The 55279-nt window shown below is 62.8% G+C and carries 55 protein-coding genes (1 of these 55 cut by a window edge); 27 read left to right on the top strand and 28 right to left on the bottom strand.

What is annotated here, in order from left to right; translation table 11 throughout:
• From JOZ06_RS04525 to purM, 8 genes are all read right to left on the bottom strand, one after another.
• On the bottom strand, positions 1-731 hold the 5' portion of the coding sequence (locus JOZ06_RS04525) for a uracil-xanthine permease family protein (RefSeq protein WP_293229184.1). It extends 514 nt beyond the left edge of the window; only the first 731 of its 1245 coding nucleotides appear in the window; its start codon is at positions 729-731; its stop codon lies beyond the left edge, outside the window.
• Between the two features lie 67 nt (positions 732-798).
• Positions 799-1431 carry a uracil phosphoribosyltransferase gene (upp, locus tag JOZ06_RS04520; RefSeq protein WP_293229182.1) on the bottom strand — a complete coding sequence of 211 codons (633 nt, stop codon included), beginning with the start codon at positions 1429-1431 and terminating at the stop codon, positions 799-801.
• 214 nt (positions 1432-1645) lie between these two features.
• The gene (grxD, locus tag JOZ06_RS04515; protein WP_293229179.1) at positions 1646-1963 is read right to left on the bottom strand and encodes a Grx4 family monothiol glutaredoxin; all 318 of its coding nucleotides are present in this window, start codon (positions 1961-1963) and stop codon (positions 1646-1648) included.
• 85 nt (positions 1964-2048) lie between these two features.
• Complete coding sequence (locus JOZ06_RS04510; RefSeq protein WP_293229176.1) at positions 2049-3416, bottom strand: chloride channel protein; 1368 nt, start codon at positions 3414-3416, stop codon at positions 2049-2051.
• Positions 3417-3466: 50 nt separating this feature from the next.
• A complete protein-coding gene (locus JOZ06_RS04505; RefSeq protein WP_293229201.1) occupies positions 3467-4720 on the bottom strand; it encodes an RsmB/NOP family class I SAM-dependent RNA methyltransferase in 1254 nt (417 codons plus the stop codon).
• Positions 4720-5778 (bottom strand): DUF3108 domain-containing protein, encoded by a 1059-nt coding sequence (locus JOZ06_RS04500; RefSeq protein ID WP_293229173.1) that lies wholly within the window; start codon positions 5776-5778, stop codon positions 4720-4722. Before JOZ06_RS04500 ends, JOZ06_RS04505 begins: the two co-directional genes overlap by 1 nt.
• Entirely contained in the window at positions 5775-6410 is a 636-nt protein-coding gene (gene purN / locus JOZ06_RS04495) for a phosphoribosylglycinamide formyltransferase (protein ID WP_293229170.1), read from the bottom strand. Before purN ends, JOZ06_RS04500 begins: the two co-directional genes overlap by 4 nt.
• 74 nt (positions 6411-6484) lie before the next feature.
• Positions 6485-7549 (bottom strand): phosphoribosylformylglycinamidine cyclo-ligase, encoded by a 1065-nt coding sequence (purM, locus tag JOZ06_RS04490; RefSeq protein WP_293229167.1) that lies wholly within the window; start codon positions 7547-7549, stop codon positions 6485-6487.
• 183 nt (positions 7550-7732) lie between these two features.
• On the opposite strand from purM, the gene hda reads away from it, so the two are divergent.
• Genes hda through JOZ06_RS04465 form a run of 5 tightly spaced genes read left to right on the top strand, consistent with a single transcriptional unit; the run spans position 7733 to position 11319 of the window.
• Positions 7733-8407: a DnaA regulatory inactivator Hda gene (gene hda / locus JOZ06_RS04485; protein WP_293229164.1), complete on the top strand. Its 675-nt coding sequence runs from the start codon at positions 7733-7735 to the stop codon at positions 8405-8407.
• The gene (locus JOZ06_RS04480; protein ID WP_293229161.1) at positions 8404-9069 is read left to right on the top strand and encodes an HAD family hydrolase; all 666 of its coding nucleotides are present in this window, start codon (positions 8404-8406) and stop codon (positions 9067-9069) included. The genes hda and JOZ06_RS04480 overlap by 4 nt, the downstream gene beginning before the upstream one ends.
• A gap of 11 nt (positions 9070-9080) precedes the next feature.
• Positions 9081-9947, top strand: a complete 867-nt coding sequence (locus JOZ06_RS04475; RefSeq protein WP_293229159.1) for an ATP-binding protein — start codon at positions 9081-9083, stop codon at positions 9945-9947.
• On the top strand, positions 9944-10894 hold the full coding sequence (locus JOZ06_RS04470) for a Nudix family hydrolase (protein WP_293229157.1): 951 nt from the start codon (positions 9944-9946) through the stop codon (positions 10892-10894). Before JOZ06_RS04475 ends, JOZ06_RS04470 begins: the two co-directional genes overlap by 4 nt.
• Positions 10891-11319 carry a hypothetical protein gene (locus tag JOZ06_RS04465; RefSeq protein ID WP_293229155.1) on the top strand — a complete coding sequence of 143 codons (429 nt, stop codon included), beginning with the start codon at positions 10891-10893 and terminating at the stop codon, positions 11317-11319. The genes JOZ06_RS04470 and JOZ06_RS04465 overlap by 4 nt, the downstream gene beginning before the upstream one ends.
• Positions 11320-11368: 49 nt before the next feature.
• On the opposite strand, the gene JOZ06_RS04460 is transcribed toward JOZ06_RS04465, so the two are convergent.
• From JOZ06_RS04460 to JOZ06_RS04450, 3 genes are all read right to left on the bottom strand, one after another.
• Positions 11369-11524, bottom strand: a complete 156-nt coding sequence (locus JOZ06_RS04460; protein WP_293229152.1) for a hypothetical protein — start codon at positions 11522-11524, stop codon at positions 11369-11371.
• Between the two features lie 64 nt (positions 11525-11588).
• Positions 11589-12458, bottom strand: a complete 870-nt coding sequence (gene ubiA, locus JOZ06_RS04455) for a 4-hydroxybenzoate octaprenyltransferase (protein WP_293229150.1) — start codon at positions 12456-12458, stop codon at positions 11589-11591.
• Positions 12455-12985: a chorismate lyase gene (locus JOZ06_RS04450; protein WP_293229147.1), complete on the bottom strand. Its 531-nt coding sequence runs from the start codon at positions 12983-12985 to the stop codon at positions 12455-12457. The genes ubiA and JOZ06_RS04450 overlap by 4 nt, the downstream gene beginning before the upstream one ends.
• Positions 12986-13072: 87 nt before the next feature.
• Between JOZ06_RS04450 and JOZ06_RS04445 the strand changes: the two genes are divergently transcribed.
• The 10 genes from JOZ06_RS04445 to JOZ06_RS04400 all read left to right on the top strand — a co-directional run bounded on the left by JOZ06_RS04445 (position 13073) and on the right by JOZ06_RS04400 (position 20428).
• Complete coding sequence (locus JOZ06_RS04445; RefSeq protein ID WP_293229145.1) at positions 13073-13426, top strand: CidA/LrgA family protein; 354 nt, start codon at positions 13073-13075, stop codon at positions 13424-13426.
• A complete protein-coding gene (locus JOZ06_RS04440) occupies positions 13423-14133 on the top strand; it encodes an LrgB family protein (protein ID WP_293229142.1) in 711 nt (236 codons plus the stop codon). Before JOZ06_RS04445 ends, JOZ06_RS04440 begins: the two co-directional genes overlap by 4 nt.
• A 53-nt stretch (positions 14134-14186) precedes the next feature.
• The gene (locus JOZ06_RS04435; RefSeq protein ID WP_293229139.1) at positions 14187-14645 is read left to right on the top strand and encodes a histidine phosphatase family protein; all 459 of its coding nucleotides are present in this window, start codon (positions 14187-14189) and stop codon (positions 14643-14645) included.
• A gap of 19 nt (positions 14646-14664) precedes the next feature.
• Positions 14665-15342: a flagellar basal body P-ring formation chaperone FlgA gene (flgA, locus tag JOZ06_RS04430; RefSeq protein WP_293229136.1), complete on the top strand. Its 678-nt coding sequence runs from the start codon at positions 14665-14667 to the stop codon at positions 15340-15342.
• Between the two features lie 74 nt (positions 15343-15416).
• The gene (gene flgM / locus JOZ06_RS04425; protein ID WP_293229133.1) at positions 15417-15713 is read left to right on the top strand and encodes a flagellar biosynthesis anti-sigma factor FlgM; all 297 of its coding nucleotides are present in this window, start codon (positions 15417-15419) and stop codon (positions 15711-15713) included.
• Positions 15714-15753: 40 nt separating this feature from the next.
• Positions 15754-16218 (top strand): flagella synthesis protein FlgN, encoded by a 465-nt coding sequence (locus tag JOZ06_RS04420; RefSeq protein ID WP_293229131.1) that lies wholly within the window; start codon positions 15754-15756, stop codon positions 16216-16218.
• A 66-nt stretch (positions 16219-16284) separates the two neighbouring features.
• Positions 16285-17205, top strand: coding sequence for a CobD/CbiB family protein (locus JOZ06_RS04415; protein WP_293229128.1), 921 nt, complete (start codon positions 16285-16287; stop codon positions 17203-17205).
• Positions 17206-17333: 128 nt separating this feature from the next.
• Positions 17334-18653 (top strand): DEAD/DEAH box helicase, encoded by a 1320-nt coding sequence (locus JOZ06_RS04410; protein WP_293229126.1) that lies wholly within the window; start codon positions 17334-17336, stop codon positions 18651-18653.
• A 105-nt stretch (positions 18654-18758) separates the two neighbouring features.
• Positions 18759-19388, top strand: coding sequence for a class I SAM-dependent methyltransferase (locus JOZ06_RS04405; protein ID WP_293229123.1), 630 nt, complete (start codon positions 18759-18761; stop codon positions 19386-19388).
• 47 nt (positions 19389-19435) lie between these two features.
• The gene (locus JOZ06_RS04400; protein WP_293229120.1) at positions 19436-20428 is read left to right on the top strand and encodes a serine/threonine protein kinase; all 993 of its coding nucleotides are present in this window, start codon (positions 19436-19438) and stop codon (positions 20426-20428) included.
• Positions 20429-20474: 46 nt separating this feature from the next.
• Here JOZ06_RS04400 and JOZ06_RS04395 read toward each other — a convergent pair whose 3' ends face one another.
• Positions 20475-22484, bottom strand: coding sequence for a M13-type metalloendopeptidase (locus JOZ06_RS04395; RefSeq protein WP_293229117.1), 2010 nt, complete (start codon positions 22482-22484; stop codon positions 20475-20477).
• A gap of 406 nt (positions 22485-22890) precedes the next feature.
• Positions 22891-23094, bottom strand: a complete 204-nt coding sequence (locus tag JOZ06_RS04390) for a hypothetical protein (RefSeq protein WP_293229115.1) — start codon at positions 23092-23094, stop codon at positions 22891-22893.
• Positions 23095-23330: 236 nt separating this feature from the next.
• On the opposite strand from JOZ06_RS04390, the gene JOZ06_RS04385 reads away from it, so the two are divergent.
• Positions 23331-24272: a 3'-5' exonuclease gene (locus JOZ06_RS04385; RefSeq protein ID WP_293229112.1), complete on the top strand. Its 942-nt coding sequence runs from the start codon at positions 23331-23333 to the stop codon at positions 24270-24272.
• A gap of 63 nt (positions 24273-24335) precedes the next feature.
• Here the strand turns inward: JOZ06_RS04385 and JOZ06_RS04380 are convergent, their stop codons facing one another.
• Positions 24336-24830, bottom strand: coding sequence for an Lrp/AsnC family transcriptional regulator (locus JOZ06_RS04380; protein WP_293229109.1), 495 nt, complete (start codon positions 24828-24830; stop codon positions 24336-24338).
• A 175-nt stretch (positions 24831-25005) separates the two neighbouring features.
• Between JOZ06_RS04380 and ctlX the strand changes: the two genes are divergently transcribed.
• Complete coding sequence (ctlX, locus tag JOZ06_RS04375) at positions 25006-25986, top strand: citrulline utilization hydrolase CtlX (RefSeq protein ID WP_293229106.1); 981 nt, start codon at positions 25006-25008, stop codon at positions 25984-25986.
• Between the two features lie 275 nt (positions 25987-26261).
• On the opposite strand, the gene potE is transcribed toward ctlX, so the two are convergent.
• Positions 26262-27596 (bottom strand): putrescine-ornithine antiporter, encoded by a 1335-nt coding sequence (gene potE / locus JOZ06_RS04370; RefSeq protein WP_293229104.1) that lies wholly within the window; start codon positions 27594-27596, stop codon positions 26262-26264.
• A gap of 826 nt (positions 27597-28422) precedes the next feature.
• Between potE and JOZ06_RS04365 the strand changes: the two genes are divergently transcribed.
• Positions 28423-29337, top strand: coding sequence for a cation diffusion facilitator family transporter (locus JOZ06_RS04365; RefSeq protein WP_293229101.1), 915 nt, complete (start codon positions 28423-28425; stop codon positions 29335-29337).
• A 30-nt stretch (positions 29338-29367) separates the two neighbouring features.
• Here the strand turns inward: JOZ06_RS04365 and JOZ06_RS04360 are convergent, their stop codons facing one another.
• Both JOZ06_RS04360 and JOZ06_RS04355 read right to left on the bottom strand, forming a co-directional pair.
• Positions 29368-30450: a hypothetical protein gene (locus tag JOZ06_RS04360; protein ID WP_293229099.1), complete on the bottom strand. Its 1083-nt coding sequence runs from the start codon at positions 30448-30450 to the stop codon at positions 29368-29370.
• A 60-nt stretch (positions 30451-30510) separates the two neighbouring features.
• Positions 30511-31761 (bottom strand): hypothetical protein, encoded by a 1251-nt coding sequence (locus JOZ06_RS04355; protein ID WP_293229096.1) that lies wholly within the window; start codon positions 31759-31761, stop codon positions 30511-30513.
• A 153-nt stretch (positions 31762-31914) separates the two neighbouring features.
• Here JOZ06_RS04355 and JOZ06_RS04350 point away from each other — a divergent pair, with 153 nt between their 5' ends.
• A complete protein-coding gene (locus JOZ06_RS04350; RefSeq protein ID WP_293229093.1) occupies positions 31915-32550 on the top strand; it encodes a hypothetical protein in 636 nt (211 codons plus the stop codon).
• Here JOZ06_RS04350 and JOZ06_RS04345 read toward each other — a convergent pair.
• From JOZ06_RS04345 to JOZ06_RS04310, 8 genes are all read right to left on the bottom strand, one after another.
• Positions 32524-33198, bottom strand: a complete 675-nt coding sequence (locus JOZ06_RS04345) for a Clp protease ClpP (RefSeq protein ID WP_293229090.1) — start codon at positions 33196-33198, stop codon at positions 32524-32526. The genes JOZ06_RS04350 and JOZ06_RS04345 overlap by 27 nt on opposite strands.
• Before the next feature lie 18 nt (positions 33199-33216).
• Positions 33217-34626: a cysteine--tRNA ligase gene (gene cysS, locus JOZ06_RS04340; protein WP_293229087.1), complete on the bottom strand. Its 1410-nt coding sequence runs from the start codon at positions 34624-34626 to the stop codon at positions 33217-33219.
• Positions 34627-34814: 188 nt separating this feature from the next.
• Positions 34815-34928 carry a cytochrome bd-I oxidase subunit CydX gene (gene cydX / locus JOZ06_RS04335; RefSeq protein ID WP_293229084.1) on the bottom strand — a complete coding sequence of 38 codons (114 nt, stop codon included), beginning with the start codon at positions 34926-34928 and terminating at the stop codon, positions 34815-34817.
• Positions 34929-34939: 11 nt separating this feature from the next.
• Positions 34940-36076 (bottom strand): cytochrome d ubiquinol oxidase subunit II, encoded by a 1137-nt coding sequence (gene cydB / locus JOZ06_RS04330; protein WP_293229080.1) that lies wholly within the window; start codon positions 36074-36076, stop codon positions 34940-34942.
• Complete coding sequence (locus tag JOZ06_RS04325; RefSeq protein WP_293229078.1) at positions 36076-37638, bottom strand: cytochrome ubiquinol oxidase subunit I; 1563 nt, start codon at positions 37636-37638, stop codon at positions 36076-36078. The genes cydB and JOZ06_RS04325 overlap by 1 nt, the downstream gene beginning before the upstream one ends.
• On the bottom strand, positions 37635-37808 hold the full coding sequence (gene cydP / locus JOZ06_RS04320; RefSeq protein WP_293229075.1) for a cytochrome oxidase putative small subunit CydP: 174 nt from the start codon (positions 37806-37808) through the stop codon (positions 37635-37637). Before cydP ends, JOZ06_RS04325 begins: the two co-directional genes overlap by 4 nt.
• A gap of 161 nt (positions 37809-37969) precedes the next feature.
• Complete coding sequence (locus tag JOZ06_RS04315) at positions 37970-38479, bottom strand: hypothetical protein (RefSeq protein WP_293229073.1); 510 nt, start codon at positions 38477-38479, stop codon at positions 37970-37972.
• 81 nt (positions 38480-38560) lie between these two features.
• Positions 38561-39457 carry an AraC family transcriptional regulator gene (locus tag JOZ06_RS04310; protein WP_293229071.1) on the bottom strand — a complete coding sequence of 299 codons (897 nt, stop codon included), beginning with the start codon at positions 39455-39457 and terminating at the stop codon, positions 38561-38563.
• A gap of 120 nt (positions 39458-39577) precedes the next feature.
• Here JOZ06_RS04310 and JOZ06_RS04305 point away from each other — a divergent pair, with 120 nt between their 5' ends.
• Complete coding sequence (locus tag JOZ06_RS04305) at positions 39578-40480, top strand: EamA family transporter (RefSeq protein ID WP_293229070.1); 903 nt, start codon at positions 39578-39580, stop codon at positions 40478-40480.
• A gap of 1 nt (position 40481) precedes the next feature.
• Here JOZ06_RS04305 and JOZ06_RS04300 read toward each other — a convergent pair whose 3' ends face one another.
• Positions 40482-41135 (bottom strand): HAD family hydrolase, encoded by a 654-nt coding sequence (locus JOZ06_RS04300; protein WP_293229068.1) that lies wholly within the window; start codon positions 41133-41135, stop codon positions 40482-40484.
• Entirely contained in the window at positions 41135-41941 is an 807-nt protein-coding gene (locus JOZ06_RS04295) for an alkaline phosphatase family protein (protein WP_293229066.1), read from the bottom strand. The genes JOZ06_RS04300 and JOZ06_RS04295 overlap by 1 nt, the downstream gene beginning before the upstream one ends.
• Before the next feature lie 217 nt (positions 41942-42158).
• Here JOZ06_RS04295 and JOZ06_RS04290 point away from each other — a divergent pair, with 217 nt between their 5' ends.
• The 4 genes from JOZ06_RS04290 to JOZ06_RS04275 all read left to right on the top strand — a co-directional run bounded on the left by JOZ06_RS04290 (position 42159) and on the right by JOZ06_RS04275 (position 45588).
• Positions 42159-42887: a UTRA domain-containing protein gene (locus JOZ06_RS04290; RefSeq protein WP_293229064.1), complete on the top strand. Its 729-nt coding sequence runs from the start codon at positions 42159-42161 to the stop codon at positions 42885-42887.
• A gap of 11 nt (positions 42888-42898) precedes the next feature.
• Complete coding sequence (locus JOZ06_RS04285) at positions 42899-43723, top strand: carbon-nitrogen hydrolase family protein (RefSeq protein WP_293229062.1); 825 nt, start codon at positions 42899-42901, stop codon at positions 43721-43723.
• Between the two features lie 305 nt (positions 43724-44028).
• The gene (gene dapA, locus JOZ06_RS04280) at positions 44029-44913 is read left to right on the top strand and encodes a 4-hydroxy-tetrahydrodipicolinate synthase (RefSeq protein ID WP_293229060.1); all 885 of its coding nucleotides are present in this window, start codon (positions 44029-44031) and stop codon (positions 44911-44913) included.
• Positions 44914-45018: 105 nt separating this feature from the next.
• On the top strand, positions 45019-45588 hold the full coding sequence (locus JOZ06_RS04275) for an undecaprenyl-diphosphatase (RefSeq protein ID WP_293229058.1): 570 nt from the start codon (positions 45019-45021) through the stop codon (positions 45586-45588).
• Here the strand turns inward: JOZ06_RS04275 and JOZ06_RS04270 are convergent.
• Entirely contained in the window at positions 45578-48820 is a 3243-nt protein-coding gene (locus JOZ06_RS04270; RefSeq protein ID WP_293229056.1) for a PAS domain S-box protein, read from the bottom strand. The two genes, JOZ06_RS04275 and JOZ06_RS04270, sit on opposite strands and share 11 nt — an antisense overlap.
• Positions 48821-49141: 321 nt before the next feature.
• On the opposite strand from JOZ06_RS04270, the gene JOZ06_RS04265 reads away from it, so the two are divergent.
• From JOZ06_RS04265 to JOZ06_RS04255, 3 genes are all read left to right on the top strand, one after another.
• Positions 49142-50776, top strand: coding sequence for a PAS domain-containing methyl-accepting chemotaxis protein (locus tag JOZ06_RS04265; RefSeq protein WP_293229054.1), 1635 nt, complete (start codon positions 49142-49144; stop codon positions 50774-50776).
• A 115-nt stretch (positions 50777-50891) separates the two neighbouring features.
• The gene (locus JOZ06_RS04260) at positions 50892-54956 is read left to right on the top strand and encodes a PAS domain S-box protein (protein ID WP_293229052.1); all 4065 of its coding nucleotides are present in this window, start codon (positions 50892-50894) and stop codon (positions 54954-54956) included.
• A partial coding sequence (locus JOZ06_RS04255) for a response regulator (protein WP_293229050.1) occupies positions 54953-55279 on the top strand: 327 nt, incomplete at its 3' end. The genes JOZ06_RS04260 and JOZ06_RS04255, both read left to right, overlap by 4 nt.

The following is a 55279-nucleotide window of genomic DNA, read 5'->3' as shown; positions in this document are numbered from 1 at the left end:
ACGCCGCCAATGGCCATGACGCCGCCGATGTGTTCGATGGCCGGCGCGATGGCCACGGGCAGCATGAACAGCGCCGCCGCCCAGTTGACTTGCGGCGAGGTGAAGTGCGGCACGGCGAACCATGGCGCGGCCGCGATCTTGCCCAAATCGACCAATCCCATGACTGTGGCGCACAGATAGCCGACGGTGACGCCAGCCAGGATCGGCACCAGGCGGAACATGCCGCGGGCGAACATCGACACCACGATGGTGGTGGCGAGCGACACGAAGGCCAGGAACAGCGCGCTATGATAATCGACTAGCTGGGCGCCGCCCGCACGGCCCATGGCCATGTTGGAGGCAGCTTGCGCCACCGACAGACCGATGATCATGATGACCGGACCGATCACCACCGGCGGCAGCAGGCGGTTGACCATCGCCATGCCGCGCCAGCGGATCAGCGCCGAAAACGCGAAGTACATGAAGCCGGCGCAGAACAGACCGAACATCGTCGAAGACAGGCCCCACGTCTGGGTCGAATAGATGATCGGGCCGATGAAGGCGAACGAGGAGCCAAGAAAGATCGGCACCTGCCGGCGCGTGCATAGCTGGAACATCAGCGTGCCGACGCCGCCGCCCAATAGCGCCATGGCTGGATTCAGGCCGGTCAACAGCGGCACCAGCACCAGCGCGCCGAAGGCGACGAACAGAATCTGGGCGCCGGCGATAGGCTGTTTCAGTCGTTGAAACATAGCATTGTCCTTCCGAAGCTTGAAAAAAAGCCGCTTTGGAAAGCGGCGTTGTCTGAGACGGATCGCGTCATGCGTGTTTGGTGCCGAAGATCTTGTCGCCGGCATCCCCGAGGCCGGGGATGATGTAGCCGACCTCATTGAGGTGGCTGTCGAGCGACGCGGCGTAGATCTGGACGTCCGGATGGGCTTCGTTGACGACGCGAACGCCCTCGGGCGCCGCGACCATGACGACCGACTTGATTTGCCGGCAGCCTTTGCGCTTGAGCAAATCGATGGTGGCGACCATCGAGCCGCCGGTGGCCAGCATCGGGTCGATGATCAGCGCGATGCGCTCATTCAGATTGTCGACGAACTTGTCGAAGTAGGGGACCGGTTCCAGGGTTTCTTCGTTGCGATACAGGCCGACCACGCTGATCTTGGCCGATGGGACCAAGTCGAGCACGCCATCGAGCATGCCGATGCCCGCGCGCAAAATAGGCACGACGGTCACTTTCTTGCCCTTGATTTGCTGCACGTCGATCGGGCCGCACCAGCCTTCGATGGTGACGGTTTCCAGTTCGAAGTCGCGCGTGGCCTCATAGGCCAGCAGGCGGGCCAGCTCTTGCGTCAGTTGGCGGAATTTCATGGTGCTGATCTCGCCCTCGCGCAACAGGCCGAGTTTATGCTGGATCAGCGGGTGATTGACGACGGTGATGTTCATGCTTTGTCCCAGACCTTGAGAAAAAGCTGTTTTTCCTCGGCGGCGGCCGGTGAAAAACAGCTTTTCATACATCAACGGCAGCTTTCGCTGCCGATGGATAGCGGGTGTCGGGGCGCACCGAGAAATCGGCGGCAACCACTGACTGACACTGACGCAGGTATGGGACGCTATCTTACCACGACGCGGTGCTCAATGCCATGCCCGCGCCACGGGTTTAGGCGGCGAATTCCTTCAGCAGGGTTTGTAGCTCGCCGTTGTCAAACATTTCGGCCATGATGTCCGAGCCGCCGACGAACTCCCCTTTGACGTAGAGTTGGGGAATGGTCGGCCAATTGGAGTATTCCTTGATGCCCTGGCGAACCAGTGGGTCGGCCAGCACGTCGACGGTAACGAATTTGTTGACGCCGCAGGCTTTGAGCAGTTGCACGGCGCGCGAGGAGAAGCCGCACTGCGGAAACTGGGCCGAGCCCTTCATGTAGAGGACGACCGGGTTGTCGGTGACGGTTTGTTGAATGAGTTGCTGGGTGTCCATGCGGCGCTCCTGATAGGGGTGAGGCTGGGGATCCTAAAGGGCCCCTAAAGGGCCCCGAATACCCGACTGTTCTGATCGGGTTATTTTACGTGGCGGACTGTGGTCGGTCAATTTCTGCCATTTCACGTCTGAATTTTCTTAACAGCATGTAGCCCATTTCACCATAAAACGCCTTGCGTGAAATGAGGCGCGACAAGTTGGCGGCAATCAGCGCCGAGGCCATCAGCGGAATGATCATGCTGGAGGAGTCGCTGATTTCCATGACGATGACAAAGCCGGTCATCGGCGCGCGGGTCATGCCGGAAAAGAAAGCCACCATGCAAAGCAGGATGACCGCGGTTTGCGGCAGGTCGGGCATGAGTGACGCCAAGTTGAGGCCGATGCCGGCGCCAACCGCCAGCGCCGGCGCAAGCGTGCCGCCTGGCGCGCCGCTGACGAAGCTGATCAGGAAGGTCAGCCATTTGAGCGCGCCGTATCCCTCCAAGCCATCGCCGCCTTGCAGAATGATTTCGCGCGCGCGCCAGTAGCCCGTGCCGAAGGTAATGCCGCCAGCCAAAATGCCGATGACGGCAATGAGCAGGCCGCAGGCGGCGGCGAACAGCACGGGGTTTTTCTGGCGTAGGCGTTGCAGCGGAGTGGGCAGGCTCGCCGCGAGCTTGAGCATGATCTTGGCGGTGAAGCCGCCGATCAGACCGCCGGCAATGCCGCATACCGGCAGCGCGATCCAGCCCTGGCGCAGGTCCAGCGTGACCGAGGTGATGCCGAAATAGTTGTAGTTGCCTTGCAGGCTCAACGCCGTCAAACCGGCGATGATCACCGACAGCAGGATCGTCGAGGTGGCGCGCTGGTCGAACGCATGGCCCATCTCCTCAATGGCGAAGACGATGCCGGCCAGCGGCGCGTTAAACGCGGCGGCCACGCTCGCCGCGGCCCCGGCCAGGATCAGGCTGCGCGACGTGCCTTCGTTTTTGATGGCGGCGCTGCGGTTGAGGCTGTATTTGATGGCGGCGCCAACCTGGACGATCGGCCCTTCGTAGCCGAAGGTGGCGCCGGAGGAAATGCCGATCAGTGTCAGGAGCACCTGGCCAAAGGCAGCCTTGAGCGTCAGCACGCGTTCTCGCAGCACCAGCGTGCCGGGGTGCAGCGAAGCGATGGCTTGCGGAATGCCGCCGCCGAGCAAGCCGGCGAAGTAGCGGTTGAGCAGAAAAACCGACAAGCCCAGGCCGCACGGCGTGATCAACAGTGCCCAGTAGGGCGAGTTGGCGTACGCGGCCTCGAACAGCGTATGCGACCAGCGGCTGCCGGTGCCGAACACATAGGCCGAGCAGCCAATGAGCACGGCGGCAAGCCAAATAGGCGATTGTCGCCGCCAGGATGCCGCCGACAAGACAAAGTACCGCAGGCGGCGGCTGATCTGTTGTCGAAGCTGGCTGGCGACAAATTGCTCGGACATGCGGTGCGGTCCCTCTTGTTAATTCGAATTTTCTAATATTCTATCTTATTTTATTTGTCCCCCTTTGCCAAGACAATGGCAAAGAAACCGTCCATATTGTGTTGTGCCGGGTTGATCGACAAGGTTTCGGACATTGACAGTGGAATCTTCAACTCCGACAGCAGCTCGCCGGCGGGCACGATGCGATATTCCGGATGCGTAGCGAGGAAGGCGTCGACGATGCCCCGGTTTTCCTGCGGCAGCAGGCTGCAGGTGGCGTAAATCAGCCGGCCGCCGTCGCGTACGAGCCGGCTCGCGCTTTGCAGTATCGACAGTTGCTGTTGGTTGAGCGCCTCGACCGTTTCCGGCGATTGACGGAATTTCAGGTCGGGGTTGCGCCGCAGCGTGCCTAGACCGGAACAGGGGGCATCGACCAGCACACGGTCGATTTTGCCCGCCAAGCGCTTGATACGCGTGTCGTTTTCGCTGGCGATCAATTGCGGATGCACGTTGGACAGCCCCGAACGGGCCAGCCGCGGTTTGAGGTTGGCGAGGCGTTTTTCCGAGACGTCAAAGGCGTACAGGCGACCGGAGGAGGCCATTTGCGCGCCCAAGAGCAGCGTCTTGCCGCCGGCGCCGGCGCAGAAATCGGCCACCATCTCGCCGCGGCGCGCGCCGACCATCAGGCCGAGAATTTGGCTGCCCTCGTCCTGTACCTCGATGGCGCCGCTTTTGAACAGTTCCAGGCGATTGAGCGCCGGCTTGCCTTCGACGCGAATGCCGATCGGCGAATAGGGCGTGGCCACGGCCTTGATGCCGGCCTCGTCCAAGCGGCACAGCGCTTCATCGCGCTTCATCTTCAGCGTGTTGACGCGCAGGTCGAGCGGCGCCGACTGCATCATCGCACGGCCGAGCGCCAAGACGGATTCGGGTGTCGGATCCTCCAGGCGGTCGATGATCCATTGCGGTAGCTCGGCTTGGATCGCCAGGTCGTCCGGCAAGACGCGGCCTTTGAACGTGGATAGCCAATCGCTTTCGCTGTTCTTCAGGCTGTCGCCGAATTCCTTGAGATTGAGGCCGCGCACGCGGGCCAGCGTGGCGAGCGCCAGTCGACGCGCGGTGATGCGGTCAGGCTCGATCAGCGCTTTGAGCTGCGACAACCGGCGTAGGCAGGCAAAGGCGGTTTCGGCGATAAGGTGGCGGTCTTGCGCGCCGAGCTTGTTGTTTTGATGGAAGTAGTTCGACAGCACGGCGTCTGCCGGACGGTCGAAACGCAGCATCTGGCCGATGACGTTCTCAATATGTCCCAATTGGGCGGCGTGAATCATTTTTCGTGCTTTCTTTGCGTAGGTTTGGGCAGGTGCCACGCGCTGTTGTCGTCAATGACGATGTCGGTGACACGCATGTCCAGTTTCATGCGGCTGTCCGAACGGATGATTCGGATCGGCTGGTTGGCGAAATCCGGCGCCAGCCAGAATTCGGTGGTGTCGTCGCTGCCCGCGGCACGGAAAACCAGTGCGCGGATCTTGCCGAAGCCGGTGTCGAAGTCGGCTTGGCCGACCGGCGCCAGCGGGTACTCATAAACTTTCTTGCCGGTGGTGATCTGCACCGGCGGCGCCTCGGCGCCTTTGAGCGCAAGCTGGTAGATCAGGCTGAAAATATCCTGGGCGCCGTGCTGTAAAGCCGTTTGTTGGCGATTGTCGTCGCCGAAGTCTAGCACCTGATTGTCCCAGTCGAAATGCGCGTGTTCGCGTGGCGTGTCGTTGCGCCAGGCGGCATAGTCGTCCGGCTGCAAGCCATGGTGGTTCAGCGTGCCGCTGGAGCGGTAGCGCAGCCGCGGGCCGATGATCGGCGTGATGCGGCTCTCCAGCGTGTAGCGCGCGCCGTCGCGTTGCCAGTCGATGACGGCGATGCCGGCCATGAGCGCGCCGTAATAGACCTGATATTTGAGCTCCGCCGTCTTCGGGAAGCGCTTGAGCGCGTGCTCGGGGGCGAGGCGGGCGCTGTCGTTCTCGCTATCGGCGGCCTCGGCGGCGATGGGCGCGGAGGCGTCGCTGGCCGATGCTTCGGCGGCGGGGGCGGAGGCATCGGCGCGGGCATCAAGGCTGGACGCATCGCTTTTCAGCGCGGGTTTCGGCGTAGGCCGCGGCGGGGCCGGCAAGGCGGCAATATGTAGCGCGTCAGGCGGCGCAGCGGCGGGTTGGGCGGTGCGCGACGGCGCGTTGTCCAGCCGCATCGCAGTCAACTCGATGCTGATCGGCGCGAGTTTGTCTTCCGGCACGGGGCCCCACGACGGCAGCAAGCCCGAGGCCAGCAGCGCCAGGTGCGCTAGTAGCGACAGCAGGAGTGCCAGCGTCAGCGGGAAGCGCGTGCTGCGTTTCATGCGCGCGGACTGATCAGCGCGGCGCTGGCGCCAGCGTCCTGGTTCAGGTTGACGCGGCCATCGTGCCAGACGAGCCGGTCGGCGGCGAACCAGCCGATGACCTGCGGGTAGAGGCGGTGCTCCTCGGCCAACACGCGAGCGGCCAGGCTCGCTTCGTCGTCGTTCGCCAGCACAGGCACGGCGGCCTGGGCCACGATCGGGCCGTGATCAAGCTCGGCGGTAACGAAATGCACCGTGCACCCTGCGAGTTTGCAGCCGGCGTCAATGGCGCGCTGATGCGTGTGCAATCCGGTGAAGGCGGGCAGCAGCGAGGGATGGATGTTGAGCATCCGGCCTTCGTAATGACGGGTGAAGCCCGGCGTCAAGATACGCATGAAGCCGGCCAATACCACGAGGTCGGTCGCATAGCGGTCGATTTCCTGCCGCAACGCGTCGTCGAAGGCCTCGCGCGTGGGGTATTGGCGATGGTCGATCACGCCGGTTTCGATGCCGTGCTCGCGCGCGAAGACCAGGCCGGCGGCGTCGGCGCGGTTGGAGAGAACGGCGCAGATGCGCGCGCCGGGGATGCCCGCGCGCACGATGGCTTCCATGTTGGAACCTCGGCCGGAAATCAGGATGACGATGTTTTTCATTTGCGTTCTATGGCAATGCCGAAAAAAATGACGGCGCCGCGGCAGTCTTCCGCGGCGCCGTGACGGGCAGGGTGTCAGCTTACCCGGGTCTGGTGCTCGGCGCCATCGCGCGGGCGGATCTTGCCGATGGTATAGACCGTTTCGCCTTGGCGGGCCAGGAAGTCGCTGGCGGCGTCGGCGTGTTCCGGCGATACGATGACCACCATGCCGATGCCGCAGTTGAAGGTACGGTACATTTCCTGCGCCGCCACGCCGCCTTCGCGTTGCAGCCATTGAAACAGCGGCGGCAACGGCCAGCTTTGGGCGTCGATCTCGGCCACCACGTCATCGGGCAGCACGCGCGGCGTGTTCTCGGTGATGCCGCCGCCGGTGATGTGCGCCATGCCTTTGACCGGCAGCGCCTGCATCAGCGCCAAGAGCGGTTTGACATAGATGCGCGTGGGGGCGATGACCGCTTCGCGCAGCGTCTTGCCGTCGGCGAACGGCGCGTCCAGGTCAGGCTTGGCGCGCTCGATGATTTTGCGGATCAGCGAGTAGCCGTTGGAATGGGCGCCGTTGGCGGCCAGTCCCAGTACCACGTCGCCCGGACGGATGGTTTGGCCGGTGATGATGGTCGATTTCTCCACCACGCCGACGGCAAAGCCCGCCAAGTCGTATTCGCCGGTCGGATACATGCCGGGCATCTCGGCGGTTTCGCCGCCGATGAGCGCGCAGCCCGCCTGTTCGCAGCCGGCGGCGATGCCCTTGACCACTTCGGTGGCCTGGGGCACGTCAAGCTTGCCGCAAGCGAAATAGTCGAGGAAGAACAGCGGCTCGGCGCCTTGCACCAGGATGTCGTTGACGCTCATGGCCACCAGGTCGATGCCGACCGTATCGTGGCGGTTCCATTCGAAGGCCAGTTTCAGCTTGGTGCCGACGCCGTCGGTACCGGATACCAGTACCGGTTCGCGGTACTTTTTGGAAATTTCCACCAGTGCGCCGAAACCGCCGATCCCGCCGAGCACTTCCGGACGCAGAGTACGCTTGGCAAAGGGCTTGATGTTTTCGACCAGCGCGTCGCCGGCGTCGATGTCGACACCGGCGTCACGGTAACTGAGGGACGTGGGGTTCAAGATCTGCTCGCTTTCTTCACGTGACATAGTTTGACGTCGAGCTTTCAGGGACGTGAAAGCCGCTGTATTTTAACCGAATTTCGCCGGTTGAGCAGGTTAATCTCCCGTCATGAGTCGTGGCGCGCGGCGGCAAAAAAACTAAGGTTTCGCGACAAGGGCGTCTCGGCGTAAAATCTGAGGCCTGAACTTACCTTCGCTTGCTTAAAGATCTTGGATCAGCTCGTACTGGATTTAGCCCCCGCGCCGTTGCCGGTTTTCGACACCTTCGTCGCCGAACGCAATCGGGAAGTGATCACCGCCCTGACCGACCCGGGCGCGGAGCGCTTCATCTACTTGTGGGGCGAGGTCGGCAGCGGCAAAACCCACCTGCTACAGGCCTGGATCGCCCATGCCGAAACGCTGGGGCGCTCGTCGATCTATCTTGACGCCAAAACGGAACGGTTGCCGGACTTCGCCCGCGAGGCCAGCTTCATTGCCGTCGATCACATCGACGATCTCGATCCGGACGACCAGATCACGCTGTTTTCCATCTACAACTCGCTCAAGGACAGCGGCAGCGGCTGTCTGTTGATGGCGGGCCGCAAACCGCCGATGGCGCTTCGTTTGCGCGACGACCTGCGCACTCGGCTCGGCTGGGGGCTGGTGTTCGAAGTCAAGGCGCTGTCGGACGAGGAAAAGCTCGCGGCGCTGCATGCGCATGCAGCCAAGCGCCAGCTCGCGGTGGCCGACGACGTATTCCGCTACCTGCTGACCCACTGGCGGCGCGATCTGTCGAGCCTGATCGCCATGCTCGACATGTTGGACCGTTATTCGCTGGCGATGCGCCGGCCGATCACCGTGCCGCTGGTGAAAAACGTATTGCAAACAACAAGAGCACAACCATGAATCTCGCGATTTTCGATCTTGACAATACCTTGATCGCTGGCGATTCCGAGGCCGAGTGGCCGCGCTTCATGCTCAAACGCGGCTTGCTGCCGCCGGCGCATCTGGAACGCAGCGAGGCCTTCTATCAGCAATACCTGGCCGGCACGCTCGATTTGCAGGCGGCGCTGCGCCATCAGTTGGCGCATCTGGCCGATTACTCGCGCGATGAACTGGACCGGCTGCATGCCGAATACATGGCGGAGCACATCTTGCCGATCATTCCCGCCAAGGCGCGCGAACGTTTGGCGGTGCATCGCGCCCAGGGCGATCTGGTGCTGATCATCACCGCTACCAACCGCTTCCTCACCGCGCCGATCGCGCGCGAACTCGGCGTCGAGCATCTGATCGCCATCGAGTTGGCCGAGGATGCCGACGGCAACTTCACCGGACAAACCGAGGGGGTGCTGAGTTTTCGCGAGGGCAAGATCGCCCGACTCGAATCGTGGCTCGCCGAGCGTGGCGACAAGCTGGAAAACTACGGCACCGTGTTTTTCTATAGCGACTCGATCAACGACTTGCCACTGATGTCGATGGTCAGCCAGCCCGTGGCGGTCGATCCCGACCCGGCATTGCGCGCGCACGCCGAGGCGCACGGCTGGCCGGTCATTTCGCTGCGCGACTGAGCGGGGGCGCCATGGATCAGTTCGAACAGCTGCTCTCCCGCGCCGAGTCGGTGCTGGCACGCCTGGAAACGCTGCTGCCGCCGGCGCCGCAACAACCGGACTGGCGCGCGCAGGCTTTCGTTTGGCGCCGCCAAGGCGCGGCGGGCTGGCTCGCGGCCGTGCGCGAACCGCATACCTTGCATCCGGATCAGCTGACGCACATCGAGCGCCAGCGCGATCTGTTGATTCAGAACACGCGCCAGTTCGTTCGCGGCAAACCGGCCAACAACGTGTTGTTGAGCGGCGCGCGCGGCACCGGCAAGACCTCGCTCGTCAAGACGCTGCTGCCGCTGTTTGCCGAGCGTGGTCTGCGCTTGATCGAGGTCGACAAGGCGCATCTGGCCGACTTGCCGATGATCGTCGATCTGGTGGCGGAGCGGCCGGAGCGCTTCATCCTGTTTTGCGACGATTTGTCGTTTGAGGCCGGCGACGACGGCTACAAGGCGCTCAAGGTGGCGCTCGATGGCGGCATCGGCCGCCGCGCCGCCAATCTGCTGGTGTACGCCACCTCCAATCGGCGCCATCTACTGCCTGAACGCCAGGCCGACAATCTCGACGCGCATGCCGAGGACGGCGAAATCCATCCGGGGGAGGCGATCGAGGAAAAAATCTCGCTGTCCGACCGCTTCGGGTTGTGGCTGTCGTTCTATCCGTTCGACCAGGACGCCTATCTGGATGCCGTCAGCGGCTGGCTTGCCCACTTCGATGTCGCGTTCGACCCCCTTGCCGAACGCGCCGCATTGCAGTGGTCGCTGACCCGCGGCGGGCGTTCCGGCCGCGTGGCGTGGCAGTTCGCCTGCGACTGGGCGGGGCGTAGCAAGAAGGAGCGCAAGCTGTGATCGACGAGACGCCCACGCCGCGCATCATTGAAGTGGTGGCTGGGGTGCTGATGCGCCCGGATGGCGGCTATATGCTGGGCAGCCGACCGGAGGGCAAGCCCTACGCTGGCTATTGGGAGTTTCCGGGCGGCAAGGTCGAGCCGGGTGAAAGCTTCGAGCAGGCCTTGGCGCGCGAACTCGACGAGGAGATGGGCATCCGCATGACGCGGGCCAGCTACTGGCTGACCCGCGTGCACCATTATGAACACGCGTCGGTGCGGCTGCGATTTTTCCGAGTCTGGGAATGGCAAGGCGAGCCGCGGCCGCTGGAGGGGCAGCGCTTTGCCTGGATGGCGCCGGGCACCGCTACGGTCGAGCCGATGCTGCCGGCCAACGGGCCGATCCTGAAGGCCTTGTCGCTGCCGTTCCTATTCGCCGTCACTTGCGCGCATCTGCTGGGCGAGGCGGCCATTCTGCGCCGGCTGGAAACGCCCGGCGCGCCGGGTATCGTGCTGGTGCGCGAGTCCGGTCTCGCGCTGCCGGCGTTGGCGCGCTTTACCGCTGCGGTGGCTGAACGGGTGCATGACTACGGCGGACGCGTGCTGTTGCACGGCGATGCCGCCGTGCCGGACCGTTTGGCGGTCGATGGCGTGCATCTGTCCGCGCGCGGGCTGGCCACGTGCGCGACTCGGCCCGATTGGCCATGGGTCGGCGCTTCGGTGCACAACGCGGCGGAACTCGCGCGTGCCGGCGAGCTGGGGTGCGACTATGCGCTGCTGGGCCATGTGCGTCCGACGGACAGTCACCCGGGCGAGCCGCCGCTTGGCTGGGAGGGGTTCTCCGCCGTGCTGGCCGTTGCCGCGCCGCTGCCGGTATTTGCGCTTGGCGGTCTTACAACAAGGGATGTGGATGAGGCCCAACGTCATGGCGCGCACGGCGTGGCCATGATGCGTGGGGCGTGGGCGTGAGCCGGCGTCAATGGCTGTTGTTCGGTGCCGCTTTGCTGTGCCTCGGACTCGTCAAACTGGCGCTGGTCGGCTGGTATTTGCGCGGCCAAGGTGGCGAGGCTGCCGATCAAGGAGTGACCTGCGCGTCGAGCGGTGCCGAATGCCCGTTGCCCGGGGGGGCGCGCTTGCATTTCGTCGATGTGCCGCGGGCGGGGCAGGCATTTGCGGTCGAGCTCACCGGCGTCGCCGATGGGGGGGCGGCGCCGGAGGCCGAGTTCAGCATGGTGAGCATGGACATGGGATTCAACCGTTACCGCTTCGTGCGCGATCATGCCGTGTGGCGTTTGCGCGCCACCTTGCCGGTGTGTGTCAGCGGGCGGCGCGACTGGCAGATGACGGTGCTGTTGAACGGCCAGCGCTACCGATTGCCGTTGCAAGTGCGCTAACGGCTAAACGGGCGCCCATGGGCGCCCGTTCATGATGCTGGCTTGCGCGTCAGGCGGCCGAAGCCATCTTCTTCATCGCCTTTTTGTGCATCGGTTTCTTGTGTTGCTTTTCCATCTTCTTCATGTGCATCGGCGCCGAGGCGTCAGCGGCGAACGCCGGGGCAGCGAAAGCACAGATGAGCAGCAAAGCGACTAATTTCTTCATGCGCCAATTCCCTTTAGTAAGGACAGATTGAAGGTTGGCCACGAGGCGACGCACCGGCGGCGCGTCATCGGCTCAAATAGTCCAGCACGATGCCGGCAAACAACGCCGCGCCCACTCGGTTATTGTCCAGGAAGGCCTTGAAGCAACGTTGCCGGTCTCGTCCCTTGATCTCGTGGTACTGCATGATAGTAAAAAATACAGAAATAAGTATGCTGGCATAAAACGGTAGCCCGAAGCGCCATTGCCAGCCGAGCCAGGTCAGCGTCAGCAGAAAGACGGCATGGCACAGCATGATGGCCAGAATGTCGCGCTCGCCGAAGGTGATCGCCGAGGTCTTGATGCCGATGAGCAGGTCGTCCGGCTTGTCGGCCATGGCATAAGCGGTGTCGTAGGCGACGATCCAGAAGCCGGTGGCCAGCATCAACACCCAGGCGAGCGCCGGGACCGCGCCGGTGACCGCTGCGAAGGCCATCGGAATGCCGAAGGAAAACGCGACGCCGAGGTAAGCTTGCGGCAAAGGAAAGAACCGTTTGGTATAGGGGTAGCTGGCGGCGACCAGCGCCGCGACCACGCTCAATTTCAGCGTCAATGCGTTGAGCGGCAGAATCAGCAGCAGCGACAAGAGCGCCAGCCCCGCCGCCAGCAGCAGCGCCTCGCGCGGCGTGACCGCCTTGCGCGCGAACGGCCGCTGGCTGGTGCGCGCCACCTTGCCGTCGATGTCGCGGTCGGCGTAATCGTTGATTACACAGCCCGCGGAGCGCATCAGAAACGTGCCGAGCACGAAAATACTCAGGATCGCCAGCGAGGGACGGCCGGCGGACGCGATCCACAGCGCCCACAGCGTCGGCCACAGCAAGAGCAATGTGCCGATCGGTTTGTCGATGCGCATCAGCTGGATATAGGCTTGTAACCGTTGGCGCAGTGCCGGGCTCACAGAAAACTCTCCAGTACGGGCAAAAAGACCTCGCACACGTTGAGCGCCGCGCCGTGGCTCAGAAAGTTCGAGCGGCGCGCGGCATAGCGCGGCGCGTCCTCCAGGTCCTGCCCGCGCGCCAGAGGAAACAAGGGATGGCCGGTGCTCAGCGCACAGTAGTGCAGGGGTTCACGTATAATCGCGCTGTCTTCGCCAAAGAGCGTCAAGCCCAGCGAACGGCTGCCGCGCGCGAGCACGGGCTCCCATTGAGGGCAGCCGTGGCGCGCAATGCTGCGCGCCACGACCACGGCCACGCCATCAAGCAGCAGCGCGACATGCCGCGCCAGGACCGGCGCGCCGGTCTCGACGCCGATCAGGCCGTTTTCGTCAGGCGCCGCCACCGAGGGGCCCTGGTATAAGACGCGCACGGTGAAGTCGCGCCCTGTGGCGATCAATCTTTCCGTGAGGGAGCCATCGTCCGTCAAGCAGGACTGCATGGCTGGCGAGAGGGGGGGCGGCGTGAGCGCCCAGTATCTATCGGCAAACATGGGCGCATTATGCCAAACAAGAGCGTTACTGTCCCCTAGGGACAGACCCTAGTCTGCGGCAGTAGCGATCAAGGATGAAATGTCGTCATGCTCAACGCGCTGATCTGGCTTTTGGGATGTCAACTCGCTGGCGAGGCGGTTGCTCGCGTCTTGTCTCTGCCGGTGCCGGGGCCGGTGCTGGGTATGCTGCTGCTTTTTTTGATCCTGTGCGCGCGACGCTCGATTCCCGATGATCTGCGCGCCACCGTGCCTGGTCTTTTGCGTCATCTGTCGATGCTGTTCATCCCCGCAGGTGTTGGCGTGATGCTGTGGCGCTCGCTGCTCGCGCCCTTTGCTTGGTCGTTGCTGCTGGTCGTGGTGATGGCGACGCTGGTGACTTGGCTTGCCGCGGCGGCGACGTTGCACTGGCTCGGCCGGCCGGTGCGGGGGCGGTCGTCATGAACGGCGCGCTGGAGGTTGTGCGGCATTCGCCGTTGACGGGCATCTTCCTCACCTTGCTGGCCTATCGGCTGGCCATCGCGCTCAACCGCCGCTGCCATGGCCATCCGCTCACCAATACCGTGCTGGTAGGCGTGCTGCTCGTGATGCTGGCCTTGTGGGCGACCGGCATGCAATACCAGCAGTACATGGAAGGCGCGCGCTTCATTCACCTCTTGCTGGGCCCCGCCACCGTGGCGCTGGCGGTGCCGTTGTACGATAACCTGCATCATCTCAAGCGTAATGCCCCGGCGCTGCTCATCGCCTTGGTCGTTGGCGGCATAGCCGGCATTCTCTCCGGCGCGGCACTCGGCATGCTGTTCGGGTTGCCTCGCCCGATTCTGCTGTCGATCCTGCCGCGCTCGGCCACCACGCCCATTGCCATGGGCATCGCCGAACAGATCGGCGGCATCCCCTCGGTGGCGGCTGCGTGCGTGATCGTGACCGGCATTGTCGGCGCCGCCCTGTTCGGGCCGCTACGGCAGTCCCTGCGCCGCCTGGACGATCTGACGCTGGGTTTCGCCACCGGCATCGCCGCCCACGGCGTCGGCACAGCGCGCGCGTTGCAGCTCTCGGAGACCGCCGGTGCTTTCGCCGGCCTGGCCATGGGACTCAATGGCCTGTTCACCGCGGTGCTGGTGCCGCTGATTTGCAGTATTCTGCGTCTATGAGATATGTAAACAAACCCTAAGCCGGCGATGACCGGGATAATGCGGGAGGGAATATGGATGTGATTCTATGGCGCCACGCCGACGCCGAGGAAGGTTCGGACGACCTGTCGCGGGCATTGACCCGCAAGGGGCAGCAGCAGGGACGTAGCATGGCTGCCTGGCTGAGCCAGCGCTTGCCGGACGATTATGTGGTGCTGGCTTCCGAAGCCAAACGTTCCCAGCAGACCGCCGCCTTTCTCAGCAAGGGGTTTGAGGTGGACGCGGGGCTCAATCCCGGCGCGTCGCTGGAGTCGGTCCTGGCCGTGATCGATCTCTATCATGCGGTGGACACGGTGGTGCTGGTCGGCCACCAGCCTTATCTCGGCCGGTTGGCGGCGCGGCTGATGTCGGGCGATCCTCAGTACTGGAACATCAAGAAAGGCGCGATCTGGTGGCTGGGTTTGCGCCATCAGGCCGGGGGCGACCCGGTGCGGCTCAAAGCCATGATTACCCCGGGCCTGTTGGGTGACTGAGTTGCGTTACAATGGCGGCATGAAACGGTTTGTGCTCTTCTTGTTTGCGCTGTGTTTGGCCGGGCCGGCGCTGGCGGCCAACCAGAATATGACGCTGTTGGAACAGTTGGCTAAAAGCTTCGTGCGAGGCGAGCTCAGCCAGCGCCCGGGCGCGGCGTTCCGCTTGGGGACGCTGGATCGGCGGTTGGCGCTGCCTGCCTGCGCCGATCCGCAGGTCGCTTGGTCCGATGGCGCCGAACCCAGCGGCAATACTTTTCTGGATATTTATTGCCTGGCGCCAACCTGGCGGTTGCGCCTGCCGGTAACGATCAGCGACGCGGCGATGGGGCTGGTGCTGACGCATCCGGTGCGAGCCGGCGACATGCTGGGCCCTGACGATATCCGTCAGGCGCCACTGCCCGATTCCGCCTTGGCGCGCGATGTGTTGTCCGATCCGGCGCAAGTGATTGGTCAGAGCATGACCAGCGGCGCGGCTGCCGGTATTTGGTTGCGCAGTTTCATGGTGCGGCCGCCATATGTTGTGAAAATGAATCAGCGAGTGAAAGTGGTGGTGAGCGGCGACGGCTTCAGCGTGGAAGCCGAGGGCGTGGCCATCGCCAATGGCCGCGCGGGTGATGTGGTACCGGTGCGGATGCCGAACGGTCAATTGCTGCGTGGCGTGGCGGGGCCGGATGGCGTAATTAGCTTATCCAATTAAAATAATTTCTCATGTAATTCGCTTTTGCGACGATAATACGGGTAACCGTGGAGTTTTGAAGGAAGGGCCCAGACATGAAAATCGATCAAGCGGGCGACGTCAAGAATCTTTACCCGACGCAGGGCAAGTCTGCCAAGCGCAAGACCGATACTGACTCGACGAGCAGCAGTGCGTCGTCTGAGCAAGTGGCGATCAACCCGCTGGCGAGCCAGATCAATACCGTGTCGCAAGATATGGCGGCAGCGCCGTCGTTCGACGTGAGCAAGGTCGAGGCCATTAAGAGCGCAATTGCTGCGGGCAGTTTTCAGATCAATCCGGAAAATATCGCCGATGGTCTGATTTCCTCGACCAAGCAATTGCTGGCGGGTTAAGCGTTAGTTAGCGCGCCCTCAATCCAAAAATCGGGTAGGTATGGCGGATATCGACGTGTTTGCCAAACTATGCCGGGACGAAACCGAACAGGTGTCCCGGCTTATTGCATTTCTGGAACAGGAACGCGAGGCGCTGATTGTCGGCGATATCTCGCGCATCGAGCCCTTGGCGGATGAGAAGGGGCTGGCGCTGGAAGCGCTGTCGCAAGTGAGCCGGGTGCGCCAAGCGTGGCTCGCAGAACGCGGCGTCTCCGACCGGGCCTCGGCGCAACGCTGGCTGCAGGACAAGCCGGCGGCGTGCGATGCCTGGTTCCAGTTGGAGAACGCGATTCAGCGTGCGGTCACCCTGAACGAATTCAATGGGCGGCACATCAATCACGGGTTGCACCGCGCCCGCGAGGCGTTGGGTGTGCTGAAAGCGGCTGCGTCGTCGATGATGGCCTATGGCCCGGACGGTGCGCAAGCGGAGGTGCCGATCGGTGGTCGGCATTTGGGATCAGCCTGAGGCGTGATCGCCTGGGGACAGTTGTGGTATCTTCTCGTTGGGCCTGAACAACCACTCAAATAAGCAATGACCCTGCTATCGCTGATCTTCGCACTAGGATTGGAACAGATCCGTCCGCTCGGCAATCGCAACCGTGTCTGGCTGCTGTTCATTCGCTACGCCAATCACCTCGAGCGCAATCTGAATGCCGGTTCAAACCGCCACGGCGTTTTTGCCTGGCTGGTCGCCATTCTGCCGCCGATGTTGTTGTCCATCGCCGTGTATTACGGTTTGAAGGCCATCAGCCCGGTACTGGCGCTGTTGTGGAATATTTTCGTGCTGTATCTGACGATGGGTTTCCGCCATTTCTCCAGCGCCTTCTCCGAGGTCTCGCTGGCGTTGGCCGAAGGCCGCGATCAAGAGGCGCGAGATGCGTTGTCGCGTTGGACGGGGCAATCGACTGCGGAACTGTCGGCCAATGAGGTATCGCGCTTGGCGATCGAGCAGGGGGTGATGGACAGTTACCGCTTCGTGTTCGGCACCATGTTCTGGTTTGTGCTGTTGCCGGGGCCTTCCGGGGCGCTGCTGTATCGGCTGAGCCAAATGTTGTATCAGAAGTGGGGCAACCGCCCGCTGGCGGAGGATCGCTTTGGTCAATTCGCCGACCGGGCCGCGATGTGGCTCGACTGGTTGCCGGTTCGATTGACCGCCGCCAGTTTCGCCGTGATGGGCGATTTCGAGGATGCGGTCTATTGCTGGCGGTCGCAGGCAAAAGCTTGGGGCGATTACGCCAACGGCATCCTGTTGGCCTCGGCGGCGGGGGCGTTGGGCATTCGCCTGGGGGATCCGCTGAAGCAGGACTATACCGTCAAGTTCCGGCCCGAACTTGGTTTGGGCGACGAGGCCGATCCGAATGCGCTCAAAAGCGCGGTTGGGTTAATCTGGCGTTCGGCCCTGTTGTGGTTGCTGGTCATCCTGCTCATGAGCGTGGCCAGCTTGCTGGGCTAGGTGCTTAGCATCCGTTTGCAACGCATTGCGCCGCCCGCCGGGCGGCGTTGGCATTCCTGCCCTGCGCGAGTATGGTGTATGGCGCCGTCGGACGGCGCTGCTGTAGATTTGTAAAGTGGAGAGAACACATGTCATTTTCAGAGCTTGGTCTGTCGCCGGAGTTGCTCCGTGCCATCGACGAGCAGGGCTATAGCACGCCCACGCCGATTCAGGCCAAAGCCATTCCGCTGGTGCTGACCGGCCGCGACATGCTGGCCGCGGCCCAGACCGGTACCGGCAAGACGGCGGCCTTCATGCTGCCGATCCTCGAACGGCTGAAGAAATTCGCCAATGCCAGCGCGTCGCCAGCCATGCATCCGGTGCGCGCGTTGGTCCTGTCGCCCACCCGGGAATTGGCCGACCAGATCGGCGTGAACGTCAAGGCTTATACCAAGTACCTGCCGCTGCGCGCCACCACGATCTTCGGCGGCGTGAACATGGACCCGCAGACCGCCGAGTTGCGCCGTGGCGTGGAAATCCTGATCGCCACCCCGGGCCGGCTGCTTGATCACATCGGGCAGAAAACCGTGCAGTTGAACCGCGTCGAGGTGCTGGTGCTCGACGAGGGTGACCGCATGCTGGACATGGGGTTCATTCAGGATATCCGCAAGATCATGGCTCTCTTGCCGCGTGAGCGGCAGACGCTGCTGTTTTCCGCCACGTTCGCCTCGGAAATCAAGAAGCTGGCCGAGGACTTCATGCGCGAGCCGCAAGTGGTCGAGGTGGCGCGCCAGAACTCGACCAACGAAGATGTCGAGCAATTGGTGTACGCCGCGGACGGCTGGCAGAAGCGCAAGTTGCTGTCTCACCTGATCCGCAGCCGCGACATGGGCCAAGTGATCGTCTTCTGCAAGACCAAGCTCAGCGCCGATCAACTGGCGCGCGATCTGAAGCGCGACGGTCACGCCGCCGAGGCGATCCATGGCGACAAGGCTCAAGGGGCACGGCTGGAGACGCTGGCCGCCTTCAAGGAGGGCAGCATCAAAGTGCTGGTCGCCACCGACGTGGCGGCGCGCGGTCTGGATATCGCCGAACTGCCCTACGTGGTCAACTTCGAACTGCCTAACGCGCCGGAAGACTATGTGCACCGCATCGGCCGGACGGGCCGCGCCGGCGCATCGGGTGTCGCCATTTCGTTGATGGCGCAAGAGGAAAGCCGTCAGCTGGACGCGATCAACCATCTGATCCGCAAACAGCTGGAAGCGCAGCCGGTCGATGGCTTCTGGCCGTCGTGGCTGCCGCGCCCGGCTCAGCCTGTCCATGCCGCGCCGGCTTCGGCCGCATTGACCGGCGCGCCGGAAGGCATCAAACAGCCCAAGTCGGTTCGCCGCGGCCGTGGCAAGCTGCAGCGCGAAATTCCCGCCTTGCTTTTGCCGCCGCGCTACAAGGTGGTTGCGCCGACGCGCTGATAACGTCGATTTGCTCGACTGATATACGTAGAAACCCTTGTCGAAGATCTGCTCCGGAACAATACTATCGATCAGTGTTCCGATTGTGGAAAAGGGAGTAAGCGAATGTCGGTACGAAGCTTCGACGAGTTTTACGGTGGCTGCGACAATTACTACGGCACTGCAGCCACCGGACAACTGATTCATTACATGCAGAAGTATGGCGTCAACGGGCCCGGGGACGCCATGGATCTGGGATGCGGCCAAGGGCGCAACGCGCTCTATCTTGGCCATCACGGCTACCGCGTGACGGGGGTGGACTGTTCTGCCGTCGCCATCGACGACCTCAATCGACAGGCCGACAGCGCGGGCCTGAGCGTCCAGGGCATCGTGGCTGACATCGTGTCGTTTCCTTTGCCGTCCCGCGCTTATCAGATGATTGTCGCCCATACGTCGCTCGATCATCTTAACGCGGACGATGGCCGGCGCGTGGCGCGGCGCATCATGGCGGCGCTTGCGCCTGGCGGCATTCTGTTTGCAGCCGTGTTTTTGGATGACGATCCCGGCTGCCACGGCCGAGAACAGGCCAGCGAAACGGCCGGTCACATCAAGCATTACTACCGCCCCGAAGAGTTTCTCGATCTGTTTGCCGATCTGACGGTGCTCGCTTACCAGCAAGAAAGGTCGCTCGATACGTCGCATGGCGAGGCGCACTACCATAGCACCGCCTTTTTGTTCGCGCGCTACGACGGCTAGCCGCCGTTTTTGCCTGTCATGGGCCGCGATCCGATATACTGCGGCCCATGGAACTCACCCCGCACCCTTTCGACGGACTCACGCCCGATACCCTGCTTGACGCGGTCGAGTCGCTCGGTTTACGCGCGAGCGGCAGCCTGTTGGCGCTCAATAGTTACGAAAACCGCGTCTACCAGATCGGCATGGAGGAAGGGCCGCCGCTGGTGGCCAAATTTTATCGCCCGGCGCGTTGGTCCGACGCGCAAATCCTGGAAGAGCATGCTTTTGTCGCCGAACTAGCCGCGCGCGAAATTCCGGTCGTCGACGCTTTGTCTTTCGATGGGCGCACGCTGCACCAGCATGGCGGTTTTCGTTTCGCGCTGTTTCCTCGTCGCGGCGGCCGTACGCCGGACTTCGATCAAAGCGACACGTTGACCTGGATGGGCCGCTTCCTAGGCCGTATCCACGCCGTGGGGGCGACCGTGCCCTATCTGGAACGGCCGGCCCTGACCATCGATCGTTTCGGCGAGCAATCGCTCGACTGGCTGTTGGCGAACGATTGGCTGCCGGCCGAGCTTCGCGAGGTGTACCGCGGTGTGGCCCGTCAGGCGCTGGATGGCGTGTCCCGCGCTTTCGAGCGGGCAGGTCGCGTGCAGACGCTGCGCCTGCATGGCGACTGTCACGCCGGCAACGTGCTCTGGACTGACGACGGACCGCACTTCGTCGACTTCGATGACAGTCGTTCGGGCCCGGCGGTGCAGGATCTGTGGATGCTGCTCTCCGGCGAGCGCGCCGATCAGTCGCGCCAGTTGAAAGACTTGCTGGCCGGCTATGAGGATTTCTTCGAGTTCGACGACCGCGAGCTGCACCTGGTCGAGGCGTTGCGTACCTTGCGGCTGATGCATTACAGCGCCTGGCTCGCGCGTCGCTGGCAAGACCCCGCTTTTCCGGCGGCATTCCCCTGGTTTGGCGGCGTACGCTATTGGCAAGACCGCATCCTCGAATTGCGCGAGCAGATCGCGCTGATGGACGAGCCGCCGCTGATCGGCGGCTTGTACTGATCGCGCATAAAAAAAAGCCCGGGGATACCCGGGCCGCAACAGGAGATTACCAGAGACGAATGCGGTCGGCCGGCGCCTTGTAGAGCTTGTCGCCTGGCTTGACGTCGAAGGCGTCGTAGAAGCCGTCGGCGTTCACCGCCGCGCCTTGCGGCCGGTAGTTGGCCGGTGAGTGCGGGTCGGTCACCAGCAGCTTGAGTAGTGCCTGGTCCTTGATCTTGTTTCGCCAAACCTGGGCGAAGCCGATAAAGAAGCGCTGGTCGCCGGTGAGGCCGTCGATGACTGCGGGCGCTTTGCCACCGAGCGACAGGTGGTAGGCCTTGTAGGCGATCTGCAAGCCGGCGTTGTCGGCGATATTCTCGCCGAGGGTCAGCCGGCCGTTGATGTGCTTGCCCGGCAGCGGCTCATAGGCTTCGTATTGCGCCACCAGTTTGCCGGTCAGCGCCTCGAAGCGCGCGCGGTCTTCCGTTGTCCACCAATTGCGCAGTTTGCCGTCGCCATCGAATTGACTACCCTGATCGTCGAAGCCGTGGCTGATTTCGTGGCCGATCACCGCGCCGATGGCGCCGTAATTGACCGCGTCGTCGGCGCGGGCATCGAAGAACGGCGGCTGCAGAATGCCGGCCGGGAAGACGATCTCGTTCAACGACGGATCGTAATAGGCGTTCACCGTTTGCGGCGTCATCTGCCACTCGGCGCGGTCCACCGGTTTGCCCAGTTTGTTCAGCTTGTAGCGGTACTGGAATTCGGCCACGCGACCCACATTGCCGACTAGGTCATGGCGGTCGATGACAAGCTGGCCATAATCGCGCCATTTGACCGGGTAGCCGATCTTGATCTGATATTTCGCCAGCTTTTCTTGCGCTGCCGCGCGTGTGGCAGGGGTCATCCATGTCAGGGTATCGATGCTCTGGCGATAGGCCTGCATCAGATTTTGCACCAGCAGGTCCATCCGCGCCTTGGCCTCGGGTGGGAAGTATTGGGCCACGTACAGTTTGCCCAAGGCCTCTCCCATCGATGATTCCGCCAGCGCTACGCCGTTTTTCCAGCGCGGGCGCTGTTCCTTTACCCCGGACAGCGCGCGCTGATGGAATGCGAAGCTGGCGTCGACGAACGGTTTGCTCAGGAAAGGGGCGTAGGCATCCAGCAATCGGGCGCTGAGATAGTCGCGCCATACCGGCAGCGGCGTGTCCTGGAGCATGCCGCCGAGTGCCGTGGCATAGCTCGGCTGAGTCAGGTTGAGCTTGGATACCTTGCCCAGGTCGGCGGCCTCGAACCAACGCGCCCACTCGACCGCCGGCGCGACTTTCTGTAGTTGGCCGCGCGACATCGGGTTGTAGGTCTTGACCGGGTCGCGGTTGGCGACGTTATCCCACTGCGCTTGGGCGATGCGGGATTCCAATGCCATCACCGCTTGCGCGCGCGGCGCGGCATCTTGCATCCCCGCCTGCGTGAACAGTCGGGTCAGATAGGCCAGATAAGCTTCGCGCGCCGCCTGAAAGCGCGCGTCGTTTTGCAGGTAATAGTCGCGGTCCGGCAGCCCCAGCCCGGATTGATTGAGCTGAAGTAGCGTCATGGTCGGATTGGCGGCATCGGGGTCTACGCTCACGCGCAGCGGCAGATCGACCGATGTCGCTTGCCACATGCCCAGCAGCCGGGTCAGCGCCGCGCGATCGTCGATGGCGGCGATCTGCGCCAGACGGCCGGTCAGGGGCTTGATACCGCGCTTGTCGGCCGTCTTGCTGTCGAGGAAGCTCGCGTACAAATCGGCCAATTTGCGCTCTTCCGCACTGGCCGGCTGCTTGTCGACGCCGAGGATCAACTGCCGGCTACGGGCTTCGTTCTGATCGCGCAGGATGTTGAAGCTGCCGTAGGACGCGTGATCGTCGGGGATGGCCGTGTTTTTGACCCACTGGCCGTTTACCGCGCTGAAGATATCGTCCTGGATGCGGACGGAATGATCGAAGGCGTTGAAATCGATGCCGGAAACGGGCGCGCCCACGGCGGCGCCCTGGGTTAATGCTAGGCAGATCAATAATGCCAATGATGTTCGTTTCATGGGTTTCTTTCTTATGTTATGAGCAAAGGTGAGGTGCAACATAAGGGCATGAAGCCAAATCCGGCCATGATATCACCGTCTTGTTTGGCCGAGCCGATCCCCGCGGCAGCGCGCATTGTCGCGCGGAGACGTTCGGCACGGGATCTGTCAGGAAGGTCAGTCAGCGAAAGTCAAGACGTCGCAGGCCATCACCGCCGTTGGCGGTGATGGCCTGCGTGAGGGTGTTGACAAACTCTTGCTCGCGAAGCGAGCGCCCCCTCTCAGGGAGAGGGCAGGGGGAGAGGGAATCGATGGGCAGGCTGCGAAATCAGTCTGTTGCCACTGAGGCCCGGCTTTGCCGGGCCCTCCCCAACCGCTGCAAACCACTAAATCAACAGCCTGCGTTAAACCGGAGGGCAAACAGACCTTAGGCGGTGGTGTTGATCAGCCGGCCGGTGGTTTGCCCACTGGTGTTGACGCTGGGTGGGGCGGGTTGCGTTTGGTCGTTTTGCGCCTGTTCGCCTTGATGCTTGTGCTTGCCGTTGACCTGGTTGGCGGCGGCGGTCGGCGTCGTGGCGGTGGCCTGGGTGTAGAGCTGGCTGTTACCAGACGAAACCGGGCTAATGGACATGGTGGACTCCTTTGCCGAGAGTGAGGGCGCTAAGGACCCTAACCCCCATTCTAGTTAATCTTCGCCAATTTGCAGCTATGGTGTCGTGCGTTGCCGGCCAGTCCGTTCGGACAGATAAGAAAACCCGCTTTCGATGGCGGTATCGGCTTCGGCAGCGGCCTAATGGCGCGGAAAACGATGTTCCGCATGGGAATGGCGCGCTATCATGCCCGGATTGTATTCGACTGCCGACCACCATGAACACGCCCGAAGCGCTACAACTGATTGCCGCCGATCCCGAATTCCGTATTTTGCGCCGCGTGCCGGAGCGGTTGCCTGCACCGTCGGTGCCGGACGGCGAAACCGGCCTGGCGCTGATCGTCGATACCGAAACCACCGGTATGGACAAATGGCACGACCAGATCATCGAGGTTGGCATGCTGCTCGTGCGCTACCGTCGCGATACCGGCGAGTGGCTGGCGCTGGAAGATCAGTACGATGGGCTGGAAGATCCGGGACAGCCGCTGTCGCGCGTCGTGCAGACGGTCACCGGCCTCACCGATGCCGATTTGGCCGGCCAGCGCATGGATGATGCCCGCGTCGACAGTCTGGCGCGCCAGGCCGATCTGGTGATTGCCCATAACGCCGCCTTTGACCGGCCGTTCCTGGCGCGGCGCTGGCCGGTGTTCGATGACAAGTCGTTTGCCTGCTCGGTCAATGAGATCGACTGGATGGAGGCGGGCTTCACCAGCGCCAAGTTGGAGCTGCTGGTGTATCACTGCGGCTACTTCTACGATAGCCATCGCGCGCTCAACGACTGTTGGGCCTTGTTGTTCATGCTTGGCCAAGTGCTGGCCCCGCGCGGCGAAACCGCGCTGGCGGCGCTGTTGCAAAGCGCCGATAAACCGTCGTTTCTCTTGAATCTGCAAGTGCGTTTCGACGACAAGGACAAGCTCAAGGCCATCGGCGGCTTCCAGTGGCAGGACGGCGCCGATACGCGCTATCTGCCCAAGAGCTGGCTACGCCGTTGCAAGGACAAAACCGAGCTGCGCGCCGTGCTCGACAGCATCCACGCCCAGGTATTCGGCGGGCGTTCCTTCCCTTGCCACATCGGCAAACTCACCGCGCTGGAGCGCTATGCGCTCGACCCGCAAACCGTGCGTATGCGTCCCTACGACTTTCCCGCGCCAGGAGCTTGATCCAAGCCAAATGGCGCTGGTGAATTGGCAGTGTATATTAAAGCTATATCAGGAAAGGTTAATTTATTTCTTGGTAATACCGGCGCCTTTGATGACCTGCATCTCCGGGTCGCTGACGATCTTTTCGATCTTGAACACGTCGCTTGCCAGCCATTCGCTGGTCAAGGTGCGGTATTGATCCATGTCGGCGCAGTGAATGCGCACCACATAGTCGAACTGTCCACTGACCAGCCAGCAGTCGAGCACCTCGGGACGCTGGCGTACCTCGGCCTCGAAGGCTTGCTGGGCCGAGCGGCCGCTCTGGCTGGAAAAGGCGATCTTGGCGTGCAGCGTGACGCCAAGCCGGTGCACGCCGTCATCGATGATGGCGGTGTAGCCGCGGATGATGCCGGCTTGTTCCAGCCGGCGAACCCTCTCCTGGCAGGGGCGGGGTGTCAGATACACAATTTCGGATAGCCGTTGGTAGGTGATGCGGCCATCGTGGCGCAGAACCTCAAGGATTTTGCGGTCAATGCGATCTAGCTGCTTGAGCGCTTTGTTCTTGTCGTCCTGTTTCATGGCGAAGGCCCTGGAGAGTGTTGGTTTTAAAGGGTTGCAGCGGAATCTGCTGTAACACGTGCGAATATAACAGAAAACGCTGTCAGTCAACATTGATTACAGCCGGAATTGTCGGGCGAATGCTCGCACAATGATGCCCTTTCTCACCTGCCTGATTTCTTTGCGAGGTCAAGTCATGCAAACCACGAATCACATTCTGATGGTCCGTCCGACCAACTTCACCAGCAACCCGGATACCGCCGGCAGCAATACCTTCCAGCACTCCGACCTGACGCCTGAAGCGGCGCAAGCGGCGGCGGTCAAGGAGTTCGACGAGTATGTCGCGCTGCTGCGCGAAGCCGGCGTCGACGTGCTGGTGATTCAGGACCGTCAGTCTCCGCACACGCCGGACTCGATTTTCCCGAACAACTGGATTACCACCCATGAAGACGGCACGGTGATCCTGTATCCGATGGAAGCGTTGAACCGCCGTCTCGAGCGCCGCCGCGACATTTTGGAATGCATCGGCGAACGCTTCGACATTTCGTCGGTGATGGACTTCAGCTCGTACGAATCGAAGGAATACTTCCTCGAGGGAACCGGCTCGATGGTGCTCGACCGCGATCATTGCATCGCCTACGTATGCCGCTCGTCGCGCAGCCATGAAATGGTGGAAAGCGCCTTCGCCAAGGTCATGGGCTACAGCACCGTATGGTTCACCGCGGTCGACAAGAGCAACATGCCGATCTATCACACCAACGTGATGATGCACGTCGGCACCAAGATGGCGGTGGTCTGCCTGGAGTCGATCCTGAGTCCGTACGAGCGCAAGGCGGTGGTGCAGTCGCTGGAAAAGAGCGGCAAGGAAATCGTCGATATCACGCTGGATCAGGTCGAGCACTTCGCCGGCAACTGTATCGAGCTTCAGGGCCACAAGGGGCAGCCGGTGCTGGCGCTGTCGCGCCAAGCATGGGGATCGCTGAGCCAGAGCCAGCAGGAGCAGATCTTGAAGTACGTGGTTCCCGTGCAAGCGCCGGTCGAGACGATCGAACGCCTCGGCGGCGGCGGCGCCCGCTGCATGGTGGCGGAGCTGCACTTGCCGCCGCGCACGCCGAGCCAAGCCATCGTGCTGCCGGAAGAGCATACCCGCCAGGACGACTCGCCGTATCTGGCCTAAGCGCGGCCTCAGTCAGGGAGAGAAAAAAACCGCCGGCACGGGAAACCGTGCCGGCGGTTTGAGTGTGTTGACAAACCCATGCTCGCGAAGCGAGCGCCCCCTCTCAGGGAGAGGGCGGGGGGAGTGGGAATCGATGATCAGGCTGCGAAATCAGTAAGTTGCCACTGAGGCCCGGCTTTGCCGGGTCCTCCGGGACCGCTACAAACCACTAAAAACAGCCTGAACCGCCGGCACGGGAAACCGTGCCGGCGGTTTTGTTTGGTGCGCTATGCGCGTTAATGGGCGTTGTCGGCAACCGGCGACGGGAACCGATCGGCGCGCAAGCCGTAAAGGATGTAGCCGGTGAGCATCACCAGCGCGCCCCAGAACACCGCGTCGGTGCCGGCGGCATAGATGCCGTACAGGCTGTAGACCAGCGCGACCATCACGATGATCAGATTGCGGGTATAGGTGGCGCGGGCGACATGGTGCTTTTTCATGATGGCGAACAGCGCGGTCAGCGACAGGATGTAGGGCACGACATTGGTAAACACCGCCAGGTTGACCAAGGCATTGAATTGCTGGTTGAGGCTCGGCGAAATGGTCATCAGCGAGATCAGCGTTTGCACGACGGTGATGATGACCATGCCTTTGACCGGTGCGTCCTTGCTGTTCACTGCGCTGAATACCTTGGCGAACATGCCGTGATCGGCGGCGGATTTCGATACCTGGGCAATAGTGAACTGCCAGCCGAGCAGGGAGCCCGTGCAGGCGACGACGGCGAGCAGGCTGACGATACTGCCCAATGCCGGGGAGAACAAGAGGCTAAAGGCCAGGCCGAACGGCGCCGACGAGTTGGCCAGCGCGTGGTTGGGCACGATGCCTTGCATGGCGGCGGTCGACAGGATGTAGATGACCGCGGCAATGCCGGTGCCGGCCATGACGGCGATCGGCACGTTTTTCTTGGGGTTTTCCACCGCGTCGGAGTTGGCGCAGGCCGATTCCATGCCGAGGAAGGCCCACAGCGTGAGCGCGATGCTGGACGAGATCGCCTCGCCGAACGGCTTGTGCTGCACGTTCCAGGCGCTGACGAACAGGTGCGGGTCAAACCAGAACCAGCCGAAGATGGCGAGCGTCGCAACCGGAATGATCACTCCCCAGACCGTCACGCCGCTGATGCGGCCGGTGATGCGCGCGCCGCCGAAGTTGGCGACGGCGGTCAGCCATAGTAAGGCGATCACGCCGATGCAGGTATTGACCGGCGCGGCCGAGAGCCAAGGCACGAACGGCGACAGATAACCGATGGCGGTGATGGCGATGGCGACGTTGGCGATGGCCAGCGACAGGTAATAGGTATAGGAGGCCAGGAAGAACGACGATTTGCCGTGCGCTTCCTCGGCGTAGGCCGACATGCCGCCGGAGCGGGTGACGAAGAAGCCGCACTGCGCGAACGAGTAGGCCAGCGCCATCGATCCCAGCGCGGTGACGATCCACGACAATAGCGAGATGGTGCCGACTTTGGCCAGGCTTGCGGGCAGCATGATGATACCGGAGCCCATCATATTGACGGCGACGATGATGGTCAGGCCGACCACCCCCATTTTGGTGCTTTGGGTAGAACTGGATGACATGATGATTCCAAGCGAAAGGTTATTTGAAAAATTTACGGGTGCTTTGCAGCGTGCGCCATAAGGCGCGAGTACGGCGGAGTGTGCGGATCAATCGACCTTTCTCCTTGACGGGTTGGAAAACGCTTGCTTTTTAATGTCATTGGCATTGTGCGGGCGCAAGCAAACGGCTTCGCCGAGATGGCGGTTAAAAACAGGGTGTTGAGTGCGTTCGCATTGCAACGCACCATAGCGCGCAGGGTGCGCCCGTTGGGGCGCGCGTTTTGACCTGACCGCGCCGCGGTCTGCGGCGCTAGGCAGTAGAAATCACGTCATACGACCGATTCAGCATGGGGTAGTCTGAGTGGTCTGTAACGGAATACGTATGCCGAGGACATGCCCCGGGGATGACAAAACGGGTTGGACTCTCAATGGGAGAACCGAAAAAGGCATAGGGCTCGCAGTGCACGAGCAATCTGCGATCGTTAGGATCGTCGATGCAGTTGTTATATTCGAAAATGATTCTATATTAATGGTCGCTAAAGAAGCAATGTGGCCGGTTGATCCAAATCAACTGCTCGCCGAGTTAGTCAACTGGAATAATCTGTAAATGTTAGATGCTTGATTATGTCAATGGGGTTATTGTTGCCGTGTTGCGGTAAATGAAACTGCGATTGATTTTCATAAATAAATAATATTAATTTCTAATTAACAATGAGAATGATTGTCGCTTTGCGGCGAGATTGATGGATGAACTGATTTTTATATCGTATTGTTTACAAAATATTTTTTTATGAATATCATTAAATAAAGACAATTAATTATTATATTAACTATTCCCGCCTCTCTCATGAATCAATCTACGCCTTTCCTCGTTGACGACAAGACGCGTCAACACGTCGCGCATCGCAGCACGCTCGTCAGCGTGGCGACCAATATCGCACTCACCGTGTGCCAAGTGGTGGCCGGCTGGCTATCCGGTTCCCAAGGCCTGATCGCCGACGGCGTTCATTCGCTGTCCGATCTGCTGGCCGATTTTGTGGTGTTGCTGGCCAATCGCCATAGTCAGAAAGCGGCCGACGAGGATCATCAGTACGGCCACCTGCGTTATGAAACCGCTGCCTCGCTGGTGCTGGGGGTGCTGCTTGTCGTGGTGGGCGCCGGCATGGTGATCAATGGCGTGCGCAAGGTGGTTGACCCGAGCCTGGTGACGGCCGTGCACGGCGCGGCGCTATGGGTCGCGCTCTTGGCGCTCTTGGCCAAGGAGGGCTTGTTCCGTTACATGCTGCGCGCCGCGCGGCAGGTCGGTTCGAGCATGCTCGAGGCCAATGCTTGGCACGCGCGTTCTGACGCGGCGTCGTCGCTGGTGGTGGCGGTCGGTATCGGCGGCAATCTGCTGGGGTTTCATTTGCTCGACCCGCTGGCGGCCCTGGTGGTCGGGATCATGGTGGGGCGCATGGGCTGGACGTTTGCCTGGAATGCGCTGCATGACCTGATGGACCGCGCCGCCAGCGACGAGCAAATCGCCCGCTTGAACGAATGTCTGCTGGCCACGCCCGGGGTGCGCGGCGTGCACGATCTGCGCACGCGCATGATGGGAGACCGCATCGTGGTGGACGTGCATCTGGAGGTCGACGGCGATCTTTCGGTGCGTGAAGGGCACGCGATCAGCGTGGCGGCGCGGCAGCGCGTGATCGCGGCGTTGCCGGTGCTGTACGTGACCACCCACCTCGACCCTGCCGGCGAGGACGATCTGGACAGCTAGGGTCTGTCGTCAGGCGTAGGGCGACACGCCTTAGGCATCGACATCCACTTGGCTGACCCGGCCGGCTTGGCCGTTGTCGGTCAGATAGACGCCACTGCGTCGCACTTCCCCCTGTGCCTGATTCTGGCTGTTGCGCAGGGAAAACGGCGTGGCCACGCTTGGCAGCAGGATGGCGCCGATATGCAGCGACGACAGCGACGATAGTTGGTCGTTGCCTTGGCTGTCGATGCCGGTCCAGACCTTGAGATCGGCAAAGGCCGCGTCGCTGGCGTCGATCACGCCGTCATGGTTGCTATCCAGCGCGGCCAGGTCGTTGAAGCCGTTGCCGCTTTGAGGGCCGAACAATTGGCTGCCGTCGGCGACCTTGCCGTCATGATTTTTATCCCAGACCAGCCAGCCGCCATCGGCGAAAAACGGCAGGCGGGTTTGCCCGCTGCCGGCATCCAGATTGAATGTCGCACTGGCGCCGCTGAAGCGCCCCGATCCCCCAGGCAGCGTGATCATCAGCGGGTCCTTGCCGCCGACTTGGCGGCGCACGCTGTCGCTGCCTTGAAAATCCCGCTGCAGTTGGCTATCGAGTTGAAACGAGAACGTCTGACCCTCGGCGGTGGTGATGCTGCCGCTGGCGCTGAAGCCGGTTTGCTCCTGTTCCTGCACTTGCGTGGTCGTGGTTTGCGTGCCGCTGGCGACGGCCGGCGCGCCGGCGCTTTGCCCCGTGGACGACGCCGGCACCAGCTTGCCGTCGTAGAGCGTGAAGTGGATGCCGAACACCTTCTCCAGAATCTGCTTGGCAAGGTTGAGCAAAGGCGGAATGTCGTCATCGACGAGCGGCGAGGCCGTCGCCGCGCCGTGAGCGTTAGGCGAGGCGACTTGATAGCTGGCGGAGGAACGGGTGGTGTTGACGCTGTCGGCGTGCTGCTCGGACCGTTGAACCGGCTGGCCGGGCGCTGCCGGCGTGGACAGCGTTTCCGCGTCGCTTTGCCAGCGCTGCGTATTGGACAGGTCGTTGCTGGCGGTGCCGTTCCCCAATGGGGTGAATTGCGTCCAGGTGCTGCGTTGCTGGCGAAGCGTATGCTGCGACGCCATGTTGAGCGAGAAGCTGCTGATATGCATATCGGCCCCCTGGGGGCTCAATCCAGTGCCCCGGCCTGTTTGCCGAGGCACTGGATGGCACTAGGTGGTTTGCGTGCCGGTTGGCGTCGTCGGCTGTTTGCCGTCGCTTTGGCTGCCGGTATCGGCGGTGGCGTCGAGGGCGCCCGCGGAGTGATTGTGCGTGCCATGCGCATGCTGGCCATGCTTATGCTGCAACAGGGCGCTGATTTGTTGTTGCGGCAGCGTCTGCTGCTTGCTGCCGCTGTTTTGCGGCGTCAGCGTCAGGGTGGCTAGCGCGCTGGTGATCTCGCGGCCGATGAGGCTGGCAAGGTCAGTCTGCGTGCTGCCGCTGTCGCCGGCGGCACTGCTGCTGGTGCTTGAACCGTTGCCGCCGGCACGGTTGGTTCCGCTCGCATTGCTTGCGCCGCTCGCGGCACCGGTGGTCTGGCTGTTGTTGCCCAGCGAGGCCGCCAACAGGTTTTGCAGGCTGAACGCCACGTCGGCGCCGGCAAACAGACCGGCTTGCTGACCAAGCTGCAGGGTCGGGTTCTGCGTGGCGCCGTCCTGACCGTTCTGGTTATTTTGGCTGTCTTGGCCGTTCTGGCTCTGCGGGCCGAAGGTACCGGTTTCGCGGCTGGCGATTTGCACGCTGGCCTGCAAGTCGACTTGCAGCGAGAACTGGAAGGCCTGACCGGACGCCATGGTGATTTTGCCGCTGGCGGTAAAATCGTAGCGCTCGCTTTCCGCCACCGAGACGTCGCTCTCGTAGCTGCCCGACGCGCCTTGCGCCGCAGCATTGGCGGTCATGTTATGCATCAGCGACTGATTTTGCGCCGATAGATTGTTGAACAGCGATAGCGCGTCGTTTTGCACCGAGTTGCCCATGCTGGAGAGTGCCGACAGCAGGCTGTTCTGACTGCCGCCGCTTTGCGCCGCTTGGCTGCTGTTGTTACCTTGCAGTGCGGACATGATCGACGCGGTCAGTTGATCGAGCGGCGAGGACGGGGCGTTCTGGCTGTCGCTGTTTTGGCCGCTCTTGTTGGCGGCATTGCTTTGCGTGGTGGATGCCACGGTGGTCAGCGACGTACCGAGCACTTGCTGCAGAATATTCTCGATCATTCCCTGCAAAGAGGTCATCAGGTCGTTTTGGCCGTTGGCGCCGTTGCTGGCCGTGGCGCCGGGGCTCAGCGTCACTTGATCGGCGGTGTTGCCCGCTTGCCCGGTCGCGGCGCTGCCGCCAATGGCTTGGAATTGCAACTGGGTCTGCGCCATCAGCGTTTCGCTGAAGCCATACGCGCCGGTATTGCGCTGCGTTTGATTGAGAATCTGCATGGCCGTACTCCGGGGGAATGTCCCTCATGATATCGACGAATTTGGCACGATCTTTATTTTTTTCTGAGGGTTGCTGACCGTTCCGGCAGGGGTGGTGTTGACAATGTCATAGCGCGCGGCTGTAATGACGCGACCTTTTTGGGGAGATCCGTCATGTTGCTCGCCTCCGCTGCCCAGGCTCAGAGCCTGTTGCGCGATACGTCGCATTTTCAATGGGGCGCGCTGCCTTTGTTCTTGCTGGTGCTGTACATCTACAACGAGCAGATCGTCGAACGCCGTTGGAGCGTGGTGCTTGGCGGCGTGGCCTTTTGGCTGATGGATTGGGTCAACGAGATCGGCAATGGCCTCATCGCCCATTTCTCCGGCTACGCGCCGCTTTGGGGCACGCCCAATGGCCATTCCTCACTGGTGCTGCTCATTGGCCTGAACCTCGAAATCACGCTGATGTTCGCCGTCATGGGACTCATGGCGGTGCGGATGCTGCCGGCCCAGCGCGGCATGCGCTTGTTCGGCGTCAGCAACCGCCTGCTGCTGGCGCTGGGGAATTCACTACTGTGCGTGATCGTCGAAATTTGGCTCAACCATATCGGCGTCCTGACGTGGGAGTGGTCGATATGGGGGCGTCATGCCCCGTGGCTGATCTTTCTGATCGGTTACCTGCCGTTTTTCGGGGTCGCCTATTGGGTGCATGACATGCCCTCCCGCGCCAAGCAGGTGACCGTGGTGGGCTGCCTGGCCGGGGGCGTGGCGTTGTCGCTGCTGCTATTTGGGGGTTTGGGCTGGCTGTGACTCGCGCTGCGCCGTCAAACGCCGTTTGGCGGATGGCGCGACCGATGGCTCGCCTTTCTGCAAGTGCGCCAGCCTGCGGCGGATATCGTCCGAGTCCATCCAGATGTCCTCGCCATGTAAAATGTGATCGACTTCTTCGTCGGTTAAAAACGGCCGGCAGACTTGACGCATGACCTTGCCGAACCACTTGCTGACCGCGCCTACTTGCGCTTGCTGTTCGTTGCCTTTGCCGAACAACGCCGACGAATAGTTGTGAAACATCAGCTGGCAGGTATCGTGCACGATCAGTTCGTCGCCGGCCAAAAAGATCATGGCGCCCATCGAATAGGCACGCGCTTCCAGCACGGTCAACACGTGCGCCTCGCTGGCGCTGATGTTGTTGATGATCTGCAGGCCGGTGTCGAAGTTGCCGCCTGGCGTGTTCAAGTGCAGCAGGATCAGATCGCTCGAGCTGGCGCTGCGCAACGTATACAGCAGATCGGTATAGTGAATCGGCTCGCCGATTTCGCCCGACAGATAAAACGAAATCTGCCGTGCCACGCCTTGGCTTTCATAGCGCTTGAACAGCGGCAGCGCTTCGGGTTCCGCATCGTCGTCGTCGCGCGCGGCGGCCATCGCCAAGGGGCGGGTACGCCCATTGTTGGTCATGTTGTTGTCCTCCTATTGTCAGCATAGGCCGCTGTGCGCTATTGCGCTTTGCGCGATCGGCCGCAGGCGCATGCCGTCCACGCTATCCTCCACGGCGTAGCCATGCTCGGCGAGCGCGGCGCGCAGCCGGTCTGCCTCGTCCCAGCGCCGCGCTTGCCGCGCCTGTTCGCGCGCGTCCGCCAAGGCCTGAATCTCTGCCGGGATGGCCAACCGGTGTGGCCGCCAGCCGGGTAGCCCGAGCCCGAGCACCTGATCACAGTGCGCGAGCGTCGCCTTCTTGTCGGCATCGGGCAGCGAGCCTTTGACGAGCCCCCATACCAACGCCAACGCCCGCGGCAGGTTCAGATCCTGGTTGATCTCGCGCGTGAAGGCGTCGATAAAGGCGGCGTCGCGGCGGCCGCCATCCGGCCAGCCGGCGTAAGCGTGACGCAGGCGCTCAAGCGCTTGCGCGGCGCCGTCGAGCGCGCTCCAACTGAAGCTCAGTTGTTTGCGGTAGTGTGCGGTCAGGCACAGGTAGCGATAGGCCAGCGGATCGACGCCGCGGTCGATGAGGCGCTGCAGGCGCAGAAAATCGCCGCTCGACTTCGACATCTTGGCATCGTCCAGCTGCAGGAACGCGCCGTGCAGCCAGAAGTTGGCCGCACGCGTGCCATGAAGTGCCTGACATTGGGCGATTTCATTACTGTGATGCACGGCGACGTGATCCTCGCCGCCACAGTGGATGTCGAACCACGGCGACAGATATTGGGTCGACATGGCCGAGCATTCGATGTGCCAGCCGGGAAAACCGCGGCCCCAGGGGCTATCCCATTCCATTTGCCGTCGGGCGTCGGCGGGGCTGAACTTCCACAGCGCGAAGTCGGTGGCATGACGCTTTTGGCCCAGATCGACACGGATGCCCGCCGCGAGGCCCGCCCGGTCGAGGCGGGCCAGGTAGCCGTAATCGTCCTGGCGGCTGGTGTCGAAATAGACGCCGTCGTCGGTGCGGTAAGTGAATCCCTTGGCTTCCAGCGCGGCGATGAAGTCGATTTGCTCGGGAATATGGTCGGTGGCGCGGCACCAAAGCGTCGGTTCGAGCATGCCCAATGCGCGTAGGTCATTTTGAAACGCGACGGTGTAGCGCTCGGCAATCTCCCAGGCGGAGGCGCCGCCGGCGCGGCGGCTGCCCTTCTCCATCTTGTCCTCGCCCTCGTCGCCGTCGGACACCAGGTGGCCGACGTCGGTGATGTTGACCACGTGGCGCACGGCGTAGCCGTTGAATTGCAAGACACGGCGCAGCGTGTCCTCGAACAGGTAACTGCGCAGGTTACCGATATGGGCGTAGTCGTAAACGGTCGGTCCGCAGCAATACATGCCGACGTGCTCCGGGCGCAGCGGTTCGAAGGGCCGTAAGGCGCGGTGCCAGGTGTCGTACAGATAAAGCGGCATGGCGATCTCCCAAAAGAAAAAGGCCGCCGGTTGAAGCAACGCGGCGGCCGAGGTCGAGCTGAACGTGTGCGCTAGGCGCGCGCCGGCCCCCGCCGTGTCGGACAACACGGTTGCAGGTGGGCGGTCGGGTTCAGCGAAATCCGTTTCATGTCATCGATACTATCGGCGCTCGGCGGGACGGTCAACCATCAGGCCGCTTCATCGCCGACGTCGTCGTGATGCAGATTTTCTTCGATGATCGCGTTGATCCCCGCCAGCGAAATCGCCAGCGGCAGACCGAGTATCCAGGCGAAATACCACATGGCATGTCCTTTCAATAAGCGGTTTTCGAGTTCTTGCGCACGGCTTCGACCGTCACCGGGCCGCGCATGACGCGGTAGCACCAACTGGTGTAGAGCACGATCAGCGGCGTGAAGATCAGCGCCACCCAGAACATCACGGCAAGCGTCAGACGGCTCGAGCTGGCGTCCCAGACGGTGAGACTCGCATTGGGGTTCAAGCTTGACGGCATCAGGAAGGGGAACATGCTGCTCCCCGCGGTGCCGATGATGCCGGCCTGGGTCAGGCTGGAGGCGATAAAGGCCCAGCCGCCGCGGCCTCTGCGCGCGAGCAGGCTACCGGCCAGGGCGGCGGCGATGCCGACGGCCGGCAAGAGCCACAAGAGCGGCCTGCGATGGTAGTTGGTCATCCAGGCGCCGGCGTGGACCAACACGGTTTTGGCCAGCGGGTTGGACTCGGCGCCGGGTAGGGCGCCGGCCACAATCTGATAGCCCGGCAAGCGGCTGACCCATGCGCCCGCGAGCGCGAACAGCAACGCGGCGGCGAGGCCCATGAACATGGCGGCGCGGCGCGCGCGCGCTTGTGGCGCGCCTTCGGTCTTGATGATCAGGAAGGTCGCGCCTTGGAAAGTGATCATCGCGCTCGACACCAAGCCGCACAGGAGCGCGAACGGATTGAGCAACGCCCAGAACGTGCCGCTGTAGCTGGCGCGCAAGGTGTCGTCAAAGGTGAACGGCACACCCTGCAGCACATTGCCGAATGCCACGCCGAAGATGATCGGCGGCACCAGACCGCTGATGAACAGCGCTCCGTCCCAAAAACCGCGCCAGCCCGCATAAGGCAGCTTGCTGCGGTAGTCGAAGCCGACCGGACGCAGGAACAAGGTCCACAACACCGCCAGCATCGCCCAGTAGAAACCGGAAAAGGCGGTGGCGTAGATGAAGGGCCAGGCGGCGAACAATGCGCCGCCACCGGTGATGAACCAGACCTGGTTGCCGTCCCAGTGCGGGCCGATGGCGTTGAGCAGCACGCGGCGCTCGTCGTCGTCGCGGCCGATCCAAGGCAAGAGCGTGCCGACGCCGAGGTCGTGGCCGTCCATGACGGCGAAGCCGATCAACAATACGCCGACCAGCAGCCACCAGATGAAACGCAAGGTTGGATAGTCGATCATCATTGAGCTCCCTGTGCGCGGGTTTCATGGTGATAACGCCCGGTGCCCAAACTGGACGGACCGAGGCGGGCATATTTGACCATCAGGAACAGCTCGACCACCAACAGCGCGGTGTAGAACAGTACGAAGCCCGCGAGCGAACCCGCGACCGAGGCGATGCCCAGCGACGAGGTGGACAAATGGGTCGGCAGCAGGCCGTAGATGGTCCAGGGCTGGCGGCCATACTCGGCCACGAACCAGCCGAGCTCGCAAGCGAGCCAGGGCATGGGCAGCCAGCATACGGCCCAGCGCAACAGCCAACGCTTGTTGGCGAAGGTGTTTTTCAGCGAGAACAACAAAGCTGCGCTAAACAGGATCAGGAAGCTGAAGCCGAGGCCCACCATGGCGCGAAAACCCCAGAACAGCGGCGCCACCTTGGGGATGGTGCTCCAGGCCGCTTGATCGATGACGGCCGGTGTGGCTTGGCGCACGTCGGCGACGTACTTCTTCAGCAGCAAGCCGAAACCGAGATTGGCCTCATGTTGCTCGAAGGCGGCGCGCAAGGCGGCATCGTCCGGCGACTTGCGCAGCGCTTCCAGCGCGATCACCGCTTGTTGACCGTCGATGATGCGGGCGCGGTTCTTGGCCACGATCTGGTTGATGCCGGGAATTTCCTTGGTGGTGGAGCGGGTGCCGATCAGCCCCATGACATAGGGGATCTGCAGCTCGTAGCGATTGACGCGCGCCGCCTGATCGGGCAGCGCGAATAGTGTCAGGCCGGCCGGCGCCGGCTCGGTATTCCAAATGGCCTCGATCGCCGCCATCTTGGTTTGTTGCGACTCGCTGACCGTGTAGCCCGATTCGTCGCCCAGCACGATCACCGACAAGGCGGCGGCGAAACCGAAGGCGGCGGCGATGCGGAAGCTGCGGCGCGCGAAGGCGATGTCGCGCCCCTTGAGCAGATACCAGCTGGAAATGCCCAGCACGAAACAGGCCGCGGTGACGTAGCCGGCGCTGACGGTGTGCACGAACTTGGCCTGCGCGGTCGGATTGAACAGGATGTCCCAGAAGCTCGACAACTCCATGCGCATGGTGCGGTAGTTGAAATGCGCGCCGACCGGGTCCTGCATCCAGCCGTTGGCGATCAGTATCCACAGCGCCGACAGATTGGAGCCGACGGCAGTCAACATGGTCACCATCAGGTGCTTGACGCGCGAGAGCCGGTCCCAGCCGAAGAAGAACAGGCCGATGAAAGTCGATTCGAGGAAGAATGCCATCAGTCCCTCGATCGCCAGCGGCGCGCCGAAGATATCGCCGACGTAGTGCGAGTAATAGGCCCAGTTGGTGCCGAACTGAAACTCCATGGTGATGCCGGTGGTGACGCCGAGGGCGAAATTGATGCCGAACAGCTTGCCCCAGTAGCGGGTCATGTCCTGATAGATCTGTTTGCCGGTGATCACGTACACCGACTCCATGATCACCAGCAGCATGCTCAAGCCCAATGTCAGCGGCACGAACAGGAAGTGATACAGCGCCGTGACGGCGAACTGCAATCGCGAGAGGTCAACCAATGTTTCTGTCATGGGGGCTCCTTCGAGCCGCCCGAGACAGGCGCGGGCGTCGTCAGCAGACGGTCGGCGACCGCCTGACTGCTGACGTCGGGCCGGTCGGGAAACCAGATCGTCTTGATCACCAGAATCAAAACGATCTTGATCACCAGCACGGCGATAATTTCACGTCGGTAACGGCTCATCATGGCTTTTGTTGTTAGATGGAGGCCGCATCGACTGCACGGCCAACCCTCATGATAGGGGGAGGGGGTATGAGGAGCGATGCGACAAATTGTCGCAGTGCACAAGCCGGGCAAAAGAAAAGCGGCCATGTGTGGCCGCCCGCGTGGTTCGTGGCCGGTGTTTACAGTCCAGGCAGGAACGCCTTGGCGATCAGCGAGGTGAGCCCCGCCACCATCAAACCCATCATCCAGCGCATCAGTCCCATCTGATGGCCAAGCGCCATGATTTCGCCATGAAGGCGCAACGCGCTTTTTTCGATTTTGGTTTCCAGCCGCTCCTCGATGCGTCCCATCTCCGCTTCCAGCCGCTCTTCGACACGTCCCATCTCTGCTTCTAGCGCGGCGAGGTCCGCCTTGGTGGCGCGCAGCTCGATTTGCGCTTCCAGCAAGTCGATTCGGTGTCCGAGCGCGTCCACATCTTGTTTGGTGGCGAGCCGCTCTTCGATTTGTGTTTCCAGCAAGTCAATGCGTTGTCCGAGCGCGTCCACGTCTTGTTTGGTGGCGAGCCGCTCTCCTTGGCCCGCGAGGACTTCGGCCAAGGCGCAGGCCTCGGCTTCGGCGTGTGCGCTGGGCACGCCGGCGGCTTTGAGCCGGTTGGCGAATTGCAGCGTATCGAAAGCCATCGTCGTCATCGCGGGTCTTTCATCGGCGAGGAAGTAAATGGAGCTTACAGACGGCCCGGGAAAGCGGGCAAGCGAGCGCGGCGCGAGGGGTCAGCGGCGGCCCTGCGCCCATAGGCGATAGGTGCCGGGCGTGGCGCCCAATGCGGTACGGAAATGGCGCGTCAGGTGGCTTGCGTGACTGAACCCCGCCTGGTTGGCGACGACGTCGAGCGGCAGGTCGCCGTGCGCCAGCAGCCGGCGCGCGCGCGCCAGGCGACGGCGCATGATCCAGCGGTGCGGCGCCTCGCCGACCGATTCGCGGAACATGCGCGCGAAATGGTATTCGGACAACGCCAATTCCCGCGCCAGTTCACCCACGGTCAATTCCTGCCCAAGGCGGGCATCGATCAAATCGAGTACGCGGCGCCGTTGCGCCGGCGCGAGGCCGCCGCGCGGACGCAGGTCGCGGCGCCGGTCGCTGTAGTTGAGCAGCAGGTAGGCCAGCATTTCGTGGCCGAGAGCGTTGGCGTTGAGCCGGCTTTCGCTGTCTTGCCAAGATTCGGCGGCCAGTTGCCGCGCCAGCGCCGCCAGGCGCCGGTCTTCCAGATAGATGTCCTGTCGCAGCGCCACGGTGCGCGGTTCGGCGTCGAGCATGCGTACCGCCTGCGCGCCGAACTGTTCCTGGGTGAAATAGAAATGCACGAAGCGGATGCGGCCGTTGATGCGCCAATACGATTCGTGCTCGGCCGGCAGCAGACATAGCTTGCCAGGGCCGCCGCGCCGGTGCGGCTGGCCATCCAGAAAAACGTCGTAGCCGTCCTCCAGATACAGCGATAGCGTGTGATGCGCCGGCCGGTCGTAGAGGGTGTCTTCCAAGGTTTCGCGCAGCCATAACGCCGCGCGCAGGCCGTCGCCCAGCTGCGCCTCGCGCTCCAGGTCGGCGCGCGAGTGGCTGAGGACTTCGTAGACCGGGCTGGCCGGCTGTGGGCGGTAGAGCGGCGTTTCCATACTGAGCAGTGTAGCGTGGCGAATGACATTTGCGTGGATTGGGCGCGTGAAATGCGCAGGATTGTGCAATATGGCCGTGTCCCGCCGGCGCATGCTGAAACAAAAGCCGGGAGCGAAACCATGACCGCCATCTTGTATGCATTGACCGTCCTGATCTGGGGCACGACCTGGATTGCCATTAAATGGGAGTTGGGCGCGACGCCTGTTGCGTTGTCGATCGCGCTGCGCTTTGCCATGGCCGCATGCGTGCTGTTCGCCATTCTGGCTTGGCGGCGCCGCTTGGCGCCGCCGCGCGGCGAGGCAGCACGGCTGGTGCTGGCGCAGGGGCTGTGCCTGTTCTGCTGTAACTTCCTCTGTTTTTACAATGCCACCCGCTGGGTGCCGAGCGGCCTGGTGGCGGTGGTGTTCTCCATGGCCACGCTGCTCAATGCCTGTAATGCCCGGTTGTTCTTCAAACAGCGCATTGCGCCGCAGGTGCTGGTCGGCGGCGCCTTCGGCTTGAGCGGCGTGGTGGCGCTATCGTGGCAGCAACTGGCCGGGGCGTCGTTTTCCTGGCTGAGCCTCTGGGGGCTGGGGTTGGCGTTTTTGGGCACGCTGTGTTTTTCGTTCGGCAACTTGCTGTCGAGCCGGCTGCAGAAGCTGGGCCATATGCCGTTGCAGACCAACGCCTGGGCGATGTTGACCGGCACGCTGGTCCTGTTGGCCGGCTGTCTGCTGGCCGGGGTGCCGCTGCGGGTGGAGAGCGATCCGCGCTATTGGGGCGCTTTGCTCTATTTGGCGGTGCCGGGCTCCGTGATCGGATTTACCGCCTATCTGATGCTGGTCGGCCGTCTGGGGGCGGAGCGCGCCGCCTACTGTACGGTGCTGTTTCCGCTCGTGGCGCTGAATGTGTCTGCGCTATGGGAAGGCTACCGTTGGACGCCGGCGGCGCTGGCCGGCGTCGTGCTGGTGCTGATCGGCAACGTGCTGGTGTTCAAGAAGCCGGCGCCGCGCCCGCAGGCGGCGCCGGTTTCCGCGCGCTGATTCAATGCCGCCAGGCGAGCGTTTGCCACCGGCGTTCGTCGGCCACGGCCAGAAGCAGCGCGTCGGGGTTGATGACGTGGGCCTGGCTCACCGCCTCCAATAGCGGCACGTCGTTGATCGAGTCGCTGTAGCCGTGACTGCCGTCGAGCGTTTCATGCTGGCTCGACAGCCACGCCTGCAGCCGTAATACCTTGCCGTGCTGATAGGTCAGTGTGCCGGTGGTGCGGCCGGTGTAGCGGCCGGCGTGGGTTTCCAATTGGATGGCCAGCACGTCGTCGACGCCGAGCGCGGCGGCGATCGGCCGCACCAAATGCTCGCCGGTGGCCGATACCACGACGATGCGCCAGCCTTCCGCGCGGTAGCGCGCCAGTGCGGCGTGCGCCTGGGGAAACACTCTCGGCAGTATCCAAGTACGCAGATAATCGTCGGCCCAGTGCGCCACCTGTTCGGTGGTGCATTGACCCAGCGGTTGCAAGGTGAAGGCCATGTAGTCGTCCATGGCCAGCCTGCCGGCGCGGTAGTCGGCCATCATGGCGGCCTCGCGCGCCAGCATGTCGGCGCCGGCGAGCTGGTGTTCCACTTGATAGCGCAGAAACAGCGACGAACTGTCGCCGTCGATCAGGGTGTCGTCGAGGTCGAAAATCGCGAGTGGCATCAGGCGAGCAGCTCCGGGCAATAAGGTTTGTCGTGGGCGAGCCCCATCAGCGTCGCCATGCTGCCGCACAGCATGGTCTGGTCGATGGTGAGGCTGGGGTGATGGCTGAATCCGTCGCCGAGCACGAATAGCGGCACTTCGCGCTCTTCCGGCAGACTACCGCCGTGCGTGCCGTCGGCATTCATGCCGTGATCGCTGGTGACGAGGATCTGATAGCCAGCGGCCAGCCAGTCGGACAGATAGTCGGACAACAGGGCGTCGAAGCGTCGTGCCGCGTTGCGGTAGGCCGCCGAGTCGAGCCCGTGGCGATGGCCGGCATCATCGACATTCATCGGATGCACCAGCAGGAAATCCGGCGCGTGCAGGCGGAGCAAGGTATCCGCATCCAATAACAGATGTTCATCCGGATAGTCGTCGCAGTGGTAGAACATGCCGTGCTGAATCGGCAACGAGTCATCGTTGGTGTGGCGGTCGCGGCGCGCAACGTAGGGCGAGCGGTTGTACAGTTCGCTGATCCAGTGATAAGCCGCGGCGGCAGTGCGGCGCCCGCCGGCGCGAGCCAAGTGGAAGAGGCTCGACTGGTTGGAAAGACGGCGTACGCCGTTGTGCACGATACCGCTGTCGACCGGCGCCGCGCCGGTGAGGATGCACTCGTACAGCGGGCGCGACAGCGATGGCAACGCGGCGCAGAGCGAGTAGGCACTGGCGCGACCGGCTTCGGCGAGCCCCAGCAGATAGCCGAGGCTGTCGCGCGCCACTTGCCAGGCGAGGCCGTCGATCAATACCAAAATCACTTTTCTTTGCATGAATATTCCTGCGTCATTATTTGATGTTGGACTAGGTCAGCCGATCCGAGCCGATCATATTCAGATAAAATGACAAGTATATGACTTTGGCGCGGCGGGTTCGGCGACGGGCAGAGAAAAGACGCGCTATCATTTTTTTGCAATATCGGGCGAGTAGAGTGGCAAAATTTAGCGCTCCCCGCCGAGCTGTTCGAGAAACATTGTGGACTAGTCCAATATGTCTGACCTGCCTCGCTCCCAAGCCGCCCAGATACGGGCGACCCTGGCCACGCAGATTGATAGCGGCTTGCTGCCGCTGGGCGCCAAGCTGCCTTCCGAACGCGAGTTGTCCGATCTGTTTTCCACCACGCGCATCACCATCAAAGACGCGTTGCTGGCGCTGGAAGCCGAAGGCCGCATCTATCGCGAAGACCGGCGTGGCTGGTTCGTGTCGCCGCCGCGGTTGATTTACAACCCGCAATACCGCTCGCATTTTCATGAGATGGTGACGCGCCAGCAGCGGCAGGTGGAGACCCGCGTGTTGTCGGCCGCGACCGTGCTTGCCACGCCGGCGCTGAGCCAGGAGTTGAATCTGGGCGCGATGGCGCAACTTTACCGGATACAACGCACCCGCAGTATCGACGGCCGCGTGGTGCTGTATGTCGAGCACCATCTGAAACCCGAGTTCTTTCCCGGCATCCTGGACAAGGATCTGTCGCAGTCGCTGACGCTGATCTATGAGCGCGAATACGACATCCACTATGGCCGTTCCCGCTTCGACATCTACCCCAGCGCGGCGCGCGGCGATGTGGCGCAGGCCTTGACCCTGGCCGAAGGTAGTCCGATATTGCTGGTATTTCGCATTAATTATGACCAGCACGGCCAGATCATCGACTGCGATCACGAGTATTGGCGCCACGACGCCATCTTGATCACCGTCGATAGCCAGACCGCCGCTGGCGACTGAACGGAGATGGCATGCGTATCGAATTGGCTCAGCTTCCCTGCGAGGATGGGCATCCGGAGGCCAACCTGGCCGTGGCGCTCGCCGCGATCGACCGCGCCCGTCCGGATAGCGATCTGATTGTTTTCCCGGAAACCTTCCTGAGCGGTTTCCCCACGCCACAAAACGTGGCGAGCATCGCCGAGCCGCTCGACGGCGCCGCCGTGTCGCGGCTTGCCGCCGCCGCGCGCGATAAGCGGTTATCGATCGCCATCGGTTTGGCGGAGGCGCGCGATGGCCGCTTTTTCAATACCACGGTGCTGTTGACGCCCGAGGGTCTTGCACTGAGCTACCGCAAGGCGCATCTGTGGGCGTCGGACCAAGGTGTGTTTTCCGCCGGCGACCGCATCGAGTGTTGTGAATGGCGCGGTCTGCAAGTCGGTGCGCTGATCTGCTACGACATCGAGTTTCCCGAGTCGGCGCGGGCGCTGGCCACGCTCGGCGCCGAGGTGCTGCTGGTCACCGATGGCAACATGGACCCGTACGGCCCGGTGCACCGGCGCGCCATCGTCGCGCGCGCCATGGAGAATCAGATGTACGCCGTGCTGGTCAACCGCTGCGGCGGGGGCGACGGCCATCAGTTCCCCGGCGAGAGCGTCGTGGTCGACCCGTTCGGCGAGATCGTCGCCGAGTGCGGCGCTAGGCCGGAGCAGCGGGTGGTCGAACTCGACCTGAGCGTGCTCGCACGGGCGCGCGCCGCGTACGACTATCGCTCAGAGCGACGGATCGGCTTGGCTGGCAGCGTGCATCAAGCGGAGGGCGGCCGGCGCTGGTTTGCCATTGATGGCCAGTCGGATTGAAAGACGGGCCCGTGCCCGTTTTTGCGCTTTTGTCCGACAACACTATTGCCAAACGTCATAAAGCCATTTACATTGCAAGTCATGGATACCGCACGCACTCATTTCGCCGATTCCCTCGCCCAACCGGGCGCGGCGTTTGCGTGCGGGTTCGCCAAAGCTAAAAAACAGCTGCTCATCTGACCGGAGCGTGCTGTTCCGTCAGATGAGCGACGGAACAGGCCCCGGTCTCACCACCCCCGCCTTGGTTTTCGATTGCTCCTCGTGGACGGACGTTGAATACGGTCTCGCACTGAGAGGGTGTCAAAATGGATTTTTCCGGTATTTGGGTTCCGCTGGTTACGCCGTTCCGTGACGGCCAGGTCGATCATGTCGCCTTGCGCGCGCTCGTCGAGCACTACCGTCAAGCGAAAGTCGCCGGTCTCGTGGCATTGGGCACCACCGGCGAAGCCGCGGCGCTGGAAGACGACGAGCAATTGGCCGTGGTCGACTGCGTGCTTGCCGCGGCGGGGGACCTGCCGGTGATCGTCGGCTTGGCCGGCAACCATCTTGGGCACCTGCGCGCGCGGCTGGCCGCTTTTTGCCAGCGTCCGATCGCCGGCTTGTTGACGCCCGCGCCGTATTACATCCGCCCATCACAACAAGGGTTGGTCGATTACTTCACCGGCTTGGCCGAGGAAAGCACGGCGCCGCTGGTGTTGTACGACATTCCGTACCGCACCGGGGTGCGGCTGGAGCTGGAGACGTTGTTGATGCTGGCCGGCCACGACAATATTGCCGCCATCAAGGATTGCGCCGGATCGGTCGACACCACCCAGGCGCTGATCGCCGATGGCCGGTTGCAGGTGCTGGCAGGCGAGGACATGAACATCCTCAATACCCTGTGCATGGGGGGCGTCGGCGCCATCGCGGCTTCGGCGCATATCCGGCCGGATCTGTTCGTGGCGCTCGCCGCGGCAGTCGATGCCTGCGATCTGCCGCGCGCGCGGGCGATCTTCCACGCGCTCGCGCCGATGATGCGGCTGATGTTCGCCGAGGCCAATCCCGGCCCGGTCAAGGCGGCGTTGGCCTTGCAAGGGCGAATCCACAATGCGCTGCGCGCGCCGATGTGCGTGGTGTCGCAGGGGCTGGAGATGCGGCTTGGCCAGGCGCTGCCGGCCTTGGATCAGCGCGCGCGCGGTCTGGCGGACTAAGTTCGGCTTAAGGTGGGACGGCCATACTTCGTGGCGGTCCCCCGGGAGCGGGGGTAGAATTCACCCTTTTTTGCCGCCGTGACGGCGGCAATGGCTAGTTCCACTATGATTGAATCACTGAACCGCGCGCTATTCTTATCGATCAACGCGGCGCCGGATGCCGGTCTCATCTCCGTCGCCCTGGGGTTGTTGTGCGGCGAAATGCTGATCTGGGGGTTGCCCCTGATGCTGACGTTCGGTTGGCTGCGCGGCCGGGCGGCCACGCGCCGGGCCATGCTGGAAATCCTGTTCGCGGCGCTCGCAGCGCTGGTAGTCAACCAGCTCATCGGCATGGTGTGGCCGCACCCGCGTCCGTTCATGATCGGACTGGGGCGCACGCTGATCGCCCATACGCCGGACCCGTCTTTTCCCAGCGACCACATGACGCTGATGTCGGTCACGGCCGCGAGCCTGTGGTTGCAAGGCTGGCGCCGTACCGCGGCCGTCTGGGCCGCCATGGCGCTCGCCACCGCCTGGGGACGGATTTATTTGGGCGTGCATTTCCCGCTCGATATGCTCGGCGCGGTGATGGTGGCCTGCGCGACCGCGATGGCTTGCCATCGTTTCGGCGGTTCCGTGGTGGACCGGGCGCACGGCGGATTACTGGCGATCTGGGGCCGTCTGTTCAGTCATTGATCAACGCGTTCAGCGCGGATGCGGGTTGGGTTCGATGGCGCTCGAACTCCCCGCCCGATACCGGCTGGCTGAACAGATAGCCTTGACCGATGTCGCAGCCTTCGTTGAGCAGGAAATGCCATTGCGCCTCGGTTTCCACGCCTTCGGCGACCACCTTCAGCCCGAGACTGTGCCCCATGTTGATGATGGCGCGCACGATGGCCGCGTCGTTGGGATCGGAGAGGATGTCGCGCACGAAGGAACGGTCGATTTTGACTTGCTCGAGCGGTAGCGTCTTCAGGTACGACAGCGACGAATAGCCGGTGCCGAAATCGTCCAGACTGAACTTCACGCCCATGGCCCGCAGCGTCGACATCTTCGCGGCGGACTCTTCCATATCATGCAGCAGCAGGCTTTCGGTCAATTCCAACTTTAGCCGCGCCGGGTCGATCGCGTAGCGCGTCAGCAATTCGCGGATCTGCGGCACGAATTCACAGTGACGGAACTGCCGGGCGCTGACGTTTACCGCCAACGTGATGTGGCGCATCAGCGGGTTGTCGCGCCACAGCGCCAACTGGCCACAGGCGATCTCCAACACGCGCAGGCCGAGTTGATGCACGAGTCCGCTCTCTTCCGCGAGGCCGATAAATTGCGCCGGGAGGATCAGGCCGCGTTCCGGGTGCAGCCAGCGCACCAACGCCTCAGCGCCGATCAGGCGTCCGTCTCGGTCGATTTGCGGCTGGTAGTACAGCACCAGGTGGTCACGGCGCAAGGCGTTGCGTAGCTCGTTCTCCAGCGTGCTGCGGGTTTCCAGTTCGGCCTGGGTCTGAGGATCGAAGAAACACAAGGTGTTGCGGCCTGCCGCCTTGGCTTGGTACATCGCCAGATCGGCGTGCTTGAGCTGCTCCTCGACCGTGGTTTTTTCCTGGGCGTTGAACATGGCGATGCCGATGCTGGGCGTATTGTGGTAATCGCTCGGCCCCAGCGGGTAGGGATGATTGAGCGCTTCCATGACCGTGCCCGCCACGGTGCGGATCTGCGTGGCGGCCAGCTCGCGCCGTTCATCCAGCCCCTCGAGCAAAATAACGAATTCGTCGCCGCCAAGCCGAGCCACGGTGTCTTTTCCCCGCACACAGGCCTTGAGCCGTTTGGCCACCATCAACAAGAGCTTGTCGCCCATGTCGTGCCCCAGCGTGTCGTTGAGCTGCTTGAAATTGTCCAGATCGATGAACAGCAGCGCGCCGTGCTGGCGAGTGCGCTGACTGGTGGTCAGCGCCTGCTGAAGCCGGTCGAGCAGCAATTGACGGTTGGGCAGGCGGGTGAGCGAATCGTAAAAAGCCAGACGCCGGATTTCGTCCTCGCTGCGCTTGCGTTCGGTAATGTCGCGGACAAAGGCGTAGATTTTGTCGGCGGCGGCATTGGCCGACACTTCCGCCGGCCAGTACGAGCCGTCCGGCCGGCGCATCCGGCACTCGAAGCGCTCGCTGCCGTTGCGGACGATACGATGAATGCGGGCGGCGATATCGGCCTTGCCCGCGTCGTGCTCCAGATCGGCCACCGACATCGTCAGCAGCGCCGCGCGCGCATAGCCGCTCATGTTGGCGAAGACGTCGTTGATTTCCAGCAAGCGGCCACGGCGATCGAAGGCGAAGAAGCCGTCGACCATGTTTTCCACCACCTGGCGGTACTGGTGGTCGAGGCGGGATTTCTCCAGATCGGCGTCCATGGCCTGCTTCATCAGCCGCGCGGCCTGACGGTAGGGCGTGATGTCCTTGGCCAGCAGCATCAGATAGCGTATGCCCTGGACCACCGGCAGCGTGAACTCGCAGTCCACTTCCATCGACTTGCCGAACGTCGACACCATTTGCAGCTCATAGCGTTGCGGTTGGCCGTCGTCCAGCGCGCGCTGCGCCACGGTCAATAATCCGGAGTCGCGCCACACGGCGAGCGTGCGGAAGTTTTGCGCCAGCAATTGCTCCCGCGTCGCGCCGGCCAGGTCGGCCAGCGCCTGGTTGGCCATGATGCATTGACCATCGCTGTGGTAGAGGGCCATCCCCACCGGCGCCGATTCGAACAGCTGGCGGAAGCGGCTTTCCGATTCGCGCAGCGCCGCTTCGGCCTTGCGGATCGGCGAGATGTCCAGCACCAGGGCGAACAAGCCGCATACCTGGCCATTTTCCCAGTCTGGGATCAAATGGATTTGTGCCTGCCAGGGCTCGCCGCTGCCAGGGCGATCGACTTGGTACTCGGCGCGTTGCGTTTGGCCTGCCAGCGCCAGGCGCAGCTGCGGCAAGATCCGGGCGAAATGCCCGGCAGGCAGCAGATCCGCCAGCGGCAGGCCCGCGAGCCGTGCCGGATCGATGCCATGCCAGTCGCAATAGCCTTGGTTGCCGAAACGGTGGCGTAGATCGGTGTCGTAATAGCTGATCAGCGCCGGCATATTGTCGAGAATGGTGTGCAGCTCCTGCTCGCGCTGGCGCAAGAGGGCGGTTTTTTCGGCCACGAGTTGCGCCAGCTCGGCGTGGTGGCGCTGCGATTCGGTGATGTCGATCAGAGAGCCGATGATGGCCGGGCGATTGTTGTGCAGGCAGCGCCTGCCGTGCACTTCGGTCACGAAAGGCGACCGGTCTCGCCGCACGGCGTTGAAGTGATAGCGCAGCGAGTCGGCGCCGCCGCGCAGCGGCCGCAGCACGTTACGCACGACGCGCACGCGGTCCTGCGGCGCGATCAGCTGGATCGAAGGTTGGGCCAGGATCTCCGCGGGCGTGTCATAACCGAAAATGTCGGCAAAGGCCTGGTTGGCGTAAATCACTTGTCCATCCTGGACGATATACACGCCGGTGACTGCCTGTTCGACCAGGGCGCGGAATTTCGCTTCCGCTTCGCTTTTTTCCTGTTCGGCGTGTTTTCGCCGCGTGATATCGCGTGAAATGCGTGAAATGCCAATTTGCCGTCCTTCAGCATCGAGAATGGCCGAGACGGTGGTGGAGATGTCCAGCAGGCGCCCATCCCGGTGCAGGCGCTGCGTTTCGTAAGCCGGCACATGCTCTCCACGCCGCACGCTGTCGAGCACCGATTGTTCTTGTGCGAGCAGCCATGCGGGAACCAGGCATTCTCCGGACTGGCCGAGCATCTCCTCGGCGCTGTAGCCGAACAGCTTTTCCGCGCCGCGATTCCAATGTGTGATGATGGCGCCGTCGCGCGTGGCAATTACAGAGTCGCCGGTGGAATCGATTAGTTGTGACAGCGTCATGCGAGCATTTTCGGCACCCTCGCCGCGACGGCGTGCCGAAAATACGGTCAGAAGGCGGCGCAGGAGATCGTTGCCAATAGCGGGCAGCCACATCACAGGATTTTCGTCCTCCGATCGCAAGCGATATTTAATGATCTTGTCATGGGTTAGTGTACCCGAACCGGAGGGGGGCGCAAGCAGACTTTACTCTTCTTGATAGTTAGAATGATTCTTGCTATCGATACTGTCTTCTGTATATAGAAATGAGGCACACAGTCATGGTGTGCCATACAACGAAGGATCCTCTGAAGAGGGTCTCTAACAAAAGTCTGGGGGACTATTTTGCGCAACAATCAACCTGTTACCAATCACGAATACGTCATCCCGCAGGGCGTGTTCATCTATTCGCGCACCAACACCAAGGGCGTGATCACCGAGGTCAATCCGGCCTTTGCCGAGATCAGCGGTTATGAGCCCGAAGAGATGGTCGGCCAGCCGCATAACATGATCCGTCATCCGGAGATGCCCCCCGCCGCGTTCGCGGATTTGTGGCAGAGCCTCAAGGCCGGCCGTCCCTGGAAAGGCATGGTGAAGAATCGCCGCAAGAACGGCGACTATTACTGGGTGGTCGCCAATGCGTCGCCGGTGCGCGAGGACGGCCGCATCGTCGGCTATCAATCGGTGCGCACGAGTCCGACGCGCGAGCAGATCGCTGCCGCGGACGCCGCTTATCGGCGCATCAACCAAGGCGACAAGTCGCTGCGCATTCAGGATGGCCGGGTGGTGCGCAATCGAACGTCTCTGATGGAAAAACTGAGTTCGCACGAGGCCCGGCTGTATGGCTATGTCCTCTTCACTTTTTTGACGGTGTTGTTCAACGTCGCGGCCAACGTGTTCGGATTTTTCCCGCTGGCTGCGGTATCGCATGCGCTATCGCTGCTGTTGCTGCTGACGACCGTCTATATGGGGATGTTTTACCTGCCGCGCGCGCTGGGCCGGTTGCAGCGCATCCGCGACTATCTTGAGCAAACCTTGACCACCGGCGATCTGACCGGTGAGCTGGTGCCGCAGAAAGAAGACGTGATCGGCGCCATTGGCGGCCGCCTCGACACGTTGCTGTCCGCGGTGCGCGCCACTTTGCAGGTCATTGTCGACGCCTCGCGCGAAGTCGGCGAATCGAGCGGCAGCCTGCAAGGCACGGTCACCCGCCTAGGGGCGGCCGCCGAAGAGCAACATGAGTCGTCGGCATCGGCGGCGGCGGGCGTGGAGGAGGTTTCGGTGTCGATCAACGAAGTGGCGCAGCATGCCGCGGCGACGCATACGGCCGCCGAAGAAACCCGTTCTCAGGCGGAGGAAGGGGCGCGCCTGTCCGGTAAGGCGACAGTCACCATCCAAGCGCTGGCCGAGACGGTGGCGCAATCGGCGGTAACGGTCGAGCAATTGGGGACGCGTACCGAGGAGGTCGGCAAGGTGGCGGGCGTGATCAAGGAAATCGCCGACCAGACCAACCTGTTGGCACTGAACGCGGCAATCGAGGCGGCGCGGGCCGGCGAGACCGGCCGCGGCTTCGCCGTGGTGGCCGACGAGGTGAGAAAACTGGCCGAGCGCACCACGCGCGCGACGCAGGAAATCGATCAGATGATCGGACACATTCAGCAGGACACCAGCTCGGCGGTCGGCAGCATGCGCGCGAGCGCCGAGCAGGTCGGCGTCAGCGTCGAGCTGGTGCACGACGCCGAGCAGGCGCTGCAGCGCATCAACCAGGAGATGCGGCGCACGCTGGAGATGGTGACGCACATCTCGTATTCGTCCAAGGAGCAAAGCAGCGCCATGCAAATCATGGCGCAGGGCGTCGAGCAGGTTGCGCATTTGACCGACGAGAGCCTGGCGGTGGCGCACAAAACCGAGACGATTACCGGAGAGCTGCGTGCCAGCATCGACAAAATGCGCAAAGCGATGACGCAATACCGCGTCTGAGAGGCACGTCCCACCCTGGCGGAGGCCGCGCATTGTCGCGGCCGATGCGCTAGACTCATAGCGTGATCCGCCGCGACGCCAGCCGGTGTCGGGCGCTAGACCAGAGAGGGGCACGATGAGGCAACGCGGGCTGAGCGATCGATCGCGGTTTCTGGGTATTGCCTTGTTGTTTCCCATGCTGGCCAGCCTGTTGCAATGGTGGCTATGGCCGCATGTGCGCCCACTGCTATGGCTGTGCTTCTATCCCGCCGTTTTCTTTGCCGCGAGCCTGACCGATCTTGTCGGCGGGTTGGCGGCCACCGCCGTCTCGACCTTGCTCGGGCTGGTGTTCTTTACCTCTTCGGCGGCCTACGCGACCTGGCCCGCCACACTGAATACCCTGTTGCGCACGATGGTGTTCATTGTCGCCGGCGTACTCTACAGCATTGTGTTCGCGCGCGTGCGCGCCCATTTGGATGACAGCGCCGAACGCCGCGGCAACGTGCGCATGCGCCGCATGCTGGACTATGCTGCCGACGCCGTGCTGGTGATCGCGCCGGACGGGCATTGCAGCGAAGCCAATCAGCAGGCATTGCAACTGTTGGGCTACGACGCGCGCGCGCTCAAGGCCTTCGCGGCGGCCGATTTGATCATGCCGCAAGACGAGGCGGAACTGCTGGCCTTGTTCGCCACGGTGCGGCAGACCGGCCATGCGCGCGGCGAGCTCCATCTGCGCCGGCAGGACGGTTCGCCGGTGCCGGTGGACATCAACGCGATCTTGCTGCCCGACGGTTTTGTCTACGGGGCCTGCCGCGATATGACCGAGCGACGGCGGGCCGAACAGGCATTGCACGACAGTCAGCAGCGGCTGAATCTGTTTATCGAGCACGCGCCGGCCGCGCTGGCGATGTTCGACCGCGACATGCGCTATCTCGCCGCCAGCCGCCGTTGGCTGGACGATTACGGCTTGGCCGGCAAGACGGTGCTGGGGGCTTGCCATTACGACCTGTTGCCGGGGATGCCGGCCGAGTGGCACGGCGTGCATGCCCGCGCGCTGGCCGGCGAAGTGGTCCGCAAAGACGAGGATGCGTTCGCGCGCGCCGATGGTTCGATGCAGTGGCTGCGCTGGGAAGTGCGGCCTTGGCATGCGCTGGACGGCACGGTCGGCGGCATCGTGATCTTCTCCGAGGACATCAGCGCGGGCAAACGCGTCGAGCAGGCGCTGCGCAGCGAGCGGCAGTTGCTGCGCACCTTGGTGGATACCTCGCCGGATCTGATTTGGCTGAAGGACGCACAGGGCGTCTATCTCTCCTGCAACCGTCGCTTCGCCGAATTCTTCGGTGTGGGGGAGGGCGATATCGTCGGCAAGACCGACTACGATCTGGTCGACCGCAGCCGCGCCGACATCTTCATGGCGACGGACCGGCGCGTCATTGAAAGCGAGACCGCGCTCAAGCACGAGGCCGCCTCGCTGAACGCCAGTGACGGGCATCGCGTCACGGTGGAAACCATCAAAGTGCCGATGTACGACGAGGCGCATCAGCTCATCGGCGTCCTGGGGGTCGGCCGGGATATCACCGAACGCAAGCAGGTGGAACTGGAGCGGCTGCAGCACGAGGCGCGCTATCGCGACCTGTTCGAGGCCAATCCGCAGCCGATGTGGATCTTCGACCCGCAAACACTGGCATTTCTAGCCGTCAACGACGCGGCCATCCGGCATTACGGCTATAGCCGCGAGACGTTTTTGACGATGACCGTCAACGACATCCGTCCGGTGGAAGACCGCGCGCGCTTGGTGACACGCTTGCCCGATGTGCTGGCCGGCGCGTCGGAAGAGGGCATTTGGCGCCACGTGTGCCAGGATGGCCATCAGATCCTGGTGGAGATCTCCGCGCACGCCATCCAGTATGCCGGCCGCACCGCCGTGGTGATCCAGGCCAACGACATCACGCTGCAGCGCCAGGCGGAGGAAACGCTGCACAAATTGTCGCTGGCGGTGGAGCAAAGCCCGGAAAGCATCATCATCACCGATCTGCAGGAACGGATCGAGTTCGTCAACGATGCCTTCGTGCATACCACCGGCTACCGGCGCGACGAGGTGATCGGCCGCTCCGCCTGTTTGTTGCAGTCCGGCAGCACGCCGCGCGCCACTTACGACAAGCTGCACCAGGCGCTGGCGCACGGCAAAAGCTGGCGCGGCGAGTTTTACAACCGGCGCAAGGACGGCAGCGAATACATCGACTTCGCCATCATCACGCCGATCCGGCAGAGCGACGGCGAGATCAGCCACTACGTTTCGGTGCAGGAGGACATTACCGAGAAGAAGCGGCTGGGCCAGGAGCTCGACCGGTATCGTCACCATCTCGAGGAACTGGTCGCGCAACGCACCGAGGAGTTGACGGTCGCCAAGGCGGCCGCCGAGGCCGCCAATGTGGCCAAGAGCGCGTTTCTCGCCAACATGAGCCACGAGATCCGCACGCCGATGAACGCCATCATCGGTTTCGCCCAGCTATTGCGACGCGGCGCGCTGACGGCGGAGCAGCTGGACCAGGTGGAGAAGATCAATACGGCGGGCCGGCACCTGCTGTCGATCATCAACGACATTCTGGATCTGTCCAAAATCGAGGCGGGCAAGCTGGAGCTCGAGTTTTGCGACTTCGCGCTCAGCGCGGTGCTCGACCATGTCGGTTCGTTGATCGGTCAGGCGGCCCAGGCCAAAGGCCTCAAGGTCTTCATCGATTACAACGACGTGCCGCACGCTCTGCGCGGCGACCCGACCCGCTTGCGCCAGGCATTGCTCAACTATGCCGCCAATGCGGTTAAGTTCACTTTCCGCGGCGAAATCCACTTGGGTTGCCGCGTCGTCGAACGAGAGGGGGCGGCGCTCATGGTGCGTTTCGAGGTGCGCGACACCGGCGTGGGGATTTCCGCCGAGCGTGTGGCGCACCTGTTTCAGGCGTTTGAGCAAGGCGATACCACGATGACGCGCCGCTATGGCGGCACGGGGCTTGGCCTGGCGATTACCCGCCATCTGGCGCAGATCATGGGCGGCGAGGCCGGCGTCGAATCGCGCGAGGGCGCGGGCAGCACCTTCTGGTTCACCGCGCGTTTGCGCCTGGGACATTTGCCGGCGACGCCATCGCCGGACGGGGTGTCGTGGGAGGAGGCCGAGCGGCAACTGGCCGACGCCTATGCCGGCAGCCGGGTGCTGCTGGTCGAGGACGACGAAATCAATCTCCAGGTCACCCAGGCGATGCTGCGCCATACCCAACTGGAGGTGGACGTTGCCGAAGACGGCCAGCAGGCGGTCGACATGGCGGCGCAAACCGATTACGCCTTGATTCTGATGGACGTGCAGATGCCCGGCATGGACGGCATTGCCGCCACGCGGCAGATCCGCGCGATGCCGACGCGGCAGCAGACCCCAATCCTGGCGATGACGGCCAACGTGTTCAGCGAGGATCGTGAACAGTGCAGCGCGGCCGGGATGAACGATTTTGTTCCCAAACCGGTCGAGCCGGAAATCTTGTTCGCCGCGCTGTTGCGCTGGCTGCCCGAAAGTCGCGCCGCCGCGCCGGAGAAACCGGCGAAACCGATGTACGTGGCGCCGTCCGGTCTGGATCTGAATGCGTTGCGCCAAGGCCTGCAAGCGATCCCCGGCATGGATGCCGACGCGGGCTTGACCGCCTTGGGCGGGAACGTCGCCTTCTACTGGCGCATGCTCGGTTTGTTGCGGGCGCATTATCGGGAAGTGCCCGAGGCGCCGGATATTTACTGGACGCACTCGCTCAAAGGCTCGGCCGGCAATCTGCGGCTCACCGAACTGCAAGCCCATGCCGCTGCGTTGGAGGCGGCCCTGAACGCTGGCGAGGGGGTGCCGACGGCCCTGGCACGGGTCCGGGAGGAGCTGGCGCGTTTGTTTTCCGCCTTTGAAGCGCTAGCGGCACCGCCCGCGGCGTTGCCGCCGTCCGATGTGCCCCAGGCCGCCGCCGCGTTGCGGAGTATGGCGGAGTGGCTGCGGCAGGCCGACTATCAAGCCGGTCCGTTTTACGAACGGCACAAGCCGTTGCTGCAGGCCAGCTTTGGCCAAGAGGCCGTCGCGGAATTGGATCGGGCCATGCAGGACTATGATTTTTCCCGTGCGCTGGTTGCCGCCGAAGCGTTGTTGGCCAGCGCGCCCTCGATGCGAGAAACCTCATGAATGCCCTTCCCCCCGCCGACTCCGCGTCGTTGCCCCTGTTGCTGGTGGTCGACGATCAGCCGGACAACCTGAGCCTTTTGGGCGAGTTGTTGACGCCGCATTATCGGGTGCGCGTGGCCAATTCCGGCGAACGGGCGCTGGCGTTGTTGAAGGGGCCGCCGTTGCCGGATCTGATCCTGCTCGACGTGGTGATGCCGGGGATGGACGGCTACGCCGTGCTTGAGGCGATCCAACAGCATCCGCAACTTGCCGACGTGCCGGTCATCTTTTTGTCCGCGCTGGACGGCTCGACCGACGAAGAGCGCGGACTTGCGCTCGGCGCG

Source organism: Paludibacterium sp. (assembly GCF_019232825.1).
Taxonomy (GTDB): Bacteria; Pseudomonadota; Gammaproteobacteria; order Burkholderiales; family Chromobacteriaceae; genus Paludibacterium.
The sequence above is the reverse complement of the archived record's forward strand: the minus strand, read 5'-3'. Positions and strand labels throughout refer to the sequence as shown.

What these genes read in the sequence shown, in the direction of transcription:
- JOZ06_RS04400 (WP_293229120.1), top strand. Translation starts at nt 19,436, where the DNA reads ATGGAACTCACCCCGCACCCTTTCGACGGACTCACGCCCGATACCCTG.
- upp (WP_293229182.1), bottom strand. Translation starts at nt 1,431, where the DNA reads ATGAACATCACCGTCGTCAATCACCCGCTGATCCAGCATAAACTCGGC.
- JOZ06_RS04500 (WP_293229173.1), bottom strand. Translation starts at nt 5,778, where the DNA reads ATGAAACGCAGCACGCGCTTCCCGCTGACGCTGGCACTCCTGCTGTCG.
- purM (WP_293229167.1), bottom strand. Translation starts at nt 7,549, where the DNA reads ATGTCACGTGAAGAAAGCGAGCAGATCTTGAACCCCACGTCCCTCAGT.
- JOZ06_RS04380 (WP_293229109.1), bottom strand. Translation starts at nt 24,830, where the DNA reads ATGAAACAGGACGACAAGAACAAAGCGCTCAAGCAGCTAGATCGCATT.
- grxD (WP_293229179.1), bottom strand. Translation starts at nt 1,963, where the DNA reads ATGGACACCCAGCAACTCATTCAACAAACCGTCACCGACAACCCGGTC.
- flgA (WP_293229136.1), top strand. Translation starts at nt 14,665, where the DNA reads ATGAAACGGTTTGTGCTCTTCTTGTTTGCGCTGTGTTTGGCCGGGCCG.
- JOZ06_RS04390 (WP_293229115.1), bottom strand. Translation starts at nt 23,094, where the DNA reads ATGTCCATTAGCCCGGTTTCGTCTGGTAACAGCCAGCTCTACACCCAG.
- JOZ06_RS04405 (WP_293229123.1), top strand. Translation starts at nt 18,759, where the DNA reads ATGTCGGTACGAAGCTTCGACGAGTTTTACGGTGGCTGCGACAATTAC.
- JOZ06_RS04300 (WP_293229068.1), bottom strand. Translation starts at nt 41,135, where the DNA reads ATGCCACTCGCGATTTTCGACCTCGACGACACCCTGATCGACGGCGAC.
- JOZ06_RS04315 (WP_293229073.1), bottom strand. Translation starts at nt 38,479, where the DNA reads ATGACGACGATGGCTTTCGATACGCTGCAATTCGCCAACCGGCTCAAA.
- JOZ06_RS04275 (WP_293229058.1), top strand. Translation starts at nt 45,019, where the DNA reads ATGATTGAATCACTGAACCGCGCGCTATTCTTATCGATCAACGCGGCG.
- JOZ06_RS04295 (WP_293229066.1), bottom strand. Translation starts at nt 41,941, where the DNA reads ATGCAAAGAAAAGTGATTTTGGTATTGATCGACGGCCTCGCCTGGCAA.
- JOZ06_RS04360 (WP_293229099.1), bottom strand. Translation starts at nt 30,450, where the DNA reads ATGCATATCAGCAGCTTCTCGCTCAACATGGCGTCGCAGCATACGCTT.
- cydP (WP_293229075.1), bottom strand. Translation starts at nt 37,808, where the DNA reads ATGAGCCGTTACCGACGTGAAATTATCGCCGTGCTGGTGATCAAGATC.
- JOZ06_RS04385 (WP_293229112.1), top strand. Translation starts at nt 23,331, where the DNA reads ATGAACACGCCCGAAGCGCTACAACTGATTGCCGCCGATCCCGAATTC.
- JOZ06_RS04270 (WP_293229056.1), bottom strand. Translation starts at nt 48,820, where the DNA reads ATGACGCTGTCACAACTAATCGATTCCACCGGCGACTCTGTAATTGCC.
- JOZ06_RS04290 (WP_293229064.1), top strand. Translation starts at nt 42,159, where the DNA reads ATGTCTGACCTGCCTCGCTCCCAAGCCGCCCAGATACGGGCGACCCTG.
- cydB (WP_293229080.1), bottom strand. Translation starts at nt 36,076, where the DNA reads ATGATCGACTATCCAACCTTGCGTTTCATCTGGTGGCTGCTGGTCGGC.
- dapA (WP_293229060.1), top strand. Translation starts at nt 44,029, where the DNA reads ATGGATTTTTCCGGTATTTGGGTTCCGCTGGTTACGCCGTTCCGTGAC.
- purN (WP_293229170.1), bottom strand. Translation starts at nt 6,410, where the DNA reads ATGAAAAACATCGTCATCCTGATTTCCGGCCGAGGTTCCAACATGGAA.
- JOZ06_RS04345 (WP_293229090.1), bottom strand. Translation starts at nt 33,198, where the DNA reads ATGACCAACAATGGGCGTACCCGCCCCTTGGCGATGGCCGCCGCGCGC.
- JOZ06_RS04440 (WP_293229142.1), top strand. Translation starts at nt 13,423, where the DNA reads ATGAACGGCGCGCTGGAGGTTGTGCGGCATTCGCCGTTGACGGGCATC.
- JOZ06_RS04480 (WP_293229161.1), top strand. Translation starts at nt 8,404, where the DNA reads ATGAATCTCGCGATTTTCGATCTTGACAATACCTTGATCGCTGGCGAT.
- JOZ06_RS04510 (WP_293229176.1), bottom strand. Translation starts at nt 3,416, where the DNA reads ATGTCCGAGCAATTTGTCGCCAGCCAGCTTCGACAACAGATCAGCCGC.
- ctlX (WP_293229106.1), top strand. Translation starts at nt 25,006, where the DNA reads ATGCAAACCACGAATCACATTCTGATGGTCCGTCCGACCAACTTCACC.
- JOZ06_RS04450 (WP_293229147.1), bottom strand. Translation starts at nt 12,985, where the DNA reads ATGTTTGCCGATAGATACTGGGCGCTCACGCCGCCCCCCCTCTCGCCA.
- JOZ06_RS04460 (WP_293229152.1), bottom strand. Translation starts at nt 11,524, where the DNA reads ATGAAGAAATTAGTCGCTTTGCTGCTCATCTGTGCTTTCGCTGCCCCG.
- JOZ06_RS04350 (WP_293229093.1), top strand. Translation starts at nt 31,915, where the DNA reads ATGTTGCTCGCCTCCGCTGCCCAGGCTCAGAGCCTGTTGCGCGATACG.
- JOZ06_RS04285 (WP_293229062.1), top strand. Translation starts at nt 42,899, where the DNA reads ATGCGTATCGAATTGGCTCAGCTTCCCTGCGAGGATGGGCATCCGGAG.
- JOZ06_RS04310 (WP_293229071.1), bottom strand. Translation starts at nt 39,457, where the DNA reads ATGGAAACGCCGCTCTACCGCCCACAGCCGGCCAGCCCGGTCTACGAA.
- JOZ06_RS04365 (WP_293229101.1), top strand. Translation starts at nt 28,423, where the DNA reads ATGAATCAATCTACGCCTTTCCTCGTTGACGACAAGACGCGTCAACAC.
- JOZ06_RS04420 (WP_293229131.1), top strand. Translation starts at nt 15,754, where the DNA reads ATGGCGGATATCGACGTGTTTGCCAAACTATGCCGGGACGAAACCGAA.
- JOZ06_RS04435 (WP_293229139.1), top strand. Translation starts at nt 14,187, where the DNA reads ATGGATGTGATTCTATGGCGCCACGCCGACGCCGAGGAAGGTTCGGAC.
- JOZ06_RS04325 (WP_293229078.1), bottom strand. Translation starts at nt 37,638, where the DNA reads ATGACAGAAACATTGGTTGACCTCTCGCGATTGCAGTTCGCCGTCACG.
- cydX (WP_293229084.1), bottom strand. Translation starts at nt 34,928, where the DNA reads ATGTGGTATTTCGCCTGGATACTCGGTCTGCCGCTGGCGATTTCGCTG.
- potE (WP_293229104.1), bottom strand. Translation starts at nt 27,596, where the DNA reads ATGTCATCCAGTTCTACCCAAAGCACCAAAATGGGGGTGGTCGGCCTG.
- flgM (WP_293229133.1), top strand. Translation starts at nt 15,417, where the DNA reads ATGAAAATCGATCAAGCGGGCGACGTCAAGAATCTTTACCCGACGCAG.
- JOZ06_RS04410 (WP_293229126.1), top strand. Translation starts at nt 17,334, where the DNA reads ATGTCATTTTCAGAGCTTGGTCTGTCGCCGGAGTTGCTCCGTGCCATC.
- JOZ06_RS04395 (WP_293229117.1), bottom strand. Translation starts at nt 22,484, where the DNA reads ATGAAACGAACATCATTGGCATTATTGATCTGCCTAGCATTAACCCAG.
- cysS (WP_293229087.1), bottom strand. Translation starts at nt 34,626, where the DNA reads ATGCCGCTTTATCTGTACGACACCTGGCACCGCGCCTTACGGCCCTTC.
- JOZ06_RS04355 (WP_293229096.1), bottom strand. Translation starts at nt 31,761, where the DNA reads ATGCAGATTCTCAATCAAACGCAGCGCAATACCGGCGCGTATGGCTTC.
- JOZ06_RS04305 (WP_293229070.1), top strand. Translation starts at nt 39,578, where the DNA reads ATGACCGCCATCTTGTATGCATTGACCGTCCTGATCTGGGGCACGACC.
- JOZ06_RS04260 (WP_293229052.1), top strand. Translation starts at nt 50,892, where the DNA reads ATGAGGCAACGCGGGCTGAGCGATCGATCGCGGTTTCTGGGTATTGCC.
- JOZ06_RS04445 (WP_293229145.1), top strand. Translation starts at nt 13,073, where the DNA reads ATGCTCAACGCGCTGATCTGGCTTTTGGGATGTCAACTCGCTGGCGAG.
- JOZ06_RS04415 (WP_293229128.1), top strand. Translation starts at nt 16,285, where the DNA reads ATGACCCTGCTATCGCTGATCTTCGCACTAGGATTGGAACAGATCCGT.
- JOZ06_RS04475 (WP_293229159.1), top strand. Translation starts at nt 9,081, where the DNA reads ATGGATCAGTTCGAACAGCTGCTCTCCCGCGCCGAGTCGGTGCTGGCA.